Annotated in this window: 57 protein-coding genes and 1 pseudogene (2 of these 58 only partly in view); 30 read left to right on the top strand and 28 right to left on the bottom strand. The window is 60.8% G+C overall.

What is annotated here, in order from left to right:
* The 10 genes from HKK53_RS06750 to HKK53_RS06705 all read left to right on the top strand — a co-directional run.
* Positions 1-85 carry the final stretch of an SfnB family sulfur acquisition oxidoreductase gene (locus HKK53_RS06750; protein ID WP_169370132.1) on the top strand. Its footprint begins 1,109 nt before the window's first position, so only the last 85 of its 1,194 coding nucleotides appear in the window; its start codon lies beyond the left edge, outside the window; its stop codon occupies positions 83-85.
* A 10-nt stretch (positions 86-95) separates the two neighbouring features.
* A complete protein-coding gene (locus HKK53_RS06745; RefSeq protein ID WP_169370131.1) occupies positions 96-533 on the top strand; it encodes an acyl-CoA dehydrogenase in 438 nt (145 codons plus the stop codon).
* Entirely contained in the window at positions 533-1,936 is a 1,404-nt protein-coding gene (locus HKK53_RS06740) for an LLM class flavin-dependent oxidoreductase (protein WP_169370130.1), read from the top strand. Before HKK53_RS06745 ends, HKK53_RS06740 begins: the two co-directional genes overlap by 1 nt.
* A 176-nt stretch (positions 1,937-2,112) precedes the next feature.
* The gene (locus HKK53_RS06735) at positions 2,113-3,018 is read left to right on the top strand and encodes an acyl-CoA synthetase (protein ID WP_169370129.1); all 906 of its coding nucleotides are present in this window, start codon (positions 2,113-2,115) and stop codon (positions 3,016-3,018) included.
* Entirely contained in the window at positions 3,015-3,791 is a 777-nt protein-coding gene (locus HKK53_RS06730) for an ABC transporter ATP-binding protein (RefSeq protein WP_169370128.1), read from the top strand. The genes HKK53_RS06735 and HKK53_RS06730 overlap by 4 nt, the downstream gene beginning before the upstream one ends.
* The gene (locus HKK53_RS06725; protein WP_169370127.1) at positions 3,791-4,672 is read left to right on the top strand and encodes a branched-chain amino acid ABC transporter permease; all 882 of its coding nucleotides are present in this window, start codon (positions 3,791-3,793) and stop codon (positions 4,670-4,672) included. The genes HKK53_RS06730 and HKK53_RS06725 overlap by 1 nt, the downstream gene beginning before the upstream one ends.
* A 4-nt stretch (positions 4,673-4,676) precedes the next feature.
* Positions 4,677-5,726 (top strand): branched-chain amino acid ABC transporter permease, encoded by a 1,050-nt coding sequence (locus tag HKK53_RS06720; RefSeq protein WP_169370126.1) that lies wholly within the window; start codon positions 4,677-4,679, stop codon positions 5,724-5,726.
* Between the two features lie 25 nt (positions 5,727-5,751).
* On the top strand, positions 5,752-7,092 hold the full coding sequence (locus tag HKK53_RS06715) for an ABC transporter substrate-binding protein (protein ID WP_169370125.1): 1,341 nt from the start codon (positions 5,752-5,754) through the stop codon (positions 7,090-7,092).
* A 3-nt stretch (positions 7,093-7,095) separates the two neighbouring features.
* Positions 7,096-7,863: an ABC transporter ATP-binding protein gene (locus tag HKK53_RS06710; RefSeq protein WP_169370124.1), complete on the top strand. Its 768-nt coding sequence runs from the start codon at positions 7,096-7,098 to the stop codon at positions 7,861-7,863.
* A gap of 13 nt (positions 7,864-7,876) precedes the next feature.
* Positions 7,877-9,304: an FAD/NAD(P)-binding protein gene (locus HKK53_RS06705; RefSeq protein ID WP_169370123.1), complete on the top strand. Its 1,428-nt coding sequence runs from the start codon at positions 7,877-7,879 to the stop codon at positions 9,302-9,304.
* 163 nt (positions 9,305-9,467) lie between these two features.
* On the opposite strand, the gene HKK53_RS06700 is transcribed toward HKK53_RS06705, so the two are convergent.
* From HKK53_RS06700 to HKK53_RS06690, 3 genes are all read right to left on the bottom strand, one after another.
* Complete coding sequence (locus HKK53_RS06700; RefSeq protein ID WP_169370122.1) at positions 9,468-9,713, bottom strand: hypothetical protein; 246 nt, start codon at positions 9,711-9,713, stop codon at positions 9,468-9,470.
* Between the two features lie 169 nt (positions 9,714-9,882).
* Complete coding sequence (locus HKK53_RS06695; RefSeq protein WP_169370121.1) at positions 9,883-10,266, bottom strand: hypothetical protein; 384 nt, start codon at positions 10,264-10,266, stop codon at positions 9,883-9,885.
* Between the two features lie 173 nt (positions 10,267-10,439).
* Positions 10,440-11,180: a response regulator gene (locus HKK53_RS06690; protein WP_169370120.1), complete on the bottom strand. Its 741-nt coding sequence runs from the start codon at positions 11,178-11,180 to the stop codon at positions 10,440-10,442.
* A 226-nt stretch (positions 11,181-11,406) separates the two neighbouring features.
* Here HKK53_RS06690 and HKK53_RS06685 point away from each other — a divergent pair, with 226 nt between their 5' ends.
* The gene (locus tag HKK53_RS06685; RefSeq protein WP_336604963.1) at positions 11,407-12,429 is read left to right on the top strand and encodes an alpha/beta fold hydrolase; all 1,023 of its coding nucleotides are present in this window, start codon (positions 11,407-11,409) and stop codon (positions 12,427-12,429) included.
* Positions 12,430-12,661: 232 nt separating this feature from the next.
* Here HKK53_RS06685 and ppnN read toward each other — a convergent pair whose 3' ends face one another.
* A complete protein-coding gene (gene ppnN, locus HKK53_RS06680; RefSeq protein ID WP_169370119.1) occupies positions 12,662-14,035 on the bottom strand; it encodes a nucleotide 5'-monophosphate nucleosidase PpnN in 1,374 nt (457 codons plus the stop codon).
* A 217-nt stretch (positions 14,036-14,252) separates the two neighbouring features.
* Between ppnN and HKK53_RS06675 the strand changes: the two genes are divergently transcribed.
* Positions 14,253-14,780 (top strand): DUF3087 domain-containing protein, encoded by a 528-nt coding sequence (locus HKK53_RS06675; RefSeq protein ID WP_169370118.1) that lies wholly within the window; start codon positions 14,253-14,255, stop codon positions 14,778-14,780.
* 227 nt (positions 14,781-15,007) lie between these two features.
* On the top strand, positions 15,008-16,585 hold the full coding sequence (locus HKK53_RS06670) for a sensor domain-containing diguanylate cyclase (RefSeq protein WP_169370117.1): 1,578 nt from the start codon (positions 15,008-15,010) through the stop codon (positions 16,583-16,585).
* A gap of 138 nt (positions 16,586-16,723) precedes the next feature.
* On the opposite strand, the gene HKK53_RS06665 is transcribed toward HKK53_RS06670, so the two are convergent.
* Entirely contained in the window at positions 16,724-17,098 is a 375-nt protein-coding gene (locus HKK53_RS06665; RefSeq protein WP_169370116.1) for a DUF2784 domain-containing protein, read from the bottom strand.
* Positions 17,099-17,259: 161 nt separating this feature from the next.
* Between HKK53_RS06665 and HKK53_RS06660 the strand changes: the two genes are divergently transcribed.
* The 3 genes from HKK53_RS06660 (at position 17,260) to HKK53_RS06650 (ending at position 18,489) form a co-directional block, all read left to right on the top strand.
* Entirely contained in the window at positions 17,260-17,958 is a 699-nt protein-coding gene (locus tag HKK53_RS06660) for an AzlC family ABC transporter permease (RefSeq protein ID WP_133836102.1), read from the top strand.
* Positions 17,955-18,269 carry an AzlD domain-containing protein gene (locus tag HKK53_RS06655; protein WP_169370115.1) on the top strand — a complete coding sequence of 105 codons (315 nt, stop codon included), beginning with the start codon at positions 17,955-17,957 and terminating at the stop codon, positions 18,267-18,269. Before HKK53_RS06660 ends, HKK53_RS06655 begins: the two co-directional genes overlap by 4 nt.
* A 61-nt stretch (positions 18,270-18,330) precedes the next feature.
* Positions 18,331-18,489: a hypothetical protein gene (locus HKK53_RS06650; protein ID WP_169370114.1), complete on the top strand. Its 159-nt coding sequence runs from the start codon at positions 18,331-18,333 to the stop codon at positions 18,487-18,489.
* An 85-nt stretch (positions 18,490-18,574) separates the two neighbouring features.
* Here HKK53_RS06650 and HKK53_RS06645 read toward each other — a convergent pair whose 3' ends face one another.
* The 6 genes and pseudogenes from HKK53_RS06645 to HKK53_RS06620 all read right to left on the bottom strand — a co-directional run bounded on the left by HKK53_RS06645 (position 18,575) and on the right by HKK53_RS06620 (position 22,832).
* The gene (locus HKK53_RS06645; protein WP_169370113.1) at positions 18,575-18,802 is read right to left on the bottom strand and encodes a DUF6555 family protein; all 228 of its coding nucleotides are present in this window, start codon (positions 18,800-18,802) and stop codon (positions 18,575-18,577) included.
* A 191-nt stretch (positions 18,803-18,993) separates the two neighbouring features.
* The gene (locus HKK53_RS06640; RefSeq protein ID WP_169370112.1) at positions 18,994-19,266 is read right to left on the bottom strand and encodes a hypothetical protein; all 273 of its coding nucleotides are present in this window, start codon (positions 19,264-19,266) and stop codon (positions 18,994-18,996) included.
* 274 nt (positions 19,267-19,540) lie between these two features.
* Positions 19,541-20,221 carry an SOS response-associated peptidase family protein gene (locus tag HKK53_RS06635; RefSeq protein WP_169370111.1) on the bottom strand — a complete coding sequence of 227 codons (681 nt, stop codon included), beginning with the start codon at positions 20,219-20,221 and terminating at the stop codon, positions 19,541-19,543.
* A gap of 29 nt (positions 20,222-20,250) precedes the next feature.
* Positions 20,251-20,871 (bottom strand): annotated as a pseudogene (locus HKK53_RS06630) (ABC transporter ATP-binding protein); the annotation flags it as partial.
* Between the two features lie 96 nt (positions 20,872-20,967).
* Positions 20,968-21,804: an ABC transporter permease gene (locus tag HKK53_RS06625; RefSeq protein WP_169370109.1), complete on the bottom strand. Its 837-nt coding sequence runs from the start codon at positions 21,802-21,804 to the stop codon at positions 20,968-20,970.
* A gap of 47 nt (positions 21,805-21,851) precedes the next feature.
* Positions 21,852-22,832 carry an aliphatic sulfonate ABC transporter substrate-binding protein gene (locus HKK53_RS06620; RefSeq protein ID WP_169370108.1) on the bottom strand — a complete coding sequence of 327 codons (981 nt, stop codon included), beginning with the start codon at positions 22,830-22,832 and terminating at the stop codon, positions 21,852-21,854.
* 297 nt (positions 22,833-23,129) lie between these two features.
* Between HKK53_RS06620 and HKK53_RS06615 the strand changes: the two genes are divergently transcribed.
* From HKK53_RS06615 to HKK53_RS06605, 3 genes are all read left to right on the top strand, one after another.
* The gene (locus tag HKK53_RS06615) at positions 23,130-24,077 is read left to right on the top strand and encodes an ABC transporter substrate-binding protein (RefSeq protein ID WP_169370107.1); all 948 of its coding nucleotides are present in this window, start codon (positions 23,130-23,132) and stop codon (positions 24,075-24,077) included.
* A 140-nt stretch (positions 24,078-24,217) separates the two neighbouring features.
* A complete protein-coding gene (locus tag HKK53_RS06610) occupies positions 24,218-25,117 on the top strand; it encodes a polysaccharide deacetylase family protein (RefSeq protein WP_169370106.1) in 900 nt (299 codons plus the stop codon).
* Positions 25,118-25,236: 119 nt separating this feature from the next.
* Entirely contained in the window at positions 25,237-25,479 is a 243-nt protein-coding gene (locus HKK53_RS06605) for a DUF1652 domain-containing protein (protein WP_169370105.1), read from the top strand.
* Positions 25,480-25,503: 24 nt separating this feature from the next.
* Here the strand turns inward: HKK53_RS06605 and HKK53_RS06600 are convergent, their stop codons facing one another.
* Positions 25,504-26,403, bottom strand: coding sequence for a LysR family transcriptional regulator (locus HKK53_RS06600; protein WP_169370104.1), 900 nt, complete (start codon positions 26,401-26,403; stop codon positions 25,504-25,506).
* 127 nt (positions 26,404-26,530) lie between these two features.
* On the opposite strand from HKK53_RS06600, the gene HKK53_RS06595 reads away from it, so the two are divergent.
* The 8 genes from HKK53_RS06595 (at position 26,531) to HKK53_RS06560 (ending at position 34,106) form a co-directional block, all read left to right on the top strand.
* Positions 26,531-27,679, top strand: coding sequence for a muconate cycloisomerase family protein (locus HKK53_RS06595; protein ID WP_169374192.1), 1,149 nt, complete (start codon positions 26,531-26,533; stop codon positions 27,677-27,679).
* Positions 27,680-27,689: 10 nt separating this feature from the next.
* A complete protein-coding gene (catC, locus tag HKK53_RS06590) occupies positions 27,690-27,980 on the top strand; it encodes a muconolactone Delta-isomerase (protein WP_169370103.1) in 291 nt (96 codons plus the stop codon).
* A 51-nt stretch (positions 27,981-28,031) separates the two neighbouring features.
* Complete coding sequence (catA, locus tag HKK53_RS06585) at positions 28,032-28,961, top strand: catechol 1,2-dioxygenase (protein WP_169370102.1); 930 nt, start codon at positions 28,032-28,034, stop codon at positions 28,959-28,961.
* Between the two features lie 121 nt (positions 28,962-29,082).
* Complete coding sequence (locus HKK53_RS06580) at positions 29,083-30,042, top strand: AraC family transcriptional regulator (protein ID WP_169370101.1); 960 nt, start codon at positions 29,083-29,085, stop codon at positions 30,040-30,042.
* 233 nt (positions 30,043-30,275) lie between these two features.
* Positions 30,276-31,640 carry a benzoate 1,2-dioxygenase large subunit gene (gene benA, locus HKK53_RS06575; protein ID WP_169370100.1) on the top strand — a complete coding sequence of 455 codons (1,365 nt, stop codon included), beginning with the start codon at positions 30,276-30,278 and terminating at the stop codon, positions 31,638-31,640.
* Complete coding sequence (gene benB, locus HKK53_RS06570; RefSeq protein ID WP_169370099.1) at positions 31,637-32,125, top strand: benzoate 1,2-dioxygenase small subunit; 489 nt, start codon at positions 31,637-31,639, stop codon at positions 32,123-32,125. The genes benA and benB overlap by 4 nt, the downstream gene beginning before the upstream one ends.
* 10 nt (positions 32,126-32,135) lie before the next feature.
* Positions 32,136-33,149, top strand: a complete 1,014-nt coding sequence (gene benC, locus HKK53_RS06565) for a benzoate 1,2-dioxygenase electron transfer component BenC (RefSeq protein ID WP_169370098.1) — start codon at positions 32,136-32,138, stop codon at positions 33,147-33,149.
* Between the two features lie 183 nt (positions 33,150-33,332).
* Positions 33,333-34,106: a 1,6-dihydroxycyclohexa-2,4-diene-1-carboxylate dehydrogenase gene (locus tag HKK53_RS06560; protein WP_169370097.1), complete on the top strand. Its 774-nt coding sequence runs from the start codon at positions 33,333-33,335 to the stop codon at positions 34,104-34,106.
* 15 nt (positions 34,107-34,121) lie between these two features.
* Here HKK53_RS06560 and HKK53_RS06555 read toward each other — a convergent pair whose 3' ends face one another.
* On the bottom strand, positions 34,122-34,484 hold the full coding sequence (locus HKK53_RS06555) for an NUDIX hydrolase (RefSeq protein WP_169370096.1): 363 nt from the start codon (positions 34,482-34,484) through the stop codon (positions 34,122-34,124).
* A 212-nt stretch (positions 34,485-34,696) separates the two neighbouring features.
* Between HKK53_RS06555 and HKK53_RS06550 the strand changes: the two genes are divergently transcribed.
* Entirely contained in the window at positions 34,697-34,888 is a 192-nt protein-coding gene (locus tag HKK53_RS06550; protein ID WP_169370095.1) for a DUF2188 domain-containing protein, read from the top strand.
* Positions 34,889-34,943: 55 nt separating this feature from the next.
* Here the strand turns inward: HKK53_RS06550 and osmE are convergent, their stop codons facing one another.
* Positions 34,944-35,315, bottom strand: a complete 372-nt coding sequence (osmE, locus tag HKK53_RS06545; RefSeq protein ID WP_169370094.1) for an osmotically-inducible lipoprotein OsmE — start codon at positions 35,313-35,315, stop codon at positions 34,944-34,946.
* Between the two features lie 13 nt (positions 35,316-35,328).
* A complete protein-coding gene (locus tag HKK53_RS06540) occupies positions 35,329-35,568 on the bottom strand; it encodes a hypothetical protein (protein WP_169370093.1) in 240 nt (79 codons plus the stop codon).
* Positions 35,569-35,732: 164 nt separating this feature from the next.
* Between HKK53_RS06540 and HKK53_RS06535 the strand changes: the two genes are divergently transcribed.
* Positions 35,733-36,068, top strand: coding sequence for a hypothetical protein (locus HKK53_RS06535; protein ID WP_169370092.1), 336 nt, complete (start codon positions 35,733-35,735; stop codon positions 36,066-36,068).
* Positions 36,069-36,131: 63 nt separating this feature from the next.
* Here the strand turns inward: HKK53_RS06535 and HKK53_RS06530 are convergent, their stop codons facing one another.
* Positions 36,132-36,689 (bottom strand): RrF2 family transcriptional regulator, encoded by a 558-nt coding sequence (locus HKK53_RS06530; RefSeq protein WP_169370091.1) that lies wholly within the window; start codon positions 36,687-36,689, stop codon positions 36,132-36,134.
* 286 nt (positions 36,690-36,975) lie between these two features.
* On the opposite strand from HKK53_RS06530, the gene HKK53_RS06525 reads away from it, so the two are divergent.
* Positions 36,976-38,178 carry an NAD(P)/FAD-dependent oxidoreductase gene (locus tag HKK53_RS06525; protein ID WP_169370090.1) on the top strand — a complete coding sequence of 401 codons (1,203 nt, stop codon included), beginning with the start codon at positions 36,976-36,978 and terminating at the stop codon, positions 38,176-38,178.
* 198 nt (positions 38,179-38,376) lie between these two features.
* Here HKK53_RS06525 and HKK53_RS06520 read toward each other — a convergent pair whose 3' ends face one another.
* The 12 genes from HKK53_RS06520 to HKK53_RS06465 all read right to left on the bottom strand — a co-directional run.
* Complete coding sequence (locus HKK53_RS06520; protein ID WP_169370089.1) at positions 38,377-40,854, bottom strand: TonB-dependent receptor plug domain-containing protein; 2,478 nt, start codon at positions 40,852-40,854, stop codon at positions 38,377-38,379.
* 36 nt (positions 40,855-40,890) lie between these two features.
* Positions 40,891-41,388, bottom strand: coding sequence for a RidA family protein (locus tag HKK53_RS06515; RefSeq protein WP_169370088.1), 498 nt, complete (start codon positions 41,386-41,388; stop codon positions 40,891-40,893).
* A gap of 25 nt (positions 41,389-41,413) precedes the next feature.
* Positions 41,414-42,988, bottom strand: a complete 1,575-nt coding sequence (locus HKK53_RS06510) for a flavin monoamine oxidase family protein (RefSeq protein ID WP_169370087.1) — start codon at positions 42,986-42,988, stop codon at positions 41,414-41,416.
* A gap of 33 nt (positions 42,989-43,021) precedes the next feature.
* Complete coding sequence (locus HKK53_RS06505; protein WP_169370086.1) at positions 43,022-45,154, bottom strand: TonB-dependent receptor; 2,133 nt, start codon at positions 45,152-45,154, stop codon at positions 43,022-43,024.
* 409 nt (positions 45,155-45,563) lie between these two features.
* Positions 45,564-46,523 carry a D-isomer specific 2-hydroxyacid dehydrogenase family protein gene (locus HKK53_RS06500; RefSeq protein ID WP_169370085.1) on the bottom strand — a complete coding sequence of 320 codons (960 nt, stop codon included), beginning with the start codon at positions 46,521-46,523 and terminating at the stop codon, positions 45,564-45,566.
* Complete coding sequence (locus tag HKK53_RS06495; RefSeq protein ID WP_169370084.1) at positions 46,520-47,707, bottom strand: acyl-CoA dehydrogenase family protein; 1,188 nt, start codon at positions 47,705-47,707, stop codon at positions 46,520-46,522. Before HKK53_RS06495 ends, HKK53_RS06500 begins: the two co-directional genes overlap by 4 nt.
* Before the next feature lie 36 nt (positions 47,708-47,743).
* Positions 47,744-48,754 (bottom strand): ABC transporter substrate-binding protein, encoded by a 1,011-nt coding sequence (locus tag HKK53_RS06490; RefSeq protein WP_169370083.1) that lies wholly within the window; start codon positions 48,752-48,754, stop codon positions 47,744-47,746.
* 13 nt (positions 48,755-48,767) lie between these two features.
* Entirely contained in the window at positions 48,768-49,451 is a 684-nt protein-coding gene (locus HKK53_RS06485) for a peroxiredoxin-like family protein (RefSeq protein WP_169370082.1), read from the bottom strand.
* Positions 49,448-50,794, bottom strand: coding sequence for an LLM class flavin-dependent oxidoreductase (locus HKK53_RS06480; protein ID WP_169370081.1), 1,347 nt, complete (start codon positions 50,792-50,794; stop codon positions 49,448-49,450). The genes HKK53_RS06485 and HKK53_RS06480 overlap by 4 nt, the downstream gene beginning before the upstream one ends.
* Positions 50,795-50,810: 16 nt before the next feature.
* Positions 50,811-51,773 (bottom strand): ABC transporter substrate-binding protein, encoded by a 963-nt coding sequence (locus tag HKK53_RS06475; protein ID WP_169370080.1) that lies wholly within the window; start codon positions 51,771-51,773, stop codon positions 50,811-50,813.
* Between the two features lie 212 nt (positions 51,774-51,985).
* Positions 51,986-54,460 (bottom strand): TonB-dependent receptor plug domain-containing protein, encoded by a 2,475-nt coding sequence (locus tag HKK53_RS06470; RefSeq protein ID WP_169370079.1) that lies wholly within the window; start codon positions 54,458-54,460, stop codon positions 51,986-51,988.
* A 335-nt stretch (positions 54,461-54,795) separates the two neighbouring features.
* A protein-coding gene (locus HKK53_RS06465; protein ID WP_169370078.1) for a TauD/TfdA dioxygenase family protein crosses the window boundary here: on the bottom strand, positions 54,796-55,220 show its final stretch. 445 nt of this gene lie beyond the right edge of the window; 425 of the gene's 870 nt are visible here — the last part of the coding sequence; the start codon falls outside the window, past its right edge — the gene reads right to left on this strand; it ends in the stop codon at positions 54,796-54,798.

The raw sequence follows: 55,220 nt of genomic DNA, 5'->3' as shown, positions 1-55,220 counted from the left end.
GCACGACCCGGCACGCTGGAAATACCACCTGATCGGCAACTACCTGCTCAACGGCGTGAAGCCCGCGCGCCACGCCTGGAACTGAGGAGCCCACCATGAACGCCTTGACCCAACCGATTGCTGCCAACGAGCCCCTGGCCAAAAGTCAGCACGACTTGCACAACGCCCGCAGCCTGCTTGATGCGACCTTGCGTTTCGTCCGCCAACAAGCTCAGGCCACGGATGATCCCTATGTCATCAGCCGCTTCGGCGATTTGCACATTCGCATCGAAGTCGCTGCCGCACTGTTGGAACGTGCCGAAGACTTTCTGCACAGCGCCGAGGACGACACGGAAATCAGCGTCGCCATCGCCGAGTCGCACCTGGCCAGCGCCGACGCCCTGAATGCCGTGAGCAACGCCGAATTTGAACTCACCGGCCAACGCACCGCGCTGCATGGCTCGCTGCATGATCCACTGCGCTGGAAACTCCATCTCATCGGCAATTTCCGCCTTAACGGCATCCATCCTCCAAGTTTCAGGAGCGTCGTTTGATGGCTCGCCAAATTCGACTCAACGCGTTTGACATGAACTGCGTCGGCCATCAGTCGCCGGGTTTGTGGGCGCATCCCCGGGACCGCTCCTGGCAGTACAAGGACCTCGAATACTGGACCGATCTGGCGAAAATCCTCGAGCGCGGCAAGTTCGATGGCCTGTTCATCGCCGACGTGCTTGGCATCTACGACGTCTACAACGGCAACGGTGACGCGGCGATCCGCCAGGCAGCGCAGGTGCCGGTCAACGATCCGCTGCAACTGATCCCGCCGATGGCGCTGGTCACCGAGCATCTGGGTTTCGGCCTGACTGCATCGTTGTCCTTCGAGCATCCGTATCCGTTCGCCCGACGCCTCTCGACCCTGGATCACCTGACCAAGGGCCGCGCCGGTTGGAACATCGTCACCTCGTATCTGGAAAGCGGCGCGAAGAACCTCGGGCAGAAAAACCAGACCGAGCACGACGCCCGTTACGACTTCGCCGAAGAGTACCTGGAGGTTTGCTACAAGCTCTGGGAAGGCAGTTGGGAAGAGGGCGCGATCCTGCGTGATCGTGAGCGACGGGTCTTCAGCGACCCGAGCAAAATCCACGAGATCCAGCACGTCGGCAAGCACTTCCAGGTGCCAGGGATTCACCTGTGCGAACCGTCGCCGCAGCGCACGCCCGTGTTGTATCAGGCCGGCGCGTCGAGTCGCGGCAAGCAGTTTGCCGCTGAGCATGCCGAGTGCGTGTTTGTCGCGGCACCTTCGAAAGTGCTGCTGAAGAAAACCGTGGCGGATATCCGTCGTAGCGCGGCTGAAGCGGGGCGCGATCCGAAGAAGATTCTGATCTTCAACTTGCAAACGGTGATCCTCGGCGAGACCGATGCCAAGGCCAAAGCCAAGTTCGAGGAATACAAAACCTGGGTCAGCTACGAAGGTGCGATGGCGTTGATTTCCGGCTGGACCGGGATTGATTTCAGCCAGTTCAAACCGGATGAACCGCTCAAGCACGTGCACACCAACGCGATTCAGTCGGCGGTGGAAGCGTTCTCCACGGCGGACCCGAACAAGGTCTGGACCCCGAATGAATTGGCCGATTGGGTCGGGATTGGCGGGTTTGGGCCGTTGTTTGTCGGCAGCCCGGAAACCGTTGCTGACCTGTTGCAAGAGTGGGTCGAGGACACCGACGTGGACGGCTTCAACCTGGCCTATGCGCTGACCCACGAAACCTTCATCGACGCCGTGGAATTGCTGGTGCCGGAGTTGCAGAAGCGTGGGGTGTACAAGACCGAATACGCGCCGGGGACCTTGCGCGAGAAGTTGTTTGGCGAAGGGCCGCGCTTGCCGGAGATTCACCCGGGGGCGGGGTATCGGGACCTGGCGGCGTTGCGGCAGCAGGAGAAGAAGGTGGTGTCGGCGTGATGATCGTTCCCACGCTCCGCGTGGGAATGCATCCCGGGACGCTCCGCGTCCCCAGCTCCAACAGCGGACGCAGAGCGTCCATGGCGGCATTCCCACGCAGAGCGTGGGAACGAGCAGATGAAGAGCCAGCCCAGCGGACCACCGCACGCTTTTTCCCATGAACAGGAGGTCACCCCATGAGCGTGCACGAACTCAAGCGTCCGCCCACCGCGGACACTGCCGAATGGCAAGTCAAGGCGCCCCAGGCTCTGGAACAGTTGCGCCACTGGGGCCAGGTCAGTCCGCTGCAAACCGCGCTGCGGCATAAGCGTCACGGCCAGTGGTTTGCCTGGCGCTGGATCGATGCCTTGCGCGATGTCGAGCGGCTGGCCGATGGCCTGCGCCAGCAGGGTTTTACCGAGGATTCACGGCTGGCCCTGAGCGGTGCTTTCGAACCGGATCTGTTGCTGTTGGCGCTGGCGGCGAGGCATGTCGGCGGTGAAGTACTGACGCTGCCCGACACCCTCGATGCGGAGTCACTGCACAAAGCGCTATGGCGCAGCCGTCCCACCCACGCCTTCATCCAAGGACGGCAAACCCGACAACTGTGGCTCAACCACGGCCAATCACTGCTGAATTTCGCCGAACTGCTCGGCCCGGTGGAGCCGCCGCAACGTCTGCGCCTCGGCCTCGCCGGCGCCCAGCTCTGGAGCGAAGAGGGCAGCGATTGGCAGGACGGCCTGACGGTGGTGCTCGATCAATGGCTGGCCAGCGGCCAACCCCTGGCTTTTCCGGAAAGCCCCGGCAGCGCCAGCCGTGATCGCCGGGAAGTGGCGCCGTCCGGACTGCTGCTATCCGCCGAACGCCTGCAACGTCTGGCCGATGAAATCGAAAGTCGCCTTGCCCCGCAAAACACCTGGCGCCGACGTCTCTGCGACTGGGCCATCGCTCACCCGGAAAAACCCCTGCAACGCCTGATCAAGAACCGCGTCCGCCGCCTGCTGGGCTTTCACAACCTGCATTTCATCTGGCAAGCCCCCCGCACCCCTGACGCTCAACCCGCGCCAACCTGGCTCGCCGAATTCAAACGGGACATCGCATGAGCTCGACCGATTCCATCCTGCAAGTCAGCGGCATTTCCCTGTCGTTCAAAGGCGTGAAGGCGATCAATGAATTGTCCTTCGACGTGCGCCGGGGCGAGATCTGCGCATTGATCGGCCCCAATGGCGCCGGCAAGAGTTCGCTACTCAATGTGCTGAACGGCGTGTACCCGTTCGATGCCGGCGCCATCGTGTTCGAGCAACAACCGTTCAAACGCATCGACCCGCTGACCGCCGCCCGCCGGGGCATCGGGCGCACGTTTCAGAACAACGCGCTGTTCAAGAAAATGAGCGTGATCGACAACGTCCTCACCGGCCTGTCCCGGCACTTGCGCAGCAGCTTTATCGAGCAGGCGCTCAACCTACCGCGTGCCCGCCGAGAAGCCGCAGACTTCCGCCAGCAGGCCCAAGGCATTCTCGAATTCCTCGAACTGCAAGCCCACCGCGACGTGCCGGTAGGCAATCTCTCCTACGGCCTGCAAAAACGCGTAGAGCTGGGCCGCGCCTTGATCGCCGGCCCGCGCCTGTTGCTGCTCGACGAACCCATGGCCGGGATGAACGCCGAAGAGAAACACGAAATGGCCCGGTTCATCGCCGACATCAACCGCGACCTCGGCACCACCGTCGTGCTGATCGAACACGACATGAGCGTGGTCATGGGCCTGTCCGACCACGTCGTGGTGCTCGATTACGGACGCAAGGTCGGCGATGGCACACCCGCCGAAGTGCAGGCCGATCCCGACGTGATCGCGGCGTATCTGGGAGTGGTGCACTGATGACGTTCTTCTTCGAAACCCTGCTCGGCGGTTTGCTCGCCGGCACCATGTATTCGCTGGTCGCCATCGGTTTTGTGCTGATCTACAAGGCCAGCGGCGTGTTCAATTTTGCCCAGGGCTCGATGCTGCTGTTCGCCGCGCTGACCTTCGTCAGCCTGCACGACCAGGGCGTGCCATTTGCCTTGGCGCTGTTGCTGACTGTCGTGGTGATGATCATCGGCGCGTTGCTGATCGAACGGCTGGTGCTGCGGCCCCTGGTCAACCGTTCGCAAATCACCTTGTTCATGGCCACCCTTGGACTGTCATTCATCATCGAAGGGCTTGCCCAGGGTTTGATGGGTTCGCAGGTGCGGGCGCTGGATCTGGGCATCGATGACGTGCCGCTGTTTATCGGCGGGATGATGGTCAGCCAGTTCGACCTGATCGCCGCTGCTGCCGCCATCGTGCTGGTGACGGTGTTGGCGCTGCTGTTCAACAAGACCCGGATCGGCGTGTCCCTGCGCGCGGTGGCGGATGACACCACTGCGGCGTTGTCGATTGGCATCAACCTCAATCGCATCTGGCAGATCGTCTGGGCGGTGGCCGGCGTGGTCGGGCTGGTCGCCGGATTGCTCTGGGGTGCGCGCCAAGGGGTGCAGTTTTCCCTGTCGCTGGTGGTGCTCAAGGCCTTGCCAGTGCTGATCATCGGCGGCTTCACCTCGATTGGCGGGGCGATTGTCGGCGGGCTGATCGTCGGTGCGGCGGAGAACCTTGCCGAGGTCTACATCGGCCCGTTGATCGGCGGCGGCATCACGCCGTGGTTCGCTTATGTCCTGGCCCTGGCCTTCCTCTACATCCGTCCCGCCGGTCTGTTCGGCGAGCGCGCCATCGAGCGAGTCTGAACCCATGTCGATTTCCCTTGCCCGCGAAACCGCGCCATCGCTGTTGGTCCAGCGCCGTGTACCGTTTGCCTTGCTTGGCCTGTTGTTGATCGCTTTCGTCATCGTGCCGCTGACTGGCAACGACTATTGGCTGAACGCGATTCTGATCCCGTTCCTGGTGCTGTCCCTGGCCGGGCTCGGCCTCAATTTACTGACCGGTTATACCGGCCAGACGTCGGTCGGTGCGGCCGGGTTCATGGCGGTTGGCGCCTTTGCCACTTATGGTTTTCTGCTGCGCTTGCCTGAATTGGGTTTGCCGGTGGCGCTGCTCGGCGGCGGATTGATCAGCGCCGTGGTGGGTTTCGTGTTCGGTTTGCCGAGTTCGCGGATCAAGGGTTTTTACCTGATGGTCACCACGCTGGCCGCGCAGTTTTTCCTTGAGTGGCTGTTCGTCAAATTCCCCTGGTTCTACAACTACGGCTCGTCCGGGACCATTTCCGCGCCGAAACTGGCGCTGTTCGGCCATGACCTCAATACCCCCGTCGGCCGCTATTTGCTGACCCTGACCACGGTGCTGCTGTTGACCTGGGTCGCGGTAAACCTGGTGAAAAGCCAGATCGGTCGCAACTGGATGGCGATCCGTGACATGGACACCGCCGCCGCCGTGATCGGCATCCCGGTGGTGCGCTACAAACACCTGGCGTTTGCCGTCAGCTCGTTCTACCTCGGCATCGCCGGGGCGCTGTGGGCCTTTGCTTACCTGGGCACCGCCAGCGCCAGCAGTTTCGATATCAATCGCTCGTTTCAGATCCTGTTCATCATCATTATCGGCGGCATGGGCAGCATCGCCGGCAACTTCGTCGGCGCGGCGTTTATCAGTCTGCTGCCGATCCTGCTCAGCCACGCCGGGCAAGCCATGTTCGGCGGTTCGGTGGACGCCGGGCAACTACAGAACCTGCAAAAAATCATCTTTGGCGTGCTGATCATCCTGTTCCTGATCAAGGAACCGGAAGGCCTGATTCGCCTGCTGGGCAACCTTCGTGAACGGCTGAGCCACTGGCCGCTGCGCTTCTGAATTCCTATCTGAATAGAGAGACAACATGCGTGCAACCTTGAAACGTTCCTTGCTCGGTGCGGCCCTGACGCTGGCGGTGTTCAGCAGTGCAGTGCCGCTGGTCCAGGCCTCGGCGGACCAGCAGTTCTTCCCGTTGGCCACCTACCGGGTCGGTGCCTACGCCTCCAGCGGCGTGCAGGTGTGGGCCGGGATGCTCGACTACCTGAACTACATCAACGAGGTGGAAGGTGGGATCAATGGCGTGAAACTGGTCTGGCAGGAATGCGAGACCGAGTGGACGGCGGAGAAGGGCATCGAGTGCTATGAGCGCTTCAAGAACGGCCTGGATGGCGCCCCGGTGGCGATCTATTCGCCCAACGGCGCCCCGGCGGCTTACGCCCTGAGCGAGCGCGCCGAGGTCGACAAAATCCCGCTGATCACCCTTGGCTACGGTCGTACCGAAGCCACCGACGGCACGGTGTTTCCCTACAACTTTCCGGTGATGCTGACCTTCTACAGCGAGGCATCGAGCCTGATCAACTACATCGCCCAGCGCGAGGGCGGCTTCGACAAACTCAAGGGCAAGAAGATTGCCACGGTCTATCACGACTCGGCTTACGGGCGCGAAACCCTGGGGCCGTTGAAACTGTTGGCCGAGAAATACGGCTTCGAAAATATCCAGATTCCGGTGGCGGATCCGGGCAACGAACAGTCGTCGCAATGGCGGCAGATTCGCCAGGTCAACCCAGATTGGGTGTTCTTGCGCACTTGGGGCGTTTCCACGCCGGTAGCGGTGAAGACCGCAGCACGTTTCGGCTTCCCGGTGGACCATATCGTCGGCGACATCTGGGCCAGCTCCAGCGAAGACGTATTGCCCGCCGGTGCCGCCGCCAAAGGCTATCTGGCGCTGACACCATACCCGGCCGGCACCGACTTCGAGATCCACAAACGCCTCAAGCAGTACATCCTCGACAAGGGCAAAAGCGACCTCAAGGACCTGAAGAATTTCGGCAGCGTCTACTACAACTCCGGGTTGGTGAACGCGGCGGTAATGGTCGAAGCGATCCGCACCGCCCAAGGCAAGTTCGGCAAACGTCCGCTCAACGGCGAGGAAGGCCGCTGGGGCCTGGAACACTTGAATATCGACGATGCGCGGCTCAAGGACATGGGCTACTTCGGGTTGATGCAGAACCTCAAGTTGTCGTGCAAGGATCATGAGGGCGGCGGTTCGGCGCGGGTGCAGCAGTGGGACGGCGCCAACTGGACGCTGATCAGCGACTGGATTGCGGCGGATCGCGCCTTGCTGCGGCCATTGATCGATGAAAAATCCGCGGCGTTCGCCAAGGAAAAAGGCCTGACGCCACGCACCTGCACCGGGGATGAATAAGCCATGAGCCAAACCGCCAGCGACATCGCCGCCCATGACCTGTTGCTGGTCAAGGACATCGAAGTGATCTACGACGGCACGATCCTGGCGGTGGCCGGGGTCTCGCTGACGGTGCCCAAGGGCGGCATCGTCGCGTTACTCGGGGCCAACGGCGCCGGTAAAAGCACCACGCTCAAGGCGATTTCGGGGCTGGTGCGGGCCGAGCGGGCGGAGGTCAGTCGCGGCAGCATCGAGTTTTTCGGGCGTGATCTGGCCGGAATCGATCCGAGCGAGCGGGTGCACCAGGGCATGGTCCATGTGCTGGAGGGTCGGCACGTGTTCCCGCAATTGACGGTGGAGGACAACCTGCGCAGCGGCGGGTTTGTCCGGCGCTTGAGTCGCCAGGACCTGGCCCGTGACCTGGAGCGCATCTACGCCTGGTTCCCCCGCCTGAAAACCAAGCGCAAGACCCAGGCCGGCCTGACGTCCGGCGGCGAGCAGCAGATGGTCGCCATCGGTCGTGCGTTAATGACGCGTCCTACTTTGGTACTGCTTGATGAACCTTCCATGGGTTTGGCGCCTATTATCGTCCAGGAGATTTTCGAGATCGTCGCCCAGCTCAATCGCGACGAGCAGGTGAGCTTCCTGATTGCCGAGCAAAACATTAATGTGGCGCTCAAGTATGCGTCCCAGGCTTATGTGCTCGACACCGGACGGGTCGTATTGTCCGGCAGCGCCGAAGAGCTGCTGGCCCGAGGCGATTTGCACGACTTTTATCTAGGCAAACATTGACCGTGAGATTGCGATGAATCAAACCCCCAGCGGACAGGCGACCGACGCCATCCGCCACGCAGACATCCTGATCATCGGCGGCGGCCTCAGCGGCGCGATGCTGGCGGCGCAACTGTTGCGTTTACCCGGCAAGCGTTCAGTGCTGGTGATCGAACCCCGTGCCGAACTGGGCCGGGGCGAGGCGTATAGCGCGGTCGAATTGGGCCACACGCTGAACGGCAATGCGGCGCGGATGAGCGTCGACCCGGACAACGCCGATGACCTGACCCAATGGCTGACCGATTACATCGCCGCTGGCGGCTGGCCGGAGTCGGACGAGCAGCATGTGCCGGTCAGCGAGTTGTTTCCGCCACGGGGGATTTTCGGCTTGTATGTGCAGCAGCGTCTGGCGGAAGCGCAGACGGTTGGGGCGGTGAACGGCTCTTCGGTTGAGCACGTACGGGCCGAGGCGGTGGACCTGCAAGCCTTCGATGATTGCGTACGGTTGAGTTTGAGCGACGGGCAGCAGTTACAGGGCGCTTTTGCAGTGCTGGCCACGGGGATGTTCCCTGCGGCACGTACGCCGCAGACCGAATCCAGCGGCTTGAATGCGGCAGCGCTGGACCCGTGGGACGTGGCCGCCATGCGACAACTTGACCCGCAATCCACCGTGCTGATCATCGGCTCGGGCCTGACCATGGTCGATGCCGTGGTGTCGCTGGAACAGGCCGGGCATCGCGGGCCCATCGAAGTGTTTTCCCGGCATGGATTGCTGCCGCATGTCCGGCGCCAGCCGCCGGCGTGGGTGGATTTTCTGGCCGAGGATCACAGCATTCGCACGCCGCGCCAGTTGCTGCGCGAGCTGCGTCGGCATTGCCGGGACGCCGTCGCCCAGGGCATCGATTGGCAATCGCCGCTCGACACCGTGCGCGCGCACATTGGCCGCTTGTGGAATCAGGCGACGGACGTGCAGCGCCGGCAGTTTGTGCGGCACGTGCGGCCGTGGTGGGAAAGTCATCACCATCGTTCGCCACCGTTGAGCGCGGAGTTGGTGGAACGGTTGCACGGGGAAGGGCGGTTGCGGATTCAAGCGGCGTCGTTCAAGGGGCTGGAGCCTTCGGTGAACGGTGGCGTGAACATTCGTATTCGGCGGCGTGGCGAAGCGCAAACCGTGGTGGTCAGCGGGGCTGCGCTGATCAACTCCAGCGGCATCGAATACGACTGGCGCCGGGTTGCCCGACCGTTGCCACAGCAGTTGCTGGCGCGTGGGCTGATCAAACCGGGACCGTTGGCGCTGGGGATCGCTGCGGCAGTGGATGGTGCGGTGCTCGATGCCGACGGACAGGTCGCCCAACGGTTGTTCGCCATGGGCCCGCCGTTGCGCGGCATGTGGTGGGAGAGCACGGCGGTGACGGATGTGGCGAGCCAGGCCAAGGCGTTGGCGGCGCGGCTAGCGGGTTAAAGCGCTTGATAGATTTTCAGTCAAACAAAAAACCTGTGGCGAGGGAGCTTGCTCCCGCCGGGCTGCGAAGCGGCCCCCAAAGAAGGGGACTGCTGCGCAGTCCAACGGGAGCAAGCTCCCTCGCCACAGGTGCGGTGTCAGACTTGACTAAACCACACGACACTCAAGCATCGATCCGCTGATACTTCGAACCGAACTCAGGACGGTTTTCCGCGACGAAGAGTTTGGTTTGTTCGGCGTTCTGTTGCAGGTTGACGCTGCCTTTGCGCTCGGTGTCGACGCCAACGGTGTTGACGTTCTGGGCGGCCGGGTGGCCGACTTTCACGGCGGCAATGGCTTGTGGTGCGGCGTACGCCGAAGTGGCGCCAAGGACGGTAAGGGCGAAGGTAAGACCGATGAGGTTTTTCATGATGTTGCTCCAGAGAGTGGGAAGAAGATGTCGCCACTCTAGTGCTGGAGCGTGGCGATGAAAAAACACCCTGACGCATAGTCGATATCGAGCGTGTTGATCCAGCGTAAAACCCCTGTGGGAACAGGCTCGTTCCCACAGTAGATTTCGGGCGTGTTGTAGATCGTGATCAGTAGCGCTGATATTTCGAGCCGAATTCCGGACGGTTTTCCGCAACCACGACACCGCCGCGTACTGCATTGCTCGGGCTGATCAGCGCCACCCGTTCGCGCAGTTCTTGCAGACGGTCGGCGCCACCTTCGGCCACGCGGTTCTGGATCAGGCGATCGGAACCACCTTCAGCCACACGCTCACGCAACGCTTGCAAACGATCGGCACCGCCTTCAGCGACGCGATTCTGTTGCAGGCGATCCGAGCCACCTTCCACCAGCAGTTGCTGGGTCGAGGTGTGCGACACCGCTTGGGTGTTGGCCGAAGCCAGGTTCGACAGACCGAGGCCGCCAACCAGTGCCAGACCGAGTGCCAGGGACGAGACTTTCGAGAAGTTGAACATGGGTGATTCTCCGTGCGTTTAAGTTGAGTGAGTCAGCAGCACCGAGTGGGTCAGTGCTATCTGGTGGTCACAGTTAAACGCCGGGGTGTATCGGTGATGTGTGCCGCAACGCCACGAAATCGGCTGCTTCGTATCTATCGCGGGTTCTTATACAGACGGATACAAAACGCCTTTCATGTTTGCTCGCCGAGCAATTCCACCGGATAGGAAAACACATAGCCTTCGCTGCGCACGGTCTTGATGTAGGTCGGTTCCCGGGAGTCATCCAGCAGCCGCTGGCGCAGGCGGCTCACCAGCAAATCGATGGAGCGGTCGAACAGGTCGGCATCGCGGCCCTGGGTCAGGTTGAGCAACTGGTCGCGGCTGAGCACCCGTTGCGGGTGATCGAGGAACACCCGCAGCAGGCGGTATTCGGCGCCGCTGAGGGCGACCATGGTGTCGTCTTCGTCGAGCAAGTGGCGGGCGCTGGTGTCCAGGCGCCAACGGCCAAAACCCAGGAGCCGGCCGGTTTCGGTGATCAGCAGGTTCGGCGGCAGCATGCGGGTGCGGCGCAGCACGGCGTTGATCCGCGCCAGCAGTTCGCGGGCGGCGAAGGGTTTGGTCAGGTAATCGTCGGCGCCCATTTCCAGGCCGAGGATGCGGTCGGTTTCATCGTTGCGCGCGGTGAGCATCAGGATTGGCGTGGCTTTGTGCTTGCCCGAGCGCAATTCCCGGCACAGCACCAGGCCGTCGTCGCCGGGCATCATGATGTCGAGCACGATCAGATCGACTTGATTGGATTCCAGGAAATGCCGCATCTGCCGGCCGTCGGCGACTACGGTGGTGCGCAGGCCGTTTTTCTTCAGGTAATTGCCGACCAGCTCGCGGATCTCGCGATCGTCGTCGACAATCAGAATGTGGTTCACATGTTCCATTGCCCAACCCTCTTATTATTTGCTCGTTGGCATTTTAGGGAGCGACGGCCTGCTTGCCCATGGGCTTTGTATCACACTGTATCCGGGGCCCTGTTTGACACCTTACGCCTTAATAGCGGGGTTTTTACGACACATGGCAGATACCTCGGGGCGATTGAATGGGATCCATCGAGCCAAGGCGACTGACCTCGCAACGCTCTTCACTGGCAGCCCTGAGGAAATCACCATGAACTGGAACACACTCGCTACAGCCAGCTTCTTTGCGGTCTTGAACGTTGCGGCATTTTCGGCCCAGGCCGATGTTAAAATCGCGGAGCCGGTGACGGCCAGCGCCGCCACCCTCAAGGCCGACCCGTTCGGCGCGCTGAATCACGTCAACGCCGGGTTGCTGAATGTGGCGTACGCCGAGGTTGGCCCGGCGGACGGTCCGGTGGTGATTCTGCTGCACGGCTGGCCCTACGACATTCACAGCTACAGCGAAGTGGCGCCATTGCTGGCGGCCAAGGGTTACCGGGTGCTGATCCCGTATGCGCGCGGCTATGGCGATACGCATTTCCTGTCGGACAAGACCCTGCGCAACGGCCAGCCCGCCGCGCTGGCCAGTGATGTCATCGACTTCATGGACGCGCTGAAAATCAAGAAAGCCGTGTTGGGCGGCTACGACTGGGGCGCGCGCTCGGCGGACATCGTCGCGGCACTGTGGCCGGAGCGGGTCGAGGCGCTGGTGGCGGTGAGTGGCTACCTGATCGGCAACCAGGCCGCGGGCAAAAATCCATTGCCGCCCAAGGCCGAATTGCAATGGTGGTATCAGTTCTACTTCGCCACCGACCGTGGCGAGGCCGGCTACGAGAAGAACCGCCACGACTTCGCCAAGTTGATCTGGCAAACCGCCTCGCCGAAATGGACCTTCGACGACGCCACCTTCGACCGCAGCGCAGCGGCGCTGGATAACCCCGATCATGTCGCGATCACCGTCTTCAACTACCGCTGGCGCCTGGGCATGGTCCAGGGCGAACCGCAATATGAAGCGCTGGAACAGCGACTGGCGAAGGCACCCAACATCACCGTGCCGACCATCACCATGGAAGGTGACGCTAATGGCGCGCCGCATCCGGCTGCCGAGGACTACGCCAAGCGCTTTACCGGCAAGTATGAGTACCGGCTGATCAATGGCGGTATCGGCCACAACCTGCCGCAGGAAGATCCGCAGGCCTTCGCCAAGGCGGTGATTGATGCGGATCACCTGTAACGCATTAATCGTTCCCACGCGTCCGCGTAGGAATATGGCGTGGTGAGTACCGTTTTGGAAGCTCCCGCTATTGCGGCTGCGGCGCTCATGAAAGACGCATGATCGTTCCCACGCTCTGCGTGGGAATGTCTCAACGGACGCTCTGCGTCCGCTTCTGGGACGCGGAGCGTCCCGGGCTGCATTCCCACGCAGAGCGTGGGAACGATCAACGTAAAGGCTTACTTCATGTTTGTTATGCAACCACTTGATAACACGGCACATACGCCGCGCCACCCGGCAGTTTCATCCGGTGCTGGGCGACGAAGGCCTTGAGCAGTTGGTCCAGCGGTTGCATCACCGCTGCGTCGCCACGGATCTGGTAGGGCCCGTGTTCTTCGATCAGGCGGATGCCCTTGTCCTTGACGTTGCCGGCGACGATACCGGAGAACGCGCGGCGCAGATTGGCTGCCAGTTCGTGGGCCGGCAGGCTGCGGCTCAGTTGCAGGCTGGCCATGTTTTCGTGGGTCGGGTCGAACGGGCGCTGGAAGCCTTCGTCGATCTTCAGCAGCCAGTTGAAGTGGAACGCATCGTTGCGCTCGCGGCGGAACTGCTTGACCTCTTTGAGCCCGGCCGTCATGTGCCGCGCCACTTCCGCCGGGTCGTCGATGATGATGGTGTAGTGCTGTTTCGCGGCGTCACCCAGGGTGGCGCCAACGAACGCGTCCAGTTGCTCCAGATACGGCGCCGCATGCTTCGGCCCGGTCAGCACCACCGGGAAAGGCAGGCCTTTGTTGTCCGGGTGCATCAGGATGCCCAGCAGGTACAGGAACTCTTCGGCGGTACCGGCACCGCCCGGGAAGATGATGATGCCGTGGCCGACGCGCACGAAGGCTTCCAGGCGTTTTTCGATGTCCGGCAGGATCACCAGTTCATTGACGATCGGGTTCGGCGCTTCGGCGGCGATGATCCCCGGCTCGGTCAGCCCGAGGTAGCGGCCGCCGTGGATACGCTGCTTGGCGTGGGCAATGGTCGCGCCTTTCATCGGGCCTTTCATCACGCCGGGGCCGCAACCGGTGCAGATGTCGAGGCTGCGCAGGCCCAGTTCGTGGCCGACTTTCTTGGTGTATTTGTATTCTTCGGTGTTGATCGAGTGGCCGCCCCAGCACACCACGATCTTCGGCTCGACGCCGGGGCGCAGGGTGCGGGCGTTGCGCAGCAGGTGGAAGACGTAGTCGCTGATGCCTTGCGAGGTGCTCAGGTCGATGCGCTGGGCGTCGAGTTCGTTTTCGGTGTAGACGATGTCGCGCAGGGCGCTGAACAGCATTTCCCGGGTGCTGGCGATCATTTCGCCATCGACGAAGGCGTCGGCCGGGGCGTTCAGCAGTTCCAGGCGTACGCCACGGTCCTGCTGGTGAATGCGGATTTCGAAGTCCTTGTAGGCTTCGAGGATGGTCTTGGCGTTATCAACGTGGGCGCCGGTGTTGAGGATGGCCAGGGCGCACTGGCGGAACAGGGTGTAGGTGCTGCCGGAACCGGCTTCGCTCAATTGCTGAACTTCGCGTTGGGACAGGGTTTCCAGGCTGCCTTTAGGGCTGACCGAGGCATTGATTACTTGGCGTTGAGACATTCAATGATCCTTAAAACGATGCCAGTCATACAGGAGGAGCGATTGGCATCCGAATAAAATGTATCCATGAAAGAAGATGGCACGAACTGCGCAGTCTCGCCATGTTCCCCGTTTGACGATGAAAAGATGAAAAGGAGCCCCAGCATAGCTAAATCCCCCGCAGAGGCGATAATGCCCCGCACTCTTTTCGCTCACTGATTCAAGGACGCTTGCCACTATGTTCGAAATCCAGCCGATGAATGCCGAAACCTTTCGACGCCAGACCCGGCGCAGCACGGTGATCATCGCCCTGATTTTCCTGGCGCTGGCGATGGTGCTGTCGACCGCGGCGGTGGCGCTGTTCGGCGAGCCTGGCGGCGACAACCTGCGCTTTAACGTCGGCGGCGTGTTTGTCGCGGTGTTGCTGATGGCAGCGCTGATGCGCGGCCGGTTCTGGCACGAGGAATGGATGGCGCCCGCCGTCTATGGCTGGCGGCTCAAGCGCAGCCTGATGAGCGTCACCAATGTCATGCATCAGGTGACGGCGGCGGTGGAAAAGGATGATCCGGACGCCATGAAGCTGCTGCGTTTCTATCACCTGGGGCTGCACCAGATGCATGAACTGGACGCCAACTCCAGCGACCACAGCCAACTCACCCGCGAAATGGACCAGCATAAGGCGCGGATGGAAGCGTTGGGCCTCGACACCGAGCAGACGCGCTTGAACCCGGAATGGCTTGAAGCGCTGAAACAGACGCCGCGCTGAACCGTGGTGTGGGCACAATCTGCAGTATGGGATCCAGGGTTTCGGAGGCGTTGCGGGTGGATCTTGCGGCGGTGACGTTGCCGTCGGTGTTCGCGATTGCGCTGACGGTTTGGGCATTGAAAGCGCGACATCAGCTAATCTGATCCATGATCGGGCATAATAAAGCGGTCATTTGACCCAAGAGCGATCAGGAAGCATCGCCTCTACATCAAGACTCAGGGAACGTCATGGGACATCCAGCCGTAAAGGTTCATATCCAGGCCCTGGAGTCTGGCGCGGTGTTGCTCGCCGAGCAGGTCGAGGCCAAGCTCAAGGTTCGTTATGCGGTGGTGCTGCTGCTGGCGGTGTGCTTGTCCATGACTGCCTTGGCGATCTGGGAGGCCTGGAATTCGCGTCATTACCACTTGCATGACAAAGAAGTGGCGATGTCCAACCTGGCGCAGACACTGGCCTCCCAGGCGCAAGCCTCGATCAAGCAGGCCGATACGCTGCTGTTTTCCCTGGTGGATCGCCTTGAAAACGAGGGTATGAGTCAGGCGCAGGTGCCGCGTTTGCAACGTTTGCTCAGTGCCCAGCGCAGCGAGTTGACCCAACTTCATGGTTTGTTCATTTTCGACGAAAACGGCCATTGGCTTGCCAACTCCAATGGTCCCAATATGCCGGGCGCCAGCAACTCCGACCGCGAGTACTTTATCTTCCATCGCGATCATTCCGACCGGGGCCCTCATATCGGCCCGTCGATCAAGAGCCGTTCAACCGGCGACTGGATCATGACGGTGTCGAGAAGGATCAATCATCCCGACGGCAGTTTCGCCGGCGTGGCGCTGGCAACGATCTATCTCAACCATTTCCTGGATTTGTACGACAGCATCGACATGGGCGAGAACGGCGTGATCAACCTGATCGCCAACAATGCCACTATCGTCGTGCGCCGACCGTTCAACGAATCCGATATCGGCAGCAGCGTCGCCAAGGGCCCGCTGTTCACCCAATTGTTGCCCATTGGCAATTCCGGTACGGCAACGGTCAAGTCGGTCATCGATGGCGTCGAGCGGGTGGTGGGATTTCGTCGGGTCGACGGCTATCCGCTCATTGTCTTTACGGCCCTCAACAAGCAGGAAGTGCTGAGCGGCTGGCGCCAGCAGTCCATAAACAGTGCAATCATCGTGGCCTTGCTGCTGGGGATCCTTGGCGCACTCGGTTATCGGCTTATCCGTGTCATGAAGCAGCAGAATCACATTCAACGCGTATTGCTCGACGCCCAGGAAAAACTCATCGAGGTCAATCGCAGCCTTGAGTTGCTGGCGCTGGAAGATGCGCTGACGGGACTGGCCAATCGGCGCCAGTTCGATCTGTTCATGGTCGCGGAAATGGGCCGCGCCCGGCGCAGCCAGACCGGCCTGGCATTGCTGATGATTGATGTCGATCACTTCAAGCTGTTCAACGATCACTACGGGCACGTGGCGGGCGATGTGTGTTTGCGCCAGATCAGCGCGATCATCACGGATAACATCAAGCGCCCCGGCGATCTGGCCGTGCGCTATGGCGGCGAGGAGTTTGCGGTGGTGTTGCCCGGCACCGACTATGTCGGGGCGTTCCTGGTGGCGGAAAAAATCCGCCGCGCGGTGCAACTGGCGAGCATCGAGCACAGTGAAAGTGCCGATGGCATGGTCACGGTCAGTCTGGGTGTCTGCGCTTACGACCCGGCGTCGCAAGCCACGCCTGACGACCTGGTCAGTGCGGCGGACAAGGCGTTATACGTGGCCAAGGCCAGTGGCCGGAACATGAGCGTGATTGCCAACTGAGATAAGACAAAGCAGTCACGGCAGAACTGTAGGAGCAAAGCTTGCTCGCGATGCGGCCACTGCGATCTGCCTGAGGATCCATGTTAACCGTGCTGGCGCTATCGCGGGCAAGCCTTGCTCCTACGGGGGCGGTGTTGGTTAAGCGGCTCTACGCAATTTCCACGTCCGGATCAACCGCACATAAACCGCCAAGTTGACGGCCAGCACCACGCTGCCCAGCCCCAGTTGAATCGCCGGGGTCAGCCCGGCCGGGTAAATGACCGGCAACACGTAGTGCTCGATGAAACCGCCGCCATACGCGGTTTGCCCTGCCGCCTCGCGCATCAGGTTTTCCCAATAGGTCAGCGGGCAGGTCAGGTGGAAGACTTCCACGATTACACCCCACGCAGCGGCAGGCAGGTGCCACCAGATCAGCGGGCGCCATTTGAGCACCAGCAGCCCGCCGAACAGCACGAACAGAATGAACAACAGGTGAAACAGCACCAACCCGTCGGCGGCGATTCGGTAAAGCATGTCGACTCCCTGACTCTTCAAGTGAATAGCGCCATGTTACTCGGGCCGGTGGCCTGCGCTCTATCAATTCAGTGCGAACGCCACAAGTGCGCAAGATTGTTCAAGCCTTCGGCCGCGTCTGCTGGCACAGTCGGCGGTCTTTCCCCAGGTTGTAGAGCGTTATGTCGAACTCACTCATGCCGCGCAGCGCGTTTTTGCGTGGCGCGGCGGCGATCATGCCGTTGTCCCTGGCCACCGCGCCCTGGGGGCTGCTGGCCGGCTCGATGGCCATCGAGGCCAACCTCACGCCGCTGCAAGGCCAGGGCTTGTCGAGCATCGTGTTTGCCGGTGCCGCGCAACTGGTCGCGATTGGCATGCTCAAGGGTGGCGCCGGGGTCTTTTCGATTCTGTTGACCACGCTGCTGCTGACCTCCCAGCACTTGCTGTACGGGATGAGCATGCGTTCGGTGATTTCACCGTTACCGGGTCGTTGGCGGGTGGGGCTGGGCTTTCTGCTCACCGATGAACTGTTCGCGCTGACCAGCCAACACGACAAACAACAGTTCAATCGCTGGTACGCCCTGGGCGTGGGGCTGACGTTCTACATCGCCTGGAACCTGTTCACCCTGGCCGGCATCGTCCTGGGCAGCAGCATTCCGGGGCTGGAACATCTGGGCCTGGACTTCTCCATCGCCGCGACCTTTATCGCCCTGATCACGCCAGTGGTGCGCAACGTGCCAACGGTGGTCTGCGTGGCGGTGTCGCTGTTCTGTTCGGTGCTGTTCAGCTATTGGCAATGGGGCTCGGCCCTGGTGTTGTCGGGGCTGGCGGGCATGACCGCCGGGTTTATCTGCAACAAGCTGTATCGGGAGCGCACATGATCGTTTGGGTAGTGATTATCGGCATGGGTGTGCTGGTATTTTTAAACCGCTATGTGTTCCTCGAACCGCGATTGCCGCTACGGTTGAGCAGCAATGCACGGCAATTTCTCGGGTTCGCGGTGCCGGGCATGCTTACGGCGATCTGCGGGCCGATTGTGTTCATGCCGGACAAACAGCTGAATTTGCAGTGGGATAACCCTTATCTGCTCAGTTCGTTGGTGGCGGTGGGGTTGGTGATTTACACGCGCAGTACGTTGCTCAGCATGCTGTTGAGCATGGGCTTCTTCTTTTTGCTGCGTTGGTGGCTGTGAGCCGGGCGCACGGAAGTGTTCTACGCTTGAAGTTGATATCCCTTCAGGAAGAGAGGTGGACATGGCAACCGAACCCAAGCAGCCGGACATGGATGAAGACACGGATGAACCGAGCGAAGAGGAGATCCAGCGGCAACGGCGATCGACGCCGGACTGGAAGCATCCGGACGATGGCAAGGAATTGTCGGACCGTGATGTAGAGATTCCGCTTAATCCCTGAGAAAGAACAAAAGATCGTAGCCTTCGGCAGTGCCTACGAGATTGTGGGGGCCAACGGAGGCTGCGATCTTTTTTGCATCGATGCTTTAAATCGCCTCATTCCAGCGAATCTGCGTAATACCCAATTGCTGAGCTTTATCGCGCGCCGTTTCGAGGCTCGCGTGGGAGGCAATCTTGCGCTCGGATTCGGGATAGGCGTGAGCAGAAGCCGAATGGATCGCTTCTACATCGGAAAACCCCGCCGCCAGTTTGAAAAAGTGTTGTCGCACACCGTCGAGCAGGTAATGCACGGCATAAGGGACAAGTTCGCTCATGTATTCCTTTTTGGAGCCAGCCAGGCCATCGGCTTAGTCGTTGAGCGGAGAATTCAGAAAGATTTGCGGTGCAAGCGTCATGCAGAAATAGGGGCGCCTGAAAAACAAGAGGCCAGCGTGGCCTCAATGTTCAGAGTGTTTGCAGGGCGGGTTCGTTCAGTTCTTCTGCCGTATGACCCGCGAGCGTGGCGTCAGGCGTCTTCCAGCTGAGGGAAGTCGGGGTGGGCGGCGCGGTAACCGAGGGTCTTGTCGATCCAGGCGTTGACTTCATTCACCATCACCGGCGGTTTGCCCGGATAGTGTTGCAGCGTGGAGCGCAGAATGCCCTCGATATCAGCGACCGAGCGCAGGTTTCGAGTTTTTATGTAATTGCCGATAAAGCAGTTGAGTTGCAAGTGTTCTGTCATCGAAAGATAGACACACTCCAACCCGTCGACTTGTTTGATTGCAAAATCGTCGCGCAACTTATTTCTCTGCAAGGCGTGTAAAAATTGTAGGGATTTCCTGAGGTTGTTGACTCTTTGGTCAACTGGGCATGCTTATGGAAATGCGGCGCGCATGCTATCTGTAGTCCTGTTGAATGTATGTATGACGTTTGAAATGTCAGACCGGCGGTTATGCGTCAAACAGCCGCAGTTATAGTGGTGTCTCGTGCTTGAAACACTTGATGTAACGTTTGAGTGCGTTGGTTATATAGGCAACTTTTCAGTAAGGGTACTCAGGCTCGCTGGATAACCGTCAAGGCAGCTCGTCAATCAACGTGGCGCCCTGGTTTCTAACATTGCCCACGGCCTTACCCACCCTGTACCACTGGAAACTGTCGCTGGTTTCGCCCTGCATCAACACCATCTGTTCCGCACGCTCCCTGGGCGTGGCCGGGTCGAGCCATTCCCGCGCCAGCTCTGCCGACAACACCACCGGGCGTCGGTCGTGGACGTCGAGCAAGCCGCCTGCGGCGTCGGCGGTGATGATGACAAAACCGTCGTCGTCCCGAGGCTCGGCACCCGCGGCCGGAAACTGACCGATGGCTGCGCAGTAAATCGGTGTGTGGTCGCGATGACGGATCAGCCACGGCTGGCGCGTCGAATCCCCGGCATCGACCCATTCAAACCAGTTGTCGATCGGGCAAATGGCCCGGTGCGGCCAGATGGCGCGGAAAAACGGGCCATGGGCGACTTTCTCGACCCGGGCATTGATCGGTGCCGCGCGATCCTTCGCCCAGTGCGGACGCCAGCCCCAGCGCACGTTGTCGGCGTGCAGCCCATCGCTTTGCCGATGAAACAGCGCCAGTTGCGTCGTGGGCGCGGCGTTGTAGCGGGCCAGCGGCTCATCGCCGACGTGGTTGATCAGCGCGTCGGGAATGCTCAACACCGCCACGAAGTCGTGAATGCCTCGGTACTGCGACAGTCGTCCGCACATCTGCGAAACCTCCCACTGGAGATTTCAGCTTAGATGACGTGGGCGCGCTGCAACTCGGTCAACGACAAGGCCTTGAGCTGCGCCAGCAGCGGATCGCGACGATCACGGGGATGCGCCAGCTCCACCGCCAGTTCCTGTCGAATGCGGCTCGGCCGATTGTCCATCACCAACACCCGGTCGCTCAGGTACAGCGCTTCATCGACATCGTGGGTCACCAGCAGCAGGGCGATGGCGTGGCGCTCGGCCAGTTGCAGCAGCAGGTCCTGGAGTTTCATCCGGGTGAAGGCGTCCACCGCGCTGAACGGTTCGTCCAGCAATAACACCTGCGGGCGCGAATACAGCCCGCGAGCAATCGCCACCCGTTGCGCCATGCCGCCGGACAGGGCTTTGGGCAGCGCCTGGGCGAAACCGCCGAGGCCGACTTCTTCGATCAATTGCGCGACCCAGCCCTTGTCGTAATGGCTGTCGGCGCTGAAACCGATGTTTTGCTCCACCGTCAGCCACGGCATCAGGCGCGGTTCCTGAAACACGAACGCCACTTCACCGGCATTGTTTTTCAGTTCGCCCTGAAAGTCCTTTTCCAGCCCGGCGACGATCCGCAGCAAGGTGCTTTTGCCGCAACCACTGGGGCCGAGCAGGCTCACGGTTTCCCGGGGTTTCAATTGCAGATGAATGTTGTTGAGCACCGTGGTGGTGGCGAAGGTTTTGCGCTCCACGCGAATATCCAAAAGGTGTTCGGTCATGGCTCAATCCTCCGCGCTTTGGCCGTTGAAGGTGTCGCGCCAGGCCAGGAAACGTTTCTCCAGGCTGGCGAGGATGCCGTCGCTGAGTTTGCCCAGCACCGCGAGCACAATGATCGCGGCGAGCACGATGTCCGGGCGCGAGGTTTCACGGCCGTCGCTGAGCAAATAACCGAGGCCTTTGGTCGCAGCGATCAGTTCGGCGGCCACCAGGAACATCCAGGCCAGGCTCATGCCGCTGCGCAACCCGGTGAACAGGCCGGGCAGGGCGGCGGGCAGCAAAATTCGCCGCACCAGGCGAGCGCGGCTGAAGCCGTACATCTGCCCGACTTCCACCAGTTTGCGGTCGATGTCGCGAATCGCCGAAACGCCGTTGAGGTACACCGGGAAGAAGGCGCCGATGGCGATCAGGACGATTTTCGAGGTTTCGTCGATGCCCAGCCACAGCAGCAACAGCGGTACCCAGGCCAGGCTCGGAATCGAACGCAGACCGGCGAAGGTCGGCTCCAGATAAGCTTCGGCTTCGCGGCTCAAACCGACCCACGCGGCAAACACCAGGGCCAGGCTGGCGCCGATGGCAAAGCCCAGCAGCACCCGCAACAGACTGGCGCTGATGTGCTTCCACAGCGCGCCTTCGGCCAAGTCGCGCAGGGTCAGGGCCACTTCGCTGGGGGCGGGCATTTGGTAGGAGGGGAGCCAGCCGATGCGCACGACCAGTTCCAGAATCAGGATGATCAGTACCGGCAGGGCCAGGCCTTTGAGGCGCAGTTGCCAGGCATTATTCAGTCGACGAGGGGCAGGTAGTGCCAAGTGCGCGGGGAGGTCTTTGCTTTTGCTGGTCATGGGGTTCTCCAGGCAGATCACAGCCCCCTACAGGGGGGCTGCGTTCTTTATTGACGGGCCACGGTTTCCTTGGTGTCGATCAATTGATCAATAACCTGACCAACGTTCACCCCTTTGCGAACCAACTCTTCCGACACCAGAATCGGCGCCGCAGCCTTGGAAGCAATCACATCCTTGGCCGTCAATTGCGGACTGCTCAAATCAGTGCGCGACAATTGCAGCTTCGCCACTTCCAGCGGCAGGCCGGATTCAGTGGCGAGCAACTTGGCCAATTCTTCCGGGTTCTTCACCGCCCATTCCCGCGCCTGTTCATAGGCGTTGAGCACGCTTTCGATGGTTTTCGGGTGTTCCTTGGCGTAGCTGTCAGTGACGCTGACCACGCCGTAACTGTTGAAATGGGTGTTGCGATACAGCAACCGCGAACCGGCCTGGACCTGGCTCGCGGCCATGTGCGGATCGAGCCCGGCCCAGGCGTCGACGTCACCTTTTTCCAACGCGGTGCGACCGTCCGGGTGCTGCAAATGCACCAGTTCCACATCGTCCTTGCTCAGCCCGGCCTGTTGCAGGCTGCGCAGGGTAAACAAGTACGGGTCGGTGCCCTTGGTGGCGGCGATTTTCTTGCCTTTGAGGTCGGCCACGGTCTTGTAGGGCGAATCCTTGCGCACCACCAGCGCGGTCCATTCGGCGCGGCTGTAAACGTACACCGACTTGATCGGGCTGCCGTTGGCGCGACTCAACACCGCCGCGAGGCTGGCGGAGGAGGCGAAATCCACGCCGCCGCTGTTGAGGTATTCCAGCGAGCGGTTGCTGCCCTGGCTCAATACCCAGCCAACCTTGGTCTGGGGCAGGGCTTTTTCCACGAAGCCGAAGTGCTTGAGCACCAGGCTGACCGGTGAGTAATAGGCGTAATCCAGATGCACTTCGGCCGGGGTGGTTTCGGCAGCCTGGGCCAGGGGTTGCAAACTCAGGGCGATGGCGACGGCGCTGATCAGGTGCCTGGCTTTGGGGAAACGGAACAGGGTACTCATGGATGAAACTCCGGCAAGGCAACGGGATTCTTATGTCCTGATTAATGGTTTTAATGAATGCTTCCTGCATAAAAGGAATATTGCAGGCTCTGTGCCATGTGGCGGATTTCACCGGTTTCCGGGGCTTTGCGGGGCTTGGAGGGGTCAATCGATGTACCCAGCGCAACAGTCTGTTTCGCCACTGTTGCTGGGCGAACACCGCGCTGTACAGGTCATGAGCTTATGCATAAATCGAATTTAAAAAGCTTGTAGTAAGAGCGTTATGGTCTATCGAAACAACACCTCCCGGAGCCACCGATGACCCCGTCCCGATTCCTGCGCAGCCTGCTGATCAGCGTGCTATTCAGCGCACCTTTTGCCTACGCCGCCGAGCCCGTCGTCCTGCACGTCGGAGACCAGAACTACTACAACGTCCGCGCTTCGGTCGAGGCCTCGGGTGTGCTGGAAGGAGCGCCTTACACCGTCGACTGGAAACACTTCCAGGCCGCCGCGCCCCTGGCCGAAGCGCTGAATACCGGCGCACTGGACTTGGGCTTTCTCGGCGATTCGGGCTTTCTGTTCCTCGCCGCGAAACAGGCGCCGGTGAAGCTGATCGGCGTATCGCGGCAGAACCCGGACACCATCGCTTTATTGGTGCCCAAGGACTCGCCGGTCAAGACCATCGCCGACCTCAAGGGCAAGAAAGTCGCCTATTGGCCCGGCGCCTGGAGCCAGCAATTGACCTTACGCGCCCTGGAGAGCGCCAACCTGCCGGAGAACTACGTCGACTTCATCAAGTTGATGCCCATTGATGCGGCGGCGGCATTGCCCCAGGGCAGTATCGATGCGTTCCCGGTGTGGGAACCGTACATCTCGCAACAGATTCTGTTCTCCGGCGCCCGGCCGATTCTCACCGCGAAGAACCTGATGCCCGGCCTCAGCGCGATTGCCGCTTCAACGCCATCCATCGACAGCAAACGCGAAGCCATCGCCGACTTCCTCGGGCGCCTGAAAAAGGCCCGGGCCTGGGTCGACAACCACACCGACGAGTACGCCGATCTCTGGGCGAAGAAGGCCAACCTCGACCAGGACGTCTCCCGCCATTGGTTGCGCCAGGCGCACATGACCGTCGGCCCGGTCGATCAGCAAGCCGCCGCCGATCTGCAAAGCACCGCGGACTTCCTGTTCAAGGTCAAGGCACTGCCGGCAGCCTTGGCCACGGCGCCGATCATCGATAACTCATTCCAGCGGGCACTGACACACTAAACCGTAAGCGCGTGAACCAAACAGTGTGTACCCTTATCCAACCTGAGCCCGCAGCCACCTGCGGGTCCATTGGAGGATCACCGGGCGAGGGGTTTTTGCCATTAACGTGATGACCGCAACGGTCTGGCCCAAGGCAAAACATGACGCAACTGTTCAAGGTTCTCTCGGCGCTCGCCCTGGCTATCGGGCTGGCAGGCTGCATCGCGGCACCCATCGAACTGACCCCGCAGACACAACAGAGCCTGCAAGCCCAGGCGCCGATCCGGTTTGTACTGACCTTTGATGACGGCCCCAGCGCGTCAAGCTTCTGGAACCCGACCGAAACCGTACTCGACAGCCTCGCGCAAAACCCGGTGCAACCGAACATCAAAGCGGTGTTCTTCGTCCAGACCGGCGCGCCACGGGCCGGCGACAGCGACATCGGCCGTCGGGTCATGCAACGCGAGCACGCCGAAGGGCAGATCCTCGGCTTTCACACAGCCACTCACTCGCACACCAATCATCGTTCGCTGGACCCTGAAGAACTGGAACAGTCCCTGAGCAAAGGCAGTGCTGACATTGCCGCGATTACCGGGGCACCGCCGACCCTGGTGCGTCCGCCGTTCTGGAATTACGACAAGCGCACCTTCGCCGCCTATCAACGCCACGGTATGCACGTGTTGTTGACCGACGTGAGTGCCAATGACGGCAAGATCTGGGGCTTCAACGCCAGCCCTCGGCGCCGAGCGAATATGCTGCTGCAGTTGTCCGAAGTGCGCGAGCGTATCGCCAAAGGTGAACTGCCCACGGTCGACGGGGTGATTCCGGTGGTGGTGACCTTCCACGACCTCAATCGCTACACCGCCCGGCATACCCGCGAATACCTGCAAATCCTCCTCGACAGCGCCCAGGCCACCGGGGTGAAAACCGCGCCGAAGCCGTTTTACGACGATCAAGGGCAATTGCAGCGCGCGGCCATGGCCCGCACCGTCAGCGAAAGTGCGGAGCCGGTGCAGTTGCCTGGGATCTGGAACTGGCTCTGGGATGGGGATTCCCACTGAATGTTCGCCAAAGTGCTAACCCGATCGCAGTAATTGTTGGCGTTTGCGGGGGCAGATTGGTGAAAGCGGATCTATGCTGAGCAGGCTTAATCCGATCAATCGCCATGGAGGCACCCGTCATGGTTTCGATTCCAGAGCTTTGCGGCATTTTGCAGTCCGGTTTCCGTCCACTCTCGTGCGACTGCACGGAGAACCCTGATGGCTCGTTGCGGATCAAGGTCTACGACCTCGCCACCGGGCGGATCGATCTGTTGCTGCCCTATGTCTCGCCCTCGCGCCTGACCACAGTTCGCGACATTTCCAACCTGATTGGCGAACTTCGCACCGAAATGCGCGCGGGGCGCCGGGCGTTTGCCGGCTGAAGGGATTAACTTTTAAGCCACAGGTTATTCATCGCTCGCTTTATCCCGTGGCAACAATTCATCAATCATCTGCAAACAATGATTCAACCCCGGCGACACGTCGCCCACCCGTCGGCTCAAGATGATCGGCGAAGTGGCGTTGTCTTCCAGCAGTGGTGTGAAGCCGATGTCGTCGCGGTGCAGCAGTTGCACCGAGGCAGGGACCAGGGTAACGCCGATGCCAGCACCGACCAGACCAATTGCCGTTTGCAACTCGTTGGTCCATTGCGCCACATGGATGCTCACGCCATAGGATTCGAACAGCGCGATCACGTGGTCGGCATAGCTCGGTCGCGGGTTGCCAGGGTAAAGCACGAACGGTTCCTTCGCCAGTTCCCGCAGGCTGATCGGACCCGCGAGCAGCGGGTGACCGGCGGGTAGGGCGGCGACCAGGCGATCCTCGGTCAGTACGGTCTGGATGATCGCCGGGTCGTCGATGCGAATTCGACCGAAACCCACATCAATGCGCCCGGCCTTGAGCGCCTGCACCTGTTGCAGGGTGGTCATCTCCGACAATCCCAGTTCCAGTTCCAGATGCTCATGGTTGCGCAGGCGGCGAATCAGTTCCGGCAGTACGCCATAGAGCGTCGACGGCGCAAACCCGATGCCCAGCCAGGTCTTTTCGCCGAGGCCGATCCGCCGTGTGTTGTCGCAGACCTTGCCCAATTGCTCCAGTAACGCACTCGAATGCTCATGGAAAAACCGCCCGGCGTCGGTCAGCTTCAGCGGCCGCCCACGTTCCAGCAATTGCACGCCAAGTTCGTCTTCCAGGTGCTGGATCTGCCGGCTCAGGGGCGGCTGGGCGATGTGCAGCTGCTCGGCGGCGCGGGTGAAGTTGAGCGTGCGAGCCACGACCTGAAAGTAACGCAGGTGACGCAGTTCCATGGGACCTCCAGATGCGTATGGGTTGAATACCTTTAAGGTATCAAGCCAGACCAATTCTATATTGGCCGCCACGGAAAAGCCGTATGAGAATCCGATTCAGAACTTCAAGAACCTGACGGGTATCGACATGCGTGCAACAGCTATTGAATCGATCGAGACGATCATCGTCGATCTGCCGACCATCCGCCCGCACAAGCTCGCCATGCACACCATGCAGAACCAGACCCTGGTGATCATCCGTGTGCGCTGCGCCGATGGCATCGAAGGCATCGGCGAATCCACCACCATCGGTGGCCTGGCGTATGGCAATGAAAGCCCCGACAGCATCAAGACCAACATCGATCAACATTTCGCGCCGTTGCTGCTGGGCCAGGACAGCGCCAACGTGAATGCGGCGATGTTGCGCCTGGAACGCAGTATTCGCGGCAATACGTTTGCCAAGTCCGGCATCGAAACCGCGCTGCTCGACGCCCAAGGCAAACGCCTTGGCCTGCCGGTCAGCGAGTTGCTGGGCGGGCGGGTTCGCGAGGCGCTGCCGGTGGCCTGGACCTTGGCCAGCGGCGACACCGAACAAGACATTGCCGAAGCGGAAAAAATGCTCGACCTGCGCCGCCACCGGATCTTCAAACTGAAAATCGGTGCCGGCGAGGTCAATCGCGACCTGGCCCATGTCATCGCGATCAAGAAAGCCCTGGGTGATCGCGCCAGCGTGCGGGTCGATGTCAATCAGGCCTGGGATGAAGCGGTTGCACTGCGCGCTTGCCGGATTCTCGGCAGCAACGGCATCGACCTGATCGAACAGCCGATCTCACGCAACAACCGCGCCGGCATGGCACGGCTGAACGCCATCAGCCCGGCCCCGATTATGGCCGACGAGTCCATCGAATGCGTGGAAGACGCCTTCAACCTGGCGCGGGAGGGCGCCGCCTCGGTGTTCGCCCTGAAGATCGCCAAGAACGGCGGCCCGCGCGCTGTGCTACGAACCGCCGCGATTGCCGAAGCCGCCGGCATCGGCCTCTACGGCGGCACCATGCTCGAAGGCGGGATCGGCACGCTGGCCTCGGCCCATGCCTTTATCACCCTGAACAAACTGGCCTGGGACACCGAGTTGTTCGGCCCGCTGCTGCTGACCGAAGACATACTTGCCGAGCCTCTGGTCTATCGCGATTTTGAACTGCACGTGCCGAATACGCCGGGCCTCGGCCTGAGCCTGGATGAAGAACGCCTGGCGTTTTTCCGGCGCGACAAGACGTCCACTGCCATCTATCAAGCCTGAGGAGCGCATCATGCTGTTCCACGTAAAAATGACCGTGAACCTGCCACTCGACATGAACCCCGAGCACGCCGCCCAGCTCAAGTCTGACGAAAAGGCCCTGGCCCAGCGCCTGCAAGAGCAGGGCAAATGGCGCCACCTGTGGCGTATCGCCGGGCACTACGCCAATTACAGCGTGTTCGATGTCGACAGCGTCCAGGAACTGCACGATCTGCTGATGCAACTGCCGCTGTTTCCGTACATGGCCATCGAGATAGACGCGATGTGCCGGCATCCTTCTTCGATTCGCGAGGATGACCGCTGAGCCCCGCCAGCTCAGTTCGCTACGCTAATAACTACAAGATGAGGAACCCCCATGAACGTCAAGATTTCCCACACGGCCAGTGCCCAGAAGTTTCTCGAAGAGGCCAGCGGTTTGCTCAACGAGGCTGGTGATCCGCGGGTCAAGGCGCTGGTGTATCGCATCCTGCGCGACTCGGTGAACATCATCGAAGACCTGGCCGTAACCCCGGAGGAGTTCTGGAAAGCGGTCAATTACCTCAACGTGCTGGGTGCGCGTCAGGAGGCGGGTTTGCTGGTGGCCGGGCTCGGCCTGGAGCATTACCTCGACCTGTTGATGGACGCCGAAGACGAACGGGCCGGCAAGGCCGGTGGCACGCCGCGGACCATCGAAGGGCCGCTGTACGTGGCCGGTGCGCCGCTGTCTGACGGCGAGGCGCGACTTGATGACGGCGTCGACCCGGGCGTGGTGCTGTTCATGCAAGGCCAGGTGCGCAATACCGCTGGCGAACCGCTTACCGGGGCGGTGGTGGATGTCTGGCACGCCAATACCGGCGGCACTTATTCGTATTTCGATACCACGCAATCGGAGTTCAACCTGCGTCGGCGCATCGTCACTGACGCTGAGGGGCATTATCGTTTTCGCAGCATCGTGCCGTCGGGCTACGGCTGCCCGCCGGACGGTCCGACCCAGCATCTGCTCGATCAACTCGGCCGCCATGGCCAGCGCCCGGCGCATATCCACTTCTTTATCTCGGCGCCGGATCATCGGCACCTGACCACCCAGATCAACCTGGATGGCGATCAATACCTGCACGACGACTTCGCCTACGCCACTCGCGATGAATTGATCGCCCACATCACCTTCAGCGACGATCCACAACGGGCGGCGGCCCACGGTGTCAGCGGCCGGTTTGCCGAAATCGACTTCGATTTCACCTTGCAGTCGTCCGCCCAGCCCGAGGAGCAACAACGCCATGAGCGGGTTCGCGCACTGGAAGACTGAGGGCTTTAAATAGCCGAACCAGGCCACGGGATAACCGACCGTTTATCTCGTGGCCTTCTGCGTTGCGACCGGTGCCTTAGAATCGCCCGACGTAACCGATAACAACAATGAGAGTGACCCGATGATGCACGCGCAACTGTTGAGTCAGCGCAGCAGAATTTTCGACCACGCCGACCCTTACGCAGTGTCGGGCTACGTCAATCAGCACGTCGGCAACCATTGCATCCTGATGCCCCGTGTCGGCCGACCGCTGGCCAGCCTCGATCACCGCAAGTTCGCCAGCCTCGACCTGTGCCGCATCAGCTATGGCGCCAGCGTGCGGGTCACCTCCGGCGCGCTGGAAAGCATTTATCACCTGCAAGTGCTGCTGCGCGGCCACTGTCTGTGGCGGGGACATGGCCAGGAACATTACTTCGAGCCCGGCGAATTGTTGCTGATCAATCCCGACGATCCGGTGGACCTGACCTATTCCGCCGATTGCGAAAAATTCATCCTCAAAGTCCCGACCCGTTTACTGGAGTCGGTGTGCGATGAGCAACGCTGGCGGTATCCGGGGCAGGGCGTGCGGTTTCTGGAGAACCGTTATCAGCTCGATCAACTGGAAGGTTTCGTCAACCTGCTGGCGATGATTTGCCAGGAGGCCGAGGCCACCGAGCAGATACCCAAGGTGCAGGAGCACTACGCGCAGATCATCGTCAGCAAGATGCTCAGCCTGATGAACACCAACGTCAGCCGGGTCAGCCTCGGCTCGCCGTCGGCCACGTTCGAGGTGATTGCCGACTACATCGCGCGCAACCTCAAGCAGGAGATCGACAGCGAACAACTGGCGCGCCAGGCACGGATGAGTGTGCGTTCGCTCTATGGTTTGTTCGAACGCAACGCCGGGGCCACGCCGAAAAACTACATCCGCCAGAAACGCCTTGAGCGCATCAACGCCTGTCTGAGCGACCCGACCTGCAACGTGCGCAACGTCACCGAAGTGGCGATGGATTACGGTTTTCTGCATTTGGGACGGTTCTCCGACAGCTACCGCAAACAGTTCGGCGAACTGCCGTCCGACACCCTCATGCGCCGGCACTAAATCACCGGCACCACCCTCTGATGATCGTTCCCACGCTCTGCGTGGGAATGCCTCAACGGACGCTCCGCGTCCGCTTTTGGGACGCAGAGCGTCCCGGGCTGCATTCCCACGCAGAGCGTGGGAACGATCAGGGCTGCACAAACCGGATAAAGGTCTGCACCCATCGGATAGTCCGCCCCATCCCCCCGTCCTAGCATGGCCCTGCCTGAATAAAAACAATGGAGGCGGCGGCCATGTCCCTGCGACCCGAATACCTTCACTCCCTGCTGGAAGACGACAAAGAACAGGGCATCTATCGCTGCAAGCGCGAGATGTTCACCGATCCGCGGTTGTTTGATCTGGAGATGAAACACATCTTCGAAGGCAACTGGCTGTACCTGGCCCACGAAAGCCAGATCCCCAACCTCAACGATTTCTACACCACCACCATGGGCCGCCAGTCGATCTTTATCGCGCGCAACAAGGCCGGTGAACTCAACGCCTTCATCAATGCCTGCAGCCATCGCGGCGCCATGCTCTGCCGGCACAAGACCGGCAACAAAAGCTCCTACACCTGCCCGTTCCACGGTTGGACCTTCAACAACTCCGGCAAGCTGCTCAAGGTCAAGGACCCGGCCGAAGCGGGTTACCCGGCGAGTTTCAACTGCGACGGCTCCCACGACCTGACCAAAGTCGCGCGGTTCGAGTCCTATCGCGGCTTCCTGTTCGGCAGCCTCAAGGCCGATGTGGTGCCACTGGTGGAACACCTGGGCGAGTCGGCGAAGATTATCGACATGATCGTCGACCAGTCCGCCGATGGCCTGGAAGTGCTGCGCGGTTCTTCCAGCTACATCTACGAAGGCAACTGGAAACTCACCGCCGAAAATGGTGCCGACGGCTACCACGTCAGCTCGGTGCACTGGAACTACGCGGCCACTCAGAACCAGCGCAAACAGCGCGAGGCCGGTGACAGCAATCCGACCATGAGCGCGGGTACCTGGGCCAAGCAAGGCGGTGGTTTTTACTCGTTCGACAAAGGCCACATGCTGCTCTGGACTCGCTGGTCGAACCCCGAGGACCGTCCGCTGTACGAGCGCCGCGACGAGTTGGCCCAGGACTTCGGCCAGGCCCGTGCCGACTGGATGATCGAGAATTCGCGCAACCTGTGCCTGTACCCGAACGTGTACCTGATGGATCAATTCAGCTCGCAGATTCGCATCGCCCGGCCGATCTCGGTCAACCGCACGGAAATCACCATTTATTGCATCGCCCCCAAAGGCGAAAGCGACCACGCCCGTTCGAGCCGGATTCGTCAGTACGAGGATTTCTTCAACGTCAGCGGCATGGCCACGCCGGATGATCTGGAGGAGTTTCGTTCCTGCCAGACCGGTTATCAGGGCAGCGTCACCACCTGGAATGACATGTCCCGTGGCGCTGAGCACTGGGTCGAAGGCGCCGATGAAGCGGCCAAAGAAATCGATCTGCATCCGCTGCTCAGCGGCGTGCGCACTGAGGACGAAGGCCTGTTCGTGCTGCAACACAAGTACTGGCAGCAGACGATGCTCAAAGCCCTGGCTGCTGAACAGCCCGAGCTGATCGCCGTGGAGGCCGTGCAATGACCATCACTTACGACACCGTGCGCGATTTTCTCTACCGCGAAGCGCGCTACCTCGACGACAAGCAATGGGACGACTGGCTGGAACTGTACGCCGCCGACGCGTCCTTCTGGATGCCATCCTGGGACGACAACGACGAACTCACCGAAGACCCACAGCGGGAAATTTCGCTGATCTGGTACGGCAACCGCACGGGCCTGGAAGACCGCATCTTCCGTATCAAGACCGAGCGCTCCAGCGCCAGCATTCCGGACACCCGCACCTCGCACAACATCAGCAATATCGAGCTGCTGGAACAAGCCGACGGCCTGTGCAAGGTGCGCTTCAACTGGCACACCCTGAGTTTTCGCTACAAGACCGTCGACAGCTATTTCGGCAGCAGTTTCTACACCCTTGATGTGCGCGGCGAGAACCCGCTGATCAAGGCCAAGAAAGTGATCCTGAAGAACGATTACGTTCGCCAGGTCATCGATATCTATCACTTGTGAGGCCGCCGTCATGACGCATTCCATTGCATTCAATTTCGAAGACGGCGTTACCCGTTTCATCGACGCCAGCCCCGGCGAAACCGTGGCCGATGCCGCGTACCGCCAGGGCATCAATATTCCGCTGGACTGCCGCGACGGCGCCTGTGGCACCTGCAAATGTTTTGCCGAGGCCGGGCGTTACGACCTGGGCGAGGAGTACATCGAAGACGCCCTCAGCGCGGACGAAGCCGAACAAGGTTTTGTCCTGACCTGCCAGATGCGCGCCCAGAGTGATTGCGTGGTGCGGGTCCCGGTGTCCTCGGGCGTGTGCCGTACCCGCCAGGCCAGTTTTGAAGCGACCATCAGCGCCGTGCGCCAGCTGTCCGACAGCACCATCGCGCTGTCGATCAAGGGCGAGGCGCTGAGCAAACTGGCGTTTCTGCCGGGGCAGTACGTGAACCTCGGGGTGCCCGGCAGCGAGCAGACCCGCGCGTATTCCTTCAGCTCGTTGCAGCGCGATGGCGAGGTCAGTTTCCTGATTCGCAACGTGCCCGGTGGCCTGATGAGCAGCTTCCTCACCGGCATGGCCAAGGCTGGCGACAGCATGACCCTGGCCGGACCGTTGGGCAGTTTCTACCTGCGGGATATCCGCCGTCCGCTGTTGTTGCTGGCGGGCGGCACCGGACTGGCACCGTTCACCGCGATGCTGGAAAAAATCGCCGAGCAGGGCAGCGAGCAACCGCTGCATCTGATCTACGGCGTGACCAACGACTTCGACCTGGTGGAACTCGATCGACTGGAAGCCTTTGCCGCGCGCATCCCGAATTTCAGTTTCAGCGCCTGCGTGGCCAACCCCGACAGCCGGCATCCGCTCAAAGGCTACGTGACCCAGCACATCGAGCCGCGGCATCTGAACGATGGCGATGTCGACGTCTACCTGTGCGGTCCGCCGCCGATGGTCGAGGCCGTCAGCCACTACATTCGCGAACAAGGGATCGCCCCGGCGAATTTCTACTACGAGAAGTTTGCAGCCAGCGCGGCATGAGCATCTTCGCCGCGACACATTTTTGTAGCAGCTGGCGAAGCCTGCGTTCGGCTGCGAAGCAGTCGTGACATCAGGCCGCGCGGTATTTCAGGAAGACCTCGCGCTCAGGTTTTACGACTGCTTCACAGCCGAACGCAGGCTTCGCCAGCTGCTACAGATCGCGTTTTGCGCAAGGAGGTATGTATGAACAGATTCCACGAAAAAGTCGTGCTGATAACCGGGGCGGCCCAAGGCATTGGACGGCGCGTCGCTGAGCGTATGGCGGCGGAGGGCGCGCGGTTGATTCTGGTTGATCGCTCCGAGCTGGTATTCGAGGTGCAACAGCAATTGGGGCAGGGCAGCCAGGTACTCGCCCTGACTGCTGACCTTGAGGACTACAGCGAATGCAGTCGCGTCATGAAAACCGCCGTCGAGCGCTTTGGCCGGCTGGATGTGCTGGTCAATAACGTCGGCGGGACGATCTGGGCCAAGCCCTTCGAACACTATGAAGCGTCGCAGATCGAGGCCGAAGTGCGTCGCTCGCTATTCCCGACGCTGTGGTGTTGCCATGCCGCGCTGCCGTTCATGCTCAAGCAAGGCAGTGGGGCGATCGTCAATGTTTCGTCTATCGCCACCCGCAGCGTCAATCGAGTGCCGTATGGCGCGGCGAAAGGCGGGGTCAATGCGCTGACCGCGTGTCTGGCATTCGAAACCGCCGGTCGCGGAGTTCGGGTCAATGCCACGGCGCCGGGTGGCACTGAGGCGCCGCCACGGGTGATCCCGCGCAACAGCGCCGGGCAAAGCGCGCAGGAAAAGGTCTGGTATCAGCAGATCGTCGATCAGACCCTCGACAGCAGTTGGATGAAACGCTACGGCACGCTGGATGAGCAGGCCAGCGCTATCTTGTTCCTGGCCAGCGACGAGGCTTCCTACATCACCGGCATGATCATGCCGGTCGGCGGTGGCGATCAGGGCTGAGGCCGGGGCTGGGGCCTACAAACGGCGCTGAAACGCCTTGACGATCCGCAGCGTGGCGTCGCTGATTTTCAGGTTATGGATGGCGTCCAGCGGATGCCACATGCAGTCGATGATCTCGTTTTGTGGCCGGGCTTCGTCGAGGTTCAGCACCGACGCTTCGTAGACATGGTGCCGGGTGCTGCCGTCTTCCAGCTCCATCAGGTACAGCATCCCGTCGACCCCCAGCCCGGTTTCTTCCGCCAGTTCCCGGATGGCCGCGTCCATTTTGGTTTCGCCGGGCTCGACTTTTCCTCCGGGCAAAGTCCAGCGACACCTGGGCTTGCGCACCAGGAGCACGTGTCGATCTTGTTCGCAAATAACGGTGGCGCGTACTTTCATGTGTTACCTGATTGCCCGGCTGTCACAAAACAGTCATAAAAATGCAATATTCGAGCCGAAGCCCTGTATTCCGGGAGCTTGAAGGGTTGGAGTTGTCGTGCAAGGCGAAAGTGCAACCGAATATCGCGACGTCTGGTCGGCACTTGGGCAAAGAGCGGGTGTAGGGTAGGCAAGTCAATCGTGGATGTTCACTGCCCAATAAGGAGGTGACTATGAGCATTGAGATGCTGACCAAGATGCACATGAACGGTTACGACGTACTCAGCGTCAATCATGGCCCATGGCGGGTGTGCACCAAAGGTGACCGCCTGGCCGCCTTCGCCAGCCGCGAAGAGGCACTGGCGTTCGCGGCGTCTTTGCCGGCCTACAAGGCGCGGTCGAAACGCCCGGCGACTGATCAGTAGTCGATCTTGTGTCTGTAGCCCCGGCCTGCGTCGGGGCTTTTTATTGGCTGCTCGGCTAGTAGCCGCTGCCTCCGATGCCGCCCATCCCGCTCGTGGAGTGAGAGGGTTCTCTGGCTTTGCGTTGGGCATTGCTCCATTCCGCGCAGCTCATGAAGCTGGTGTGATCCACCTTGCCCGCGCCATTGAAGCTGACGTTGTAGGGTTGCTGGCGGCCGTCCTGCATCAGTTTGTAGTCAAAGCAGGTGCCAGGCACCACCGTGCGATCGGTAACGGCCAGCGGTTTGCCGCCGATCTGCTCGACCTGATCCTGGCTCATGCCGCGCTCGACCTTGGCGACCAGCGGCTGGTTGCGGTAGACGTGTGAGTCGGTGCTGCAACCGCCCGACGCCGCCAGCACGGCGAGCAATGCGAACAGGGACTTGTTCATGGCAGTGGTCCGGTCAGTGAGCCTTCGTTCGATTGATGTGCCGTGCCTTTACTTCTTCGGCGTAAGTCTTCAGTAGCTCTTCGTCCCCCTCAAGCACCTTATGCAACCTGAGCGCTGCTTGGGCGTCTACCTCATTGCCAGCCTTGCGGAATTGCTCTGCCAGGCGCAAAAGTTCTACCGCCGACCACCGCAGATCCGACTCCACACTTTGCAAGTCGCGATGAAGTTCCTTCTCGAATTCGTTAAGCAACATAATGACCTCCTGCGTATTCCCGCTACGAAAGATTAGTCCGGTTTACCGTGTGGGGTGTTGCGTTTGCAAGGGCGCGCGTCGGTTAAGTCGCTTTAGTCGATCGTTCGCTGGATGTCTGAGCGGGTACGCGCTACATTCGCCGTTTTTCGGGATGAGGAAGCGTCATGCGGATGTTGATAGCGGGGGTAGCGGTGGCTATGTTGGCGGGCTGTTCATTGCCCGCGTCCCTGGTGCCGGGTGAGCCCAATGTCAGCAAATACAGCGCCAAGCCGCCAAAGGAATACGCCGCGTGCGTGCTGCCGTTGTGGCAAGCGCAAATTTCCAATACCAAACAAATGGCCATTTCCAACGGCTATCGCCTGACCGCGCCAAGCATCATCACGGCGGACGAGATTCTCGATATCGTGAAATCGAAGGATGGCAGCCGGGTGTCGCTGTACCAGGGGCCGCCGTGGGCGAAATCGGCGGCGATGCGGCAGGCGGTGCGTGACTGTCTGTAACGCCTGAATCGAAGTTGAAAAAAAGCAGAAGCCGGATTTTTTCGGCTTCTGCTTTTTTTGTAGCTAGTCGGTGATATCGGTCACCGCAATGCTCTGCTCGGCGCTGGTGCCGCTTTTCTTTTCTCTTCGCTCAATAAGCCATTCATCCACCTGCCCGGAAAACTCCGGCGGGGCCTTGCGTCCGACCTTTCTCGCCAGATCAATCAGGGCGGTCTGGGCGAGGGCGTCTTCCATGCGCTTTTGCGCCGTCATCATCGCCCCGTGCACCGCGCAACCACCGTCCAGCGCCCAGGCCGGCGCCGAGCCTTCGAACAAGGCGCAGCGCCCGCGAATCTCACGGCAATCGAAGATCAGCTTCTGGCCGTCGATGGCGTTGACGATGTCCAGCAGGGTGATTTCATCCGAAGGCCGGGCCAGTTTGAAACCGCCGCGCACGCCTTCAGTGGCCACCACCAGTTTGGCCTTGGCCAGTTTGGTGAAGATTTTCGCCAGGTAGTCCAGCGGCACGCCTTGCAACTCTGCGAGGTCGCGCACGCTGGCCTCACGGGAGTCGCCGCCATTGCCCACCAGAAAAAGCAGGCAATGAATCCCGTACTCAACGCCTGCGCTGTAAAGAGACATAGTGATCTCCGACTAATGTAGTCGCAAATATTAGCAGCGGAACAGGAGGGCGACAACGCGCTTCATCGGGCAACAGTGCTTCGTTGCTTATTGTGCAAGGGGCTGCTGGGTCGGCAAGGGCCGGTTTAGAAAGGTTTTGAAGACCAATCTGATAAATCGATTGGAATGATCAGTAAAGTTGACTTGTTCAAATTAAATGCGACTAATAAAGTCGTAGTTGTCCGGTCAGGCAGCAGTCATGACCCTGAACACATTCACAACCTGGTTTTCCACTCGGAGTTAAAAAATGAAACAACAGATTCTGGTCATCGGCGCAGGTTTTGGTGGCATGTGGACGGCGTTGAGCGCCACGCGTTTGTTCGATATTCATGGGCACGACAGCGTTGAAGTCACTGTCCTGGCGCCGCAGGCCGAGCTACGGGTGCGTCCGCGCTTCTACGAACCGAATGCTCACCAACTGGCTGCGCCGATTGGCGAGCTGTTCGAAGCGGTGGGTGTGAAGTTCGTCCAGGGCGCCGCTGAAACCATCGATGTCGAGCAAAAACGTGTCGGCTATCTTGATGCGTCGGGGGCCAAACAGGTGCTCAGCTACGACAAACTCGTTCTGGCAACTGGCAGCCGTCTCGCGTCGCCAAACACCCCTGGCGTGGTCGAATACGCGTTCGACGTGGATCAGATCGAACAAGCCGTGCGCCTGGAAAACCACCTCAAGTCGTTGGCCAATCAGCCAGAAAGCACCGCTCGAAACACCGTCGTGGTGGCTGGCGGTGGCTTCACCGGGATTGAAACTGCGACCGAAATGCCTGCTCGCCTGAGAGCAATCCTGGGCGATAAAGCGAACATCAACGTGATCATCGTTGATCGTGGCGAGAAAGTCGGTGCCTCGATGGGCGCCGAAATCAGCCAGTCCATCGCCGAAGCGAGCACAGAACTGGGTGTGAAATGGCAATTGAAATCGTCGGTCGTCGCTGTCGATGAAAACGGTGTAACCCTGGCCGATGGTCAACGCATCGAAGCTAAAACCGTGATCTGGACCACCGGCGTGCGCGCCAGCTCCTTGACCGAGCAGATCCCCGGCGAACGTGATCACCTTGGCCGCCTGCACGTGGACGCGCACCTGCAAGTCATCGGTCAGGACGACATCTTCGCCACCGGCGACGTGGCCTACGCCGCGAGCGACGACATCGGCAACCACGCGCTGATGACCTGCCAGCACGCCATCGTCCTCGGCCGTCACGCCGGGAACAACGTGGCCGCGCAGATGCTCGGCGTGGACCCGACGCCGTACAGCCAGCCCAAGTACGTAACTTGCCTGGATTTGGGCGCCTGGGGCGCGGTCTATACCGAGGGTTGGGATCGCCAGGTCAAACTGGTGAAACAGGAAGGCAAGGCGCTCAAGACGCAGATCAATACCGTGTGGATTTACCCGCCAGCCGCCAATCGCGAGACCGCTTGGGCCGCCGCCGATCCGCTGATTCCGATTGCTTGAGCCGTAGAAGTCCGCACAAATAGTGTTGATATATAAGGGCTTACGATTTTAATTAACCGAACGGTGCGCAGAAATATATTGTTTCAAAGTGTTTTAGTAGGTTAATATCGCCCCGCGTTCACCACCACGGTTTATGCATTTTTAAGTCCCAGGCGTCCATCAGCTGCCTGGGATTTTTTTTTGCCCGCGATTCAGTGCTCAAAACGCGTATTGCAGGCGGGTGTAGTAGTAACCGCCGGTGAAGCCGAACGGTGAATAGCTGCCCCAGTTATCGCCGAACGACGAGTTGGGCACACCGATATGGTCGGGGTATTTGTCGAACAGGTTCTGCGCGCCTACCGCCACGGTCAGTTGTTTGTTCAGCGCATAGGCCACGTCGAGGTCGGTGATCCATTTGGCTGAGTACTCGCGATCCAGGCTCGAATCGCTCGAACTGTTGACCTCGGTGTAGGTGCCATAACGGGTCAGGCGCAGGTTGACGTCGAAGTCGCTGATGCCCCAGTCGGCGGCGAAAATCATCTTGCTGCTCGGCGACGTCTTGGTGATCAGCGCCCGGGACTGGCGGCCCATCAGCTGGAAATTACCGCCCAATGCCGTCAGTTGTTCCGGGGTGTCGTTCACGCTGAGGATCTGCGTGTGGTTGTAATTCAGCGCCGCCGTCCATTTCACCGTGCCGTAGCGGTTGAGGTTCTGCCGGTAATTACCGACCACATCGACCCCGGACGTGCGGGTGTTGGCGCCATTGGTGAAGTACTGCGCGCCCGCCGTGGCCGGCACGCCGATGCCGTCGAGCAGGGCGGCGACGCCCGGGCCCTGGAAGCGTTCGCTGAGGACCAGCCGGTCGCGCAAATTGATCACGTAACCGTCGACGGTCAGGCTCAAGTCTTCGCTTGGGGTCAGGGCAAAGCCGAGGCTGAAGTTGGTCGAGCGCTCGGGTTTCAGCGCTTCGGCGCCGAGGGCCTGGGCGCCCGTTGAGTCCACCGGCAGAATCACGTAGTTGTAGGACTGGTAGACGCCATTGATGGTGTCGAACCCGGTCGAGCGCGCGGTGAAAATCTGGTTGGCCAATGACGGCGCGCGAAAGCCATTGCTGACACTGCCACGCACCGAGAACACCGGGTTGAACTCATAACGCGTACTGAGCTTGCCGCTGCGGGTGCCGCCGATGCCTTCGTTGTAATGCTCATAACGACCGGCGACGCCGACGTACCACTGTTCAACCGGATAGAAGCCGAGATCGATGTAACTGGCGACGCTGTTGCGGCTGACTTTCTGCGCATCCTCCGGGGTGATGCCATTGGTGACCTGCGCCCCCGGATCCGGACGTTGCCCGGCGCGCGGACTGTCGGCCGGGAACACGTAGCCGCCATCGATATACGAAGCTTCGGAGCCGGCGCGCGTCTCGTAGCTTTCCCGCCGATGTTCAAAACCGAAGGCCACGTCCATGGGTTTGGCCAGACCGATCTCGTAGCTTTTTTTCAGATCGAGGTTGCTGGTGAGTTGGTCAGCAATGTAGATACCTGAAGTGAACTTGTTCGGGGTGTTTTCGCCCAGGGATGGGTTCTGGTTGTCGTAGGTTCGCTGCTTGGCGTAGTTGCGGCCGTAGGTGCTGCTCAAATCCCAGGCCCAGCCGCCGAAGTTGTCACCTTTGGCACCGAACGCGGACTGGAAGTCGGTTTCGTTGACCAGCCAATAAGGGCTGTAGCCATCGGGAAAGCCATTAGGCCCGGTGGTGATGGTGTTGCGTCCGCTGGGCAGGCGGAAATTCTGGCCGTCGTTGTTCTCGCGGGTGGCCACGGTCGAGAACGAATACAACGTCAGCGCATCGTTCAGCGGCAGGTCGAGGTTGTAGCCGGCATCGGCCAACTGGCTGCGGGGCAAGCCATAACCTTTGTAGGTGTGGTGGCTGGCGCCGGCCTCGCGCGGATCCGGCGAGCCATCGGCCTGCGGGTAGTAATGGGCGCTGTAGCCGTTGCTGCCGGCCTTGTTGTCCCGCTCCTGATAACGGGTGTCCAGCGAGACATTGAGCACGCCGGCTTCACCGACCTGAAACCCATAATTGAGCGCTTCCTGCCCGGTGCCGCGCTTGCCGTCGTAACCCTGGCCCAGCGTGGTGTCGGAACTGCCGCCGGTGGTCTGCTTGAGGATGATGTTGATCACCCCGGAAATCGCATCCGAACCGTATTGCGCCGCCGCACCGTCGCGCAGCACCTCGATATGGTCGATGGACGCCACCGGGATCAAGTCCAAATCGCTCGGCGCCGCGCCGCTGTTGATGCCGTTGATGTTCAACGTCGCGCTGGTGTGTCGGCGCTTGCCGTTGACCAGCACCAACACATGGGATGCGGTCAGTCCGCGCAGGGTGGCCGAGCGCACCACGCCGCTGGCATCCCAACCGGCGCGGTCGGGCAGGTTGAACGACGGGATGAATTTGCTCAGCGCTTCCAGCAGGCTCGGTTTGCCCACCGAACGCAGTTGTTCGCCGGTCACTACATCGATCGGCGTCGGGCTAGTGGTGACGGTGCGTTGCTCGGCGCCACGGTTGCCGGTGACTACCACGGTGTCGAGGGTCGGCGCGCCGGTTTCAGCGGCTTCGAGGCTGAACGAGGTCAGGCTGCAAGCAAAGGACAGCGGCAATAACAAAGGACGATAGGCAGGTACTGGGCAGTTGCGCATAAGGGTGAAGCTCCTGAATGTCGGGTGTTGTCCGTGTCACTTCTTGCGCGCGGCGACGGCTTCGATTTCCACCAGGCCGCCGGGCAGCGGCAGCGCGACGACTTGAATCGCCGTGCGCGCCGGTTTGTTCGGTTGCGCGGCACTGCCGAAGTACGGCGTATAGCCTTCCTGCAACCCGGCGAAATCGAGTTTGTTGCCCTTGGCCGGATCGCCCACCAGGAACACCCGCAGTTGCACCACATCGCCGAGGTCCAGGCCCTGGCTTTGCAGCACGCCTTTGAGCTTGTTGAGGATCGAGGTGGTCTGGGTCGCGGTATCGCCATAGGCGGCGAACGAATCTTTCGGCGCTTTCGGGTCATGCAAATCTGCAAGCAATCCGCTGACGAACAGCAACTCCGTTTGCGCCGGCACCGACACCGCCAGGGAAATCGGGAAGTTCGAGTTGGGCAGGGCGATGCGTTTGATTTCGTCGGCCTGACTGGTGAGGGCGGTGGCGGTCATGAGCAATCCTGTGAGCAAGGTAATGGCTTTCATCGTTCAGTCCTTTAAGAGAAAAGAGTCAGGCAGCAACGCCCGATTGAGTGCGTTCGGCATGCCGGCCAATCAGCGCGACGATGCGTCGGGCCGAGTCAGCGGCACTGTTTTGCCAGATGCCAACGCCGCCGTGGGCGAGGGCGTCGCTGGCCAGGTAGGTGCGGCCCTGGGGTTGGTTGAGAATCGCGTAAGCACTCTCGCCAACTTCGTCGTTGACGATCCACGGGCCTTTGCTGAAGGGCACCTTGGCCCAGTTGATCGCCACCGGTTTTTGCAATTTGGCGCTGTGGCCGGGGTGCAGCAGTTCGACGGCTTGCCGGGAAGAGGCGAACTGTTCGGCGATGGATTTCTTGCTGAAGGCCTGGGCCGGCTCGCTGGTGTTGTAGGCCGCCACCAGAATCCCTTGAGCGCTGTTGAGCCGATCGCTCGGATACCACAAGCCTTTGACTTCGTGATCGAGGTAAGAGAGCCCGCCGTAGATGTTGAAGTCGGTTTCCCAGAAACGCGGCGACTGCCAGGCCACTTTGTTCGCCTGATCGCTTTGCGCGCTCAGAATCGCTTGCTTGAACGGTTGGCTGAAGTTGCTCGGCAGTTTCGCCAGCAACGGCAGCGGCACGGTGACCACCGCGTAATCGGCGTTCAGGGTTTGCGTCTTGCCGGTCTTGCGATCCCGGTAAGTGATGCGGCTGCCGCTTTCGGACGTCTGGATATCGCTGACCTCGGCGTTGAAGCGCACCGCGTCCTTGAGCTTGTCGTAGAACGCGTAAGGAATGCGGTCCATGCCGCCGACCGGTTGGAACATGGTCGAGGAAAACTCGGGGATTTCATCGAACACCAGCGCGCCCCAGAGCTTGGGATTGAGCAGGGTTTGCAGTTCCAGCGGGGCTCGGGTCACCCCGGTTTGATCGCCGGCACCGGGCACGCGGGTGTAGCCCGAGCGCACCGAGCCCTTGTATTGGAAGTCGGCATTGAGGTCGCCATAGACCTTGAGGAAATTCAGCAGCGCCTTGCGGTCATCGATGCTCAAATCCTGGTCCAGGGCTTGGCGGCTGACGGTGCGCGCCAGCAGTTCGGAGAGTTGACCACGGGTGTCGTTGACCGCCTGGCGCAACTGGAAGGCCGGTTTGCTCGGATCCGGCAGGGCCAGGGCATTGCGGCTGCTGTTGACCAGTACTTGCAGTTCGACACCCAACTCGCGGCAGTAGCCGAGAATGGTCTGGTGATGGCTGGGAATCCGCGCCGGACCGGCGTTGAAAAACTGCCCGTCATCGAAGTCGACGGTCTGGCTCACGCCGTCGTCGAAATCGACTTTGGTGCCACGGCGCAGGGTCCAGTTGCGTCCGCCTACTCGCTCCCGGGCTTCGAGAATGGTCACGGTAAAACCGGCCTTGCGCAGCTCATAGGCACTGACCAGCCCGGAGATCCCGGCGCCGACCACCACCACGTTTTTGCCTTTGCCGCTGCTGCCCAGTCGCAGCGGGTTGAAAGTCGATGCCACGGCCTGAGGCGTCAGCCCCAGCGCGCCGAGGGCGCTGACGGCGGCACCATAGCCACCGACAGCGGCGATGCGGGTAATCATTTCTCTGCGGGAGAGGGCCATAGTGTGCTCCTTGGAATGTTCTCGTGAGAAAGATCAGAGGTCGTAACGCAGCGACAACAACAGGGTTCGCGGGTCGTTGATCGAGTAGTAGCGAGCGCCACTGGACGGCACGTAGCCGACCGATTGCGGGTAGGCGCGGTCGAGCAGGTTTTTCACCGCCAGCGTCGTGGTCCAGTGGCCGTCGCTGGAGATGTAGCGGGTGTTGGCGTTCCAGAAGGTCTGCTTGGGAATTTCCTGGACGTCGTCGTTCAGCGCGTTGGCGTAGGACTTGGTCTGGAACTGCGCATCGGTGCCCGCCAGCCAAGTACCGGGAAGGCCCGCTGGAATCGTGTAGTTGAGGCCGACGCTGGCGTTCCAGCGTGGCGAGAACACCAACTGCTTGCCGTTGGCATCGACCCCGGCGCCGCTGGCGTTTTCGAAGTCGTCGTACTGGCTTTGCAGGTAGCCGACGTTGGCGGTCAGTTGCAGGTCGCGGGTCAGGGCGGTGAGGGTTTCCAGCTCGACGCCGTAGGTGTGCGCCTGGCCGACGTTGGTCCGCAGGCTGACGCCCAGCGCCGGGTCGTAGGCGTTGGTCTGCAAATCCTTGTAGTCGTTGTAGAACACCGCGACGTTGGCCCGCAGGCGCTGGTCGAAGAAGTCACCCTTGAACCCGGTTTCCCAAGTGGTCACGTCTTCCGGCGAGAACGCCTGTTCGGCAGCGGCCCGGGTCGGCGCGCGGTTGTCGTAGCCGCCGGCCTTGAAGCCTTTGGCGACGTAGGCGTACTGATTAAGGTGTGGCGTCCAGGCGTATTCGAAACCGATTTTCGGGCTGGTGGACTGCCACGACTTGCTTGAATCAGCGCTGAAATTGGTCCCGGTAATCTGCCGATCGGTGTTGATCGCGTAGTTGGTGTAGTCGAAATTCTTGTGCTCGCGGGTAAAGCGCAGTCCTGCGATCAGCGACAGTTGTGGGGTGATTTTGTAGCTGCCCTGGCCATACAACGCGTAGCTTTCGGTGTTGGTCGTGCTGTATTGGCCTTGGCCGATTACCCGATTGCGCGCCACGGAATAGGTCAGGTTGTCGCGGTCGGCTTCGAACTTTTCGCGGTACAGGTACAGGCCGGTGCTGAAGCTGAACTTGTCGTAGTCGCCGTTGAGCTGGAATTCCTGGGTGGCGTAGTCCTGCTTGTAGGTGATCAGGTTTTGCTGGATCAGCGCCGCTTGACCGGAGTTGTCGTAATCCACCGGTTGGTTGAACCCGGAATAGGCACTCACCGATTTGAAATTCAGGTTGTCGTTGATCGTATAGATCGCCCGTAGCACCGAACTGCCCTGATCGAGGCGGTTCTTCGGATCGAGGCTGCTGTAGCTCTTGAATTTGTCGAAATGGCCGTTAGCGTCGAATGGCGTGTAGCTGGTGGTGTCGCCACGGTCGAAGGTGCCGGCCAGGGTCAACTGCACATCCCATGGCGAATCGATCGGGTTGAAGCGCAGCTTGCCGCGGTAGGACTGGATGTCGACGTTGTTCACATCCTTGCCGCGGGTCGGGTTGGAGACGGTGCCGTCGCGGGTCAGGCGAATCGCCGAGAAACTGCCGAACAAGGCGTTGTCCACCAGCGGGCCGCTGATCAGGAATCGGCCGTTCTGCGCGTTGTAATTGCCCGCGCCGAGTTCGAAGAACCCACGGGTTTCCTGGGTCGGATCGCGGGTGATCACGCGGATCGCACCGGCGCTGCTATTGCGCCCGTAGAGCGTGCCTTGCGGGCCGCGCAGCACTTCAACGCGCTCGACATCGTTGAAGTCGAGCATCGAGGAAATGGCGCGCGGGATGTACAGGTCATCGGCGTACACCGCCACGGCGGATTCCTGGATCGGGTCGGTCTCGCCGATGCCGCGAATCCCGTAGGTCTGGGCGCTGTAGGAGATCGACTGACGGCTGAGGGTCAGGTTCGGCACTTGCCCGGAGAGGTCGCGGACGCTTTTGATCTGCTTGTCTTCGAGGGTTTTTTCGTCAAACGCGGAAATCGCCAGCGGGGTTTTTTGCAGGTCTTCGCTGTGGTGTTCGGCGGTGACGGTGACAACGGGGAGGGCACCCGACTGGGTGTTTTCTTCGGCGTGGGCCGACGCGCCGAACAGGGCCAGCGACACGGCCAGCGTCAGACGGTTTGCAGTGAAGGTGTTGTGCATGGTGAGCCCCAGGTGTGTCGTTGGCGTTGTTGGTTTTTTTAGGCAAAGCGTTGCCGGGGCCATGGATCGAAAGCCATGGCGGCGGGGGCTTGAGCCGATTTCAGTTTTGGGTGAAGCGGTTGACCGTGGAGTGGTGTCGGCCGGAAAAACAAGCAGTTCCGTGGGCCTCCACCTGGTCAGGGGTCGGTGATGGTTGTAACAGTATTTGTATAATACGGCGCTGTAAAAGTCCGATTAGTTATAAGTTAATTATAAAAAATAGGCATTAAATATGATGTAGAAATGCGTAAAGCTGATGTTGATGTGGGGGCTTTTAAAACGCCTTCGCGGGCAAGCCTCGCTCCTGCAGGTGGGATGCGTTCCCCTGTAGGAGCGAGGCTTGCCCGCGAAGACGGTGGGTCGGCGGGTATCAATACCCGCGCTGTACGTTCGCCAGATTCTCCGGCGCCAACCCATTCAGAAACCGCTCAAGATTGGCCAGGAAACTGTCAGCAATCTCATGCCGACTGTTGCTGGAAATCGCCGAGGTATGCGGAGACAAGCGAACCCGTGGATGGGCATAGAGCGGATGTCCATCGGGCAGCGGTTCGGGCTCGGTGACGTCGAGCGAGGCCAGGCCAATCGCGCCACTGTCCAGCGCTTCCAGCAGCGCGCCATGATCCAGCAAACCACCCCGGGCAATGTTGATCAGGTGCAGGCCCGGCTTGGCGCTGGCGAGTACCGCGCTGTTGACGATATGCCGCGTCGCCTCGGTCAACGGCGCGGCCAGCACCAGATGATCGGACCGGGCAAACAATTCATGGATATCCCGCGCCGCCTCGACGCCTTCCACCTCGAACGGCGTCGGGCTCTGGCGTAATGCAACCACGTTAATGCCCAAGGCGTGGGCCTTGGTCGCCAGGCTACGGCCAATCGCGCCGAAGCCGAGAATCCCCAACGTAGTGCCCTTGAGCGGCGTCAGCGCAGTGAAATTCCATTGCGCGTCATGCACCCAGATGTCCGGCAGATGCTTGGCGGCGGCGAAGATCGCGGCCAGGGCAAACTCGGCGATGTTTTCGGCGGCGCTGCCCCGGGACGTACTCACGGGCGGACCGTTGAACAACCATTTGGGATAGAAGTCGATGCCGGAAGACACCACCTGAATCCACTTCAACCCATAGGGCCAACCCGGCGGCGGCACGTCCGGCGCCAGGTAGCCCCGCACATTGATCGGCCGCGCCAGCAGAATGCTGACTTCGGCGGGCAGGTCGCTGGGCACACCGGCCGGCACGCCCAAGACCTCGGCGTCGGGATGGGTTTGCGCAAGGCGCTGGCGGATCACCTCATTGAAATCTTCATCCAGTTGGCTGGCAATCACGAGCTGGCTCATGGGCGTTCCTTCTGCTGGCGCTGGGCGAACACCGCTTTGCCGACGCCTTGCAGCACGGCGTCGTTTTGCGGCGTATGGACGCGACTGCACAGCACATCGCGGTAGTGCCGTTGCAGCGGATTGTGCCTGGATAAACCGGGATTGCCGGAGGCCTCGATGGCCAACTCGACGGCGCGGATGGCATTGCCGGTCACCAGGTATTTCAGTTGCGCGGCGTTACTCGCGGGCGTCCGTCCTTCAGCGGCCGAATCCAGCAGGCTGCGGTTGGCGAACAACAGGGTGTCGATGTGGCCGACAGTTTCCTGGAAGCGCGGCAGGGTCGACAGCGCCGCGCCAAGGTTGGACGGCTTGCGTTGTTCCAGCCAACTGACGAACCAGTCGCGGGCGGCTTGGGCAACGCCGTGGTAGACCGACGCCAGCAACACGGACATCCACAGGAATCCGTCGCCATCGAGTTCGGGTTGCGGCGCGCTCCATGGGCTGACGCTGACGGCGTGATCCAGCGGCACCAGCACGTTGTCGAAAATGACTTCATGGCTGCAAGTGGCGCGCATGCCGAGGTGATCCCAATCCTCGATGATGCTGATGCCCGGCGTGTCCTTGTGCACCAGCCAGGCACCCACCAGCGGATCTTCATCGGTGCTCCGGGCCCAGACGCTGAACCAGGTCAGGCCATGGCTGCCGGTGGAGTAGATCTTGCGTCCGCTGATCCGCCAACCGGCGGCGGTGCGCCGGGCGACGGTGGCCGGCAAACCGCCACGGGCCGGGGTGCCGAGGTCGGGTTCGACGCGCAAGGCGTTGATCAAAGCGCCTTGCTCGACGGCATCTCGGGCCACTTGCAGGCGCAGGGTTTCGGGCCAGGTTTTACTGTCTTGCAGGCGCGTGTGCTGCAGGTACTGCATCACCAGGATCAGCGCCGTCGAAGGCTCACCCTTGGCAATCGCGCTGATGGCTTTGCGTGCCTGGGACAGGTTTGCGCCACCGCCACCCAGGGCTTTGGGCACGGTGAGCGCGACCAGACCGTGCTCGTGCAGCCGCTTGAAATTGTCGTGTGGAAAGGCACCGCTTTCGTCATAGACGTGGGCGGTGGCGGCCAGTTGTGCGCCGAGGGTTTCCAGCAATGCTTCGAAATTCGCCGCCTCGATAGAGCGCAGCGGCGGGGCGTGTTGAGAAGAAAGACTCATGGTTAATTCATCCGATCAAATAGGCTGGAAATCGGTTCATAGCGGCAGCAACTTGAACTGTTTGTCCCACAACGGCGCGACATCCAGGCGCTCACTCAACACCCCGGCATCAAAGAACAAATCCGCGACTTCCTGCTGTGAAGCAATCGCCTGGTCGTCCACTTCGAGGACTTTCCACGGCTGGCTGCGGCTGTTGTACATGTCGAGGAACACGGCTTTATCGACACCCAGCAACTGCGCGGATTTGCTTGCCCACGGTTCGGGATTGTTGTTGATCCATTCGAGCGTGCGCGCGGTGCGCTGCAAGTAGTCCTGAATCGCCTGTTTGCGCAGCGGATCGTCGAGGGCGGCCGGGCGTGCCGCCATTAAATAGTTGCCGGACAAATAACCTTGGGCAGTCTTCAACACCCGGGCGCCGCTGCGGAATTTCGCCAACTGGATAAACACGCCATAGATCACCCAGGCGTCGAGCTGGCCGCTCTGGAACGCACTGAAACCGTCCTGCGGCGTCAGCGCCACGGCCGTGATGTCCTTCATGGTCAGGCCCTGTTCCTTCAAGGCCTTGATCAGAAAGTAATGCGAGGTGGTGGAACGCACGTAGCCGACCCGTTTGCCGCGCAACTGCCCGACGGATTCGATTTTCGAGTCCTTGGGAATCAGGAACACCTGATTGTTCACGTCACCTTGAATCACCGCGATCAGCCGTGGCTGACGATGGCTCTGGATCGAAAAGATCGGCGGGATCTCGCTCATGGAACCGATGTCCAGGCTGCCCGAGGCCAGGGCTTCGACGATCAGGTTACCGCCGGCAAATTCCGCGTAATCGACTTTGTAAGGGCGGTTAGCGGTGCCGGCGTCTTCGGTGAAATACGATTCCTGGCCGCGGTAAGTGGCAACGCCCAGGGTCAGGTCCGACAGCGACGGGTTTTGCGCGAATGCGCGGGCGCTCAAGCCCAGGGAGGACAATCCCAACGCACCCACGGCAATCGAACTGGCCGTGAGAAAGCCGCGACGATTGAACTGTCCTTGGTGAATATTTTTCGTCATGGTCAGGCTCTGGTCAGATAGCGATTCGCGCGGGGATTTGCCCGAGCAGTTGTTCAACGGCGCGCAACACCGGGTCGGCTTCGGTGCGCACCAACCAATCGGAGCTAACCTCGGCGAACGCGACGCTGCCGTCCTGGGCGATCACCACCACCGTCGGCTGCGGGAGTTCCCAAGTGCCGGTGCCGGTGGTTTCGCCGATGCTTTTGCCCTTGGCCAGCGAAGCTCTGCGCGAGGCTTCGTCGAAGCTGTAGAGAATGCCCAGGCGCCGGCCGAACTGGTTGTCCGGGTCACTGGCCACTTGCAGTTCGAGGTTGTGGCGGGTCTTGATCTCGATCAGGCGTTCCGGCACTTGCGGGCTGACCGCCACCAATGGAACCCCTAGCGCGTGCAGTTGTGGATGGAGCCGCCGCTGATAATAGGGCAGGGCGATGTTGCAAGCCGGGCAGCCAGCGAAGCGGAAGAAAATCAGCACCGCCGGACCGTTGGCGAGCAACGTGTCGCGGCTCAGGTCGCCGCCTTCAACCTTCAGCAGTGTGAAGGGCTCAAGGGTGTCGCCGACCTTCACGAAGTCCTCGGTCCTGGCTTCATCCACCAGCCGTTGACGCTGGTCGATATTGACTTGCAGAGCCGCCGGCTCCCAGGTCGCCAGGCGTTCGGCGTGCAAATCCGCGAGCAATTGATTGAGAGATTCGCTCATGCCACGGCCTCGCTTTTTTCTTCAATAGGAGTGCTTGCGTGACGGTTGGCAGGGACTTCCAGCCCCAGGTTGTCACGCAGGGTTTTACCGCTGTACTCATTGCGAAACAGGCCGCGCTGTTGCAGTAACGGCACTACCAGTTCGGTGAAGTACTGCAAGCCATCCGGCAGCAAGGAGTTGATGATGAAACCGTCGGCGGCGCCTGCTTCGAACCAGGTCTGCAGCGCGTCGGCGACCTGCTCGGGTGTGCCGACAAAATCGCGCCGTGGCCGGGAGAAGCGCAGGGCGACCTGGCGCAAGGTAAGGCCCTCGTCCTTAGCCAGTTGCTTGATCCGGTCGGACCCGCCTTTCTGGCTATTGGCGCCCAAGTCACCCAACTCGGGGAATGGCGCGTCCAATGGGTACTGGCTGAAATCATGGTCATTGAACGGCCGGCCGAGGGCGACAATCGCGTCCTCGATGCTCACCAGGTCCACCGCTTGCTGATAGCGGCTTTCCACTTCGGTTTCATCGCGGCCAACGATGGGACGAATGCCCGGCAGGATCGACAGCTTCTGCGCATCCCGGCCAAAGCCGCTGGCCCGTTGTTTCAGGTCTTGGTAGTAGGCCTTGGCTTCATCGAAGGTTTCGGGGCTGACAAAAATCGCGTCGGAATTCTCGGCGGCAAAATTACGCCCGGCCTCGGAGGTGCCGGCCTGAAAAATCACCGGCTGACCTTGCTGTGAACGAGCAATATTCAGCGGACCTTTCACCGAGAAAAACTCACCCTTGTGCTCCAGCGCATGCAACTTGCCAGGGGTGAAAAACTCGCCGCTTTGCTTGTCGTAGGCGAAGGCGTCGTCTTCCCAGGAGTCCCACAAACCCTTGACCACATTCACATGCTCCTTGGCGATGCGGTAGCGCACGGCATGGGGTGGGTGCTCGGCCTTGCCGAAGTTATCGGCGGTGCCGCTGAGCCAGGAAGTCACCACGTTCCAGCCGGCGCGCCCGCCGCTGATGTGGTCCAGGGAAGCAAACTGGCGCGCGACCTGGAACGGTTCGGTGTAGCTGACGGTAACGGTCGCGACCAGGCCGATATGCTGTGTGGTCGCGGCCAGTGCCGAAAGAATGGTCAGCGGCTCAAAGCGATTGAGGTAGTGCGGGCTGGATTTCTCATGGATGTGCAAGCTGTCGGCGATGAATACGAAGTCGAACTTCGCCCCTTCAGCCAGTTGCGTCTGCTGCTTATAGAAGTCGAAGTTGACGCTGGCGTTGGGTTGCGCCTGCGGGTGGCGCCATTCGCCCCAGCCGTGGCCGACACCGTGGACCATCGCGCCGAGTTTCAGTTGGCGTTGTTTGCTCATGGTTGTTACTCCTGAATTAGCGCGATACCTGGGTGACGGGGGCACGCTGGGCGTTGAAGCTCTTGTCGAAGCCTTGGGAGACGTCGATGTGCTTGGTGAGAATGCCTTCTTCCTGATAGATGTCGGCGGTGGTTTGCAGGCCGCTGATGACCGTGTCGTCAATCGCTACCGGTTGCATGTGCGTGCCTTTGGCTACGGCAACATGCACGGCCAGCGGCAGGCCGGTGACTTTGGCCTGGGCGGCGGCATATTCCTCGGGATGAGCATTGGTCCAGCGGTAGGCGCGATCGACCCGGGCCACGAAGTCGTCCAGTTGCTGGCGTTTGCCGGCGATCGCCTGACTGGTGGCGGCCAGGTACAAATGGTTGGTCAGCAGCGTGTCGCCGCTGGCCAGGACCTTGGCCTGGCTTTGCGTGGTGGAAATCGTGGTGTACGGGTCCCAGGTTGACCATGCATCGGCGCTGCCGTTGTCCAGCAGAATTCGGGATTCGCTGGGCAGCAGGTAGATGAACTGCACGTCGTGGGTGCTCAGGCCGACGCTGCGCAAGGCTTTGATCGCGAGGAAGTGGCCGATGGAGCCGCGGGTGGTGACGATGCGCTTGCCCTTGAGGTCGCTGGCGTTGTTCAGCGGCGAATCCTTGAGCGCGAGGATCGCCGTGGTGTAGCGACCCTCGGCGTGGATGATGCTCACAACCTTGAGCGGTGCCCCGGCACCGAGGGCGAACACGTAAGGCGCGTCGCCGAGCGCGCCGATATCCACGGCGCCAGCGTTCAGCGCTTCGCCCAGCGGCGCGGCGGCGGGGAACTCGGAGAACTGGATGTCGTAAGGCACATCTTTCAATTCGCCGGAGACTTCCAGCAGCACTTTGATCGAAGATTTTTGATTGGCCACCAGCAGCGGTTGCAGGTCGGCGGCGTGGCTGACGGCGGTGAAGCCCAGGGCGCAGAAGAGGCTCAACAACAGCGGTTTGATTGACATGACAAGCTCCAGGCGGGTTCGTGTGGCCTCCGCCTGGAGAAGGGGTCGGTCTGGGGTTGACGTTATCTCTATAAAAACTCGATGGGAAAGTCTTTCTGGTTATATGCTAATTATTAAGTAAGCTGATTATCGTGATAATCAATATGAAATAAATGCATTTAATGCGTACGCCGATCGTTCCCACGCTCCGCGTGGGAACGATCATGCGGGGATCAGAAGTTGTACGCCAACCGCGTGTAGTAATACGCCCCGCCAAAGCCAAACGGCGAGAACTGCCCGTATTTATAGCCGCCGGCCCAATCCTTGATGCCGTTCTTGTCCGGGTACACGTTGAACAGGTTGTTCGCCCCCAACGCCACGGTCAGGTGCTTGGACAGGTCGTAGGCCGCATCCAGGTCGGTGATCCACTTGGCGCTGAATTTGCGGTCGTTCACCGGGTTGTTGTCGCCCTCGGTGTAACTGCCGAAGCGGGTCAGCGCCAGGTTCAGGTTGTAGGCGGTGACTTTCCAGTTGGCTGCCAAAATCAGTTTCGATTGCGGCGTGGCGACGGTCAGGTCCTTTTGCAGGCGTCGGTCGAACAGTTGGTAATTGGAGCCCAGGCTGGTGAGTTTGGCCGGGTTGTCCTGGAGCTTTTCGATCTTGGTCTGATTCCAGTTGTACGCCGCGCCCCAGCGCACCTGGCCGTACTCGTCCAGTTGCTGGCGGTACTCGTTGACGATGTCGATGCCGCGGGTGCGGGTGTCGACCGCGTTGGTGTAGTACTGGGCAAACAGGCCAGGTGACAAGCCGTTGGCGACGAGGATCTGTGAGACCGCCGGGCCGCCCAGCAGGCTGGTGGAGACGATGCGGTCGCGGATGCCGATCTGATACAGGTCGGTGGTCAATCGGTAGTTGGCCGTCGGGTCATAGGTGAAACCGAGGCTGTAGTTCAAGGACTTTTCCGGCTTGAGCTTTTCCGCGCCCAAGGCCTGCGCCTCCGGCGTGTCCACCGGCAACACCTTGACCGGCACCGAGACCTGCTCGCCATTGACCACGCCGCCGGAGGTGAAGGTGGAAGAGGCGTAAATGGTTTGCGCCAGGGACGGCGCGCGGAAGCCATTGTTGACCGTGCCGCGCAGGGCGAAGGCGTCGGTGATTTTGTAGCGGGTCGAGAACTTGCCGCTCCAGGTGCTGCCGATGTCCTGGGTGTAATGTTCGTAGCGCGCGGCGGTGCCGACGTACCATTTATCCGTCACGTCCAGCCCCAGGTCGACATAACTGGCGACGTTGCTGCGACTGATTTCCCCGGCGTCGTCGGGGCTGGTGCCGTTGTAGGAGGCGAGGCCGGGCAGCGGCGTGCGGCCGGCGAACGGTCCGCTGGGGATTACATAGTCACCCGGCGTATAGGACGCATAGTCACCGGGCTCGATCTGGTATTTCTCCCAGCGGTATTCGAAGCCGAAGGAAGTTTGCAGCGGATTTTTCAGGCCAATGTCGAAGCCGCGACTGAAGTCCAGGTTGTTGGTCCACTGATCGAAAATCTGTGACGCCAAGTGAAACGAAGTAGGGCTGGTCGGTCCCCAGGACGGATTAAGGGTGTTGCTGGCATTGAGCGTCGAATCGTCCTCGCCCCAGGTCGAACTGGCGTCATAGTTCCAGCCACCGACCTCGCCCTTGAAGCCGCCCGCGAACTGAAAGTCGATGGTGCGGTTGCGGCGCTGGGCGTGCACGCCGTCGGGGTAGGGCGTGTCCGGGTCGCCGGCCAGGGAGGTGATGTCGTTGGGTCGATAGTTGCCGGTGACCTTGGTGGTTTCCATGTAGCTGGCGGTGGAAAAGGAGTAGAAGGTCAGATCATCGTGGATCGGCAGTTCGAGGTTGTAGCTGGCGTTGGTGACTTTCTCCCGACCCAGCCCATAACTGGGATTCCAGCCGTGGCGGTTGGTGGTCTGGTCGCGGCTGTCGGGGAAACCGGGTGAGGAATACAGGTTGCCCGTGGCACTGCCGGTGCGGTCGAAGGGTTCCTGTTCCTTGCTGTCCAGCGCCAGGTTGGCGAAGCCGTCATTGGGCAGCGCCAGGCCGTAATTGAACGTCTGGTGCACGGTGTCGCCATCGCCACTGCCGTAACGCCCGAATGACGTTTCAGCGCTGCCGCCGCTGTCGTTTTCCTTGAGGATGATGTTGATCACCCCGGCGATGGCGTCGGAGCCGTATTGCGCCGAGGCACCGTCGCGCAGCACTTCGATGTGGTCGATGGCCGAGACCGGAATCAGGTCAAGGTTGACCGGCACTGCCGCCGTGCCGATGCGCGCCAGGTTGTTGATCAGCGCGGTGTTGTGCCGGCGTTTGCCGTTGACCAGCACCAGCACCTGATCGCCGGACAGGCCGCGCATGGTCACGCCGCGCACCGACCAGGACGTGCCGCCGCCGTTGATCGCCGGCAAGTTAAAGGAGGGCAGCAGACGCGCGAGCAATTCCTTGAGCCCGACCTTGCCGCTGGCCTGCAATTGTTCGGCGCTGATCACATCGATGGGCGAGGGGCTGTCGGTGATGGTGCGCGGTTGATTGCCACGGTTACCGGTCACCACCACCGTGCTCAGGGTCTTGTCCGGTTCGGCGCTTTCGGCGTGGGCCTGAATGCTGGCGGCCAACAGGCTCAGGGCTGCTGCGGCGTAATAATCGTATTTCACTCGGGGGCTGGATGAGGTCATGACGCGAATTCCTGAAAGAAGGCCACGCAAAAACACGCTTCCTGTAGCAGATGGCGAGGCCTGCGCTACGGCTCGTAGCAGCTGCCGAGGCACGAGGCTGCGTTCGGCTGCGAAGCAGTCGTGGAACCTGAGCATGCGGTCTTCCTGAAACACCGCACCGCCTGATTTCACGACTGCTGCGCAGCCGAACGCAGCCTCGTGCCTCGGCAGCTGCTACAGGTGAACGCAGCCTCGTGCCTCGGGAGCTGCTACGAGTGAACGGAGTCTTGCGGGCACGGTAGCTGCTAGGAGTCGTGTGACGGCTAATTGATCGCTGATGTTTTGTTGGGGGAAGGTCAGGCCGCGTTGGCGCGTTTTACCCGATGGGGAATGTCGTCATAAGCGATCAGCACCCGTTCCATGCGGCGCGGGTAGTCGCCGTAGTTGTAGACCGGGTAGTGCAGCGTCGAGCGGTTGTCCCAGAACGCCACCGAGTTTTCACGCCACTTGAAGCGCACCTGGTGTTCCGGTTTGTTGAATTCCAGCAGCAGGCGATCAATCAGTTGCTTGCTCTTTTCCGGCGTCCAGCCGATGACGGACGGGTTCTGCGAGAAGTTGATGAACAGGCCATCCTCGCCGGTTTCCGGGTGGGTACGCACCAGTGGATGGGCCAGGATCGGGTAGTCGTAGCCAACCTTGTCCAGGGCTTTCTTGAAGTCGTGGACCACATGCAAATCATCGATTTCCGCCCGCAGTTCATCGGGCAAAGCGCGATAGACAG

This window comes from Pseudomonas sp. ADAK7, from assembly GCF_012935675.1.
Lineage (GTDB): Bacteria > Pseudomonadota > Gammaproteobacteria > Pseudomonadales > Pseudomonadaceae > Aquipseudomonas.
Note: the sequence above shows the minus strand (reverse complement) of the source record. Positions and strands in the feature narration are given on the sequence as shown.

Bases quoted from the DNA above. Each gene is read 5' to 3' on its own strand.
- HKK53_RS06745 (WP_169370131.1), top strand. From the start codon at position 96: ATGAACGCCTTGACCCAACCGATTGCTGCCAACGAGCCCCTGGCCAAA.
- HKK53_RS06740 (WP_169370130.1), top strand. From the start codon at position 533: ATGGCTCGCCAAATTCGACTCAACGCGTTTGACATGAACTGCGTCGGC.
- HKK53_RS06735 (WP_169370129.1), top strand. From the start codon at position 2,113: ATGAGCGTGCACGAACTCAAGCGTCCGCCCACCGCGGACACTGCCGAA.
- HKK53_RS06730 (WP_169370128.1), top strand. From the start codon at position 3,015: ATGAGCTCGACCGATTCCATCCTGCAAGTCAGCGGCATTTCCCTGTCG.
- HKK53_RS06725 (WP_169370127.1), top strand. From the start codon at position 3,791: ATGACGTTCTTCTTCGAAACCCTGCTCGGCGGTTTGCTCGCCGGCACC.
- HKK53_RS06720 (WP_169370126.1), top strand. From the start codon at position 4,677: ATGTCGATTTCCCTTGCCCGCGAAACCGCGCCATCGCTGTTGGTCCAG.
- HKK53_RS06715 (WP_169370125.1), top strand. From the start codon at position 5,752: ATGCGTGCAACCTTGAAACGTTCCTTGCTCGGTGCGGCCCTGACGCTG.
- HKK53_RS06710 (WP_169370124.1), top strand. From the start codon at position 7,096: ATGAGCCAAACCGCCAGCGACATCGCCGCCCATGACCTGTTGCTGGTC.
- HKK53_RS06705 (WP_169370123.1), top strand. From the start codon at position 7,877: ATGAATCAAACCCCCAGCGGACAGGCGACCGACGCCATCCGCCACGCA.
- HKK53_RS06700 (WP_169370122.1), bottom strand. From the start codon at position 9,713: ATGAAAAACCTCATCGGTCTTACCTTCGCCCTTACCGTCCTTGGCGCC.
- HKK53_RS06695 (WP_169370121.1), bottom strand. From the start codon at position 10,266: ATGTTCAACTTCTCGAAAGTCTCGTCCCTGGCACTCGGTCTGGCACTG.
- HKK53_RS06690 (WP_169370120.1), bottom strand. From the start codon at position 11,180: ATGGAACATGTGAACCACATTCTGATTGTCGACGACGATCGCGAGATC.
- HKK53_RS06685 (WP_336604963.1), top strand. From the start codon at position 11,407: ATGAACTGGAACACACTCGCTACAGCCAGCTTCTTTGCGGTCTTGAAC.
- ppnN (WP_169370119.1), bottom strand. From the start codon at position 14,035: ATGTCTCAACGCCAAGTAATCAATGCCTCGGTCAGCCCTAAAGGCAGC.
- HKK53_RS06675 (WP_169370118.1), top strand. From the start codon at position 14,253: ATGTTCGAAATCCAGCCGATGAATGCCGAAACCTTTCGACGCCAGACC.
- HKK53_RS06670 (WP_169370117.1), top strand. From the start codon at position 15,008: ATGGGACATCCAGCCGTAAAGGTTCATATCCAGGCCCTGGAGTCTGGC.
- HKK53_RS06665 (WP_169370116.1), bottom strand. From the start codon at position 17,098: ATGCTTTACCGAATCGCCGCCGACGGGTTGGTGCTGTTTCACCTGTTG.
- HKK53_RS06660 (WP_133836102.1), top strand. From the start codon at position 17,260: ATGTCGAACTCACTCATGCCGCGCAGCGCGTTTTTGCGTGGCGCGGCG.
- HKK53_RS06655 (WP_169370115.1), top strand. From the start codon at position 17,955: ATGATCGTTTGGGTAGTGATTATCGGCATGGGTGTGCTGGTATTTTTA.
- HKK53_RS06650 (WP_169370114.1), top strand. From the start codon at position 18,331: ATGGCAACCGAACCCAAGCAGCCGGACATGGATGAAGACACGGATGAA.
- HKK53_RS06645 (WP_169370113.1), bottom strand. From the start codon at position 18,802: ATGAGCGAACTTGTCCCTTATGCCGTGCATTACCTGCTCGACGGTGTG.
- HKK53_RS06635 (WP_169370111.1), bottom strand. From the start codon at position 20,221: ATGTGCGGACGACTGTCGCAGTACCGAGGCATTCACGACTTCGTGGCG.
- HKK53_RS06625 (WP_169370109.1), bottom strand. From the start codon at position 21,804: ATGACCAGCAAAAGCAAAGACCTCCCCGCGCACTTGGCACTACCTGCC.
- HKK53_RS06620 (WP_169370108.1), bottom strand. From the start codon at position 22,832: ATGAGTACCCTGTTCCGTTTCCCCAAAGCCAGGCACCTGATCAGCGCC.
- HKK53_RS06615 (WP_169370107.1), top strand. From the start codon at position 23,130: ATGACCCCGTCCCGATTCCTGCGCAGCCTGCTGATCAGCGTGCTATTC.
- HKK53_RS06610 (WP_169370106.1), top strand. From the start codon at position 24,218: ATGACGCAACTGTTCAAGGTTCTCTCGGCGCTCGCCCTGGCTATCGGG.
- HKK53_RS06605 (WP_169370105.1), top strand. From the start codon at position 25,237: ATGGTTTCGATTCCAGAGCTTTGCGGCATTTTGCAGTCCGGTTTCCGT.
- HKK53_RS06600 (WP_169370104.1), bottom strand. From the start codon at position 26,403: ATGGAACTGCGTCACCTGCGTTACTTTCAGGTCGTGGCTCGCACGCTC.
- HKK53_RS06595 (WP_169374192.1), top strand. From the start codon at position 26,531: ATGCGTGCAACAGCTATTGAATCGATCGAGACGATCATCGTCGATCTG.
- catC (WP_169370103.1), top strand. From the start codon at position 27,690: ATGCTGTTCCACGTAAAAATGACCGTGAACCTGCCACTCGACATGAAC.
- catA (WP_169370102.1), top strand. From the start codon at position 28,032: ATGAACGTCAAGATTTCCCACACGGCCAGTGCCCAGAAGTTTCTCGAA.
- HKK53_RS06580 (WP_169370101.1), top strand. From the start codon at position 29,083: ATGATGCACGCGCAACTGTTGAGTCAGCGCAGCAGAATTTTCGACCAC.
- benA (WP_169370100.1), top strand. From the start codon at position 30,276: ATGTCCCTGCGACCCGAATACCTTCACTCCCTGCTGGAAGACGACAAA.
- benB (WP_169370099.1), top strand. From the start codon at position 31,637: ATGACCATCACTTACGACACCGTGCGCGATTTTCTCTACCGCGAAGCG.
- benC (WP_169370098.1), top strand. From the start codon at position 32,136: ATGACGCATTCCATTGCATTCAATTTCGAAGACGGCGTTACCCGTTTC.
- HKK53_RS06560 (WP_169370097.1), top strand. From the start codon at position 33,333: ATGAACAGATTCCACGAAAAAGTCGTGCTGATAACCGGGGCGGCCCAA.
- HKK53_RS06555 (WP_169370096.1), bottom strand. From the start codon at position 34,484: ATGAAAGTACGCGCCACCGTTATTTGCGAACAAGATCGACACGTGCTC.
- HKK53_RS06550 (WP_169370095.1), top strand. From the start codon at position 34,697: ATGAGCATTGAGATGCTGACCAAGATGCACATGAACGGTTACGACGTA.
- osmE (WP_169370094.1), bottom strand. From the start codon at position 35,315: ATGAACAAGTCCCTGTTCGCATTGCTCGCCGTGCTGGCGGCGTCGGGC.
- HKK53_RS06540 (WP_169370093.1), bottom strand. From the start codon at position 35,568: ATGTTGCTTAACGAATTCGAGAAGGAACTTCATCGCGACTTGCAAAGT.
- HKK53_RS06535 (WP_169370092.1), top strand. From the start codon at position 35,733: ATGCGGATGTTGATAGCGGGGGTAGCGGTGGCTATGTTGGCGGGCTGT.
- HKK53_RS06530 (WP_169370091.1), bottom strand. From the start codon at position 36,689: ATGTCTCTTTACAGCGCAGGCGTTGAGTACGGGATTCATTGCCTGCTT.
- HKK53_RS06525 (WP_169370090.1), top strand. From the start codon at position 36,976: ATGAAACAACAGATTCTGGTCATCGGCGCAGGTTTTGGTGGCATGTGG.
- HKK53_RS06520 (WP_169370089.1), bottom strand. From the start codon at position 40,854: ATGCGCAACTGCCCAGTACCTGCCTATCGTCCTTTGTTATTGCCGCTG.
- HKK53_RS06515 (WP_169370088.1), bottom strand. From the start codon at position 41,388: ATGAAAGCCATTACCTTGCTCACAGGATTGCTCATGACCGCCACCGCC.
- HKK53_RS06510 (WP_169370087.1), bottom strand. From the start codon at position 42,988: ATGGCCCTCTCCCGCAGAGAAATGATTACCCGCATCGCCGCTGTCGGT.
- HKK53_RS06505 (WP_169370086.1), bottom strand. From the start codon at position 45,154: ATGCACAACACCTTCACTGCAAACCGTCTGACGCTGGCCGTGTCGCTG.
- HKK53_RS06500 (WP_169370085.1), bottom strand. From the start codon at position 46,523: ATGAGCCAGCTCGTGATTGCCAGCCAACTGGATGAAGATTTCAATGAG.
- HKK53_RS06495 (WP_169370084.1), bottom strand. From the start codon at position 47,707: ATGAGTCTTTCTTCTCAACACGCCCCGCCGCTGCGCTCTATCGAGGCG.
- HKK53_RS06490 (WP_169370083.1), bottom strand. From the start codon at position 48,754: ATGACGAAAAATATTCACCAAGGACAGTTCAATCGTCGCGGCTTTCTC.
- HKK53_RS06485 (WP_169370082.1), bottom strand. From the start codon at position 49,451: ATGAGCGAATCTCTCAATCAATTGCTCGCGGATTTGCACGCCGAACGC.
- HKK53_RS06480 (WP_169370081.1), bottom strand. From the start codon at position 50,794: ATGAGCAAACAACGCCAACTGAAACTCGGCGCGATGGTCCACGGTGTC.
- HKK53_RS06475 (WP_169370080.1), bottom strand. From the start codon at position 51,773: ATGTCAATCAAACCGCTGTTGTTGAGCCTCTTCTGCGCCCTGGGCTTC.
- HKK53_RS06470 (WP_169370079.1), bottom strand. From the start codon at position 54,460: ATGACCTCATCCAGCCCCCGAGTGAAATACGATTATTACGCCGCAGCA.